Origin of the sequence: Gordonia namibiensis NBRC 108229 (genome assembly GCF_000298235.1) — a bacterium.
In the GTDB taxonomy this organism is placed as follows: domain Bacteria; phylum Actinomycetota; class Actinomycetes; order Mycobacteriales; family Mycobacteriaceae; genus Gordonia; species Gordonia namibiensis.
The window spans coordinates 115344-173014 of sequence record NZ_BAHE01000011.1 but is presented as its reverse complement, the minus strand read 5'-3'; the positions used below and the strand labels follow the sequence as shown (position 1 = coordinate 173014).

The following is a 57671-nucleotide window of genomic DNA, read 5'->3' as shown; positions in this document are numbered from 1 at the left end:
TGGTCCGCTGGGTCTCACGCATTCGCGCTCCAATGCTCGCTCGAGGTCTGCCGTCGAGCAGCCGAGGTCACTCCTCGCGCGGTACCCGGACGCCGACGAGGTGCGCGTCGGGGTCCGGGGTCATGCCGAGGCGATCCCAGGGCTGCGACACGGTGAGTACCGCATAAGCGGATGTCGGAAACCGATCGATGAAACCGGAGGGGTCGAGCGTCAGTGCGGTCTGCGGCATCCCGGGTTCGTGACCGACGACGAGCAGCGTGGACGCCTCGGCCGGTGCGTGGATGCGGATGGTCTCCAGCACGTCGTCGGGATCACCGCCGTAGATGTCCTCGACATAGGTGACCGGGGCCCGGACGCCGGTCCGCTCGAGGGTCTGCCGGGTCCGGGTCGATGTCGAGCACAGCACCGCGTCGACGCGGAGGCCCTCGTCGGACATCCACCGTCCCGCGAGGGCGGCCTGCCGTTCACCGCGTTCGGCGAGGGGACGGTCGTGGTCGCGGGTCGCCGGGGGATAGCCCGACTTCCCGTGACGCATCAGGATCAGCGTGCGCGTGCCGCTCATGCGGTCCCGGTGCGCCGGGACTCGACCGGATAGGCGTCGGGGTCGGCGGCGATGGTGCGCAGGAGGCGGACGGTCGCGCGCCAGGCCGCGCCCTCCTGGCGGAGGTAGGCGGCGTGCTCGTACTCGTCGCACGCCTCGGCCTCGTCGGCCAGCGCATCGAACTCGAGGTGTTCGTCGACGGCACACCCGATGAGTTCGTCCAGGGTCGTGCAGTCGGCGCAGGCCCGCTCGATCGCGGCTGCATCGAGGGTCGCCAGGCGTTCCAGATCCGACCGATACCGCATGGTTGTCGAATGTACGCCCCCGGCGCTGGTCGCCGACGTTGCGACACCGGGTGCGACGGCTCCGACCGGTGCCCGATTCGGGCGCGGGGTACGCGACGCCTTTACCCTTGTGGACGTGCACACCTGGGTACCCGCGCTCCTGGCGGTGCTGGCGGCGTTGTTGATCGCAGCCGGCACCGTGCTGCGGCAGCGTGCGTCGCGGGTCAACGGCGCGATCACCGCCGGATGGTGGGTGGGCGCCGTCATCGCGCTCTGCGGCTTCGGCCTGCAGGCGTCGGCGCTGGGTCTCGGGTCGATCCTGCTGGTGCAGCCACTCGTCGTGCTGGCGGTGCTGTTCGCGCTGCCGCTGGAGGCCTGGGCCGATCACCGGCATCCCGCGCGTATCGAATGGGCCTGGGGTGGCGTGCTGGTCGCCTGCGTCGCGACATTCCTGCTCGTCTCCCGGCCGGAGCCGTCACTCCGACGACCGGATGCGCTGCTGCTGTGGGGCACGGTCGGGGCCGTCGTCGGGGTCGTCGTCGGCCTTGTGCTGCTGGCACGCCGCTCGAGTCCGCACTACAAGGCGCTGTTCTACGGACTCGTCGCGGGCACGCTCTTCGGGGTTTCGGCACTGCTGATCAAAGCGGTGATCTTCCAGGTCACGCACGAGTTCTGGCGCACCTTCCTCCAACCGGAGATCTACCTGTTCGTGCTGGTCGTCGTGTGCGCGGTGATCGCCCAGCAGCTGGGTTTCGGTGCCGGCGACCTGCAGACGTCGTTCCCGTCGATGACGGTCGCCGAGCCGGCGGTCGCGATGGTGCTCGGCGTGCTGCTGCTCGGCGAGAACCTCAATGTGTCCGTGCCCACCGCGATGTTCCTCGGCATCGTGCTCGCGATCATGATCCGCGCGGTGTGCGAGCTGGCGAAGCTGTCCGCGGTCCGGGGATACGAACAGGCGGTTGCCGCAGAAGCAGAGATGCCGCCGACCGCGGGGCGGTCGGCGGCATGATCGAACCGTGATCAGGCGGTTCTGAGCCCGCTTGGTCGGGTCAGCCCTCGACCAGCTCCGCGATGCCCTCGGCCCATTCCTCGGCCTGCTTGGCGGGCTTGATCGACGACGAGTTGTCGTGGCGGGCGTGCTCGCCGACCTGGACCGCGCCACGCTTCGTCAGCATCTCGGCGACGATCTCGCCGCCGCGGTTGAAGGTGTCGTAGATCGAGTCGCCGAGCCCGAACACGGCGAAGCGCAGTCCGCTCAGGTCGGGGTTGACGCTCTCGAGCTCCTCGGCGAAGGGCTCGGCACCGGTGGGCAGCTCGCCCTCGCCGTAGGTCGAGCAGACGATCACCAGGAAGTCAGCGGGGTCGAGGTCTTCGACCGCGTACTCACTCATGTCGTAGATCGAGGGATCGTGCTGGTTGAGCGCGTCCGCGATCGCGTCCGCGACGAGCTCACCCGTTCCGGTCTCGGTTCCGTAGAGGATGACGACCGACATATGCAGAACTCCTCTCGACGTCGGCATTTACGCCAGAGAGGCTAGCCTAACCCGCTCGCTGGAACTAAATCGCAGGTGGGCGGGGGGTTGGAAGAAATACTTGGATGTCCTACTATGTGGTGACAGAGGACATACCCCGGGCCGATCGTGTCGGGGTGCTCGATCTCGGCCCAGTCGCCGGCGACCAGTCCGCACATCCCCAATACGCGCCACGACCCCGAAGCCCCAAAACCCCCGAGAAGAATCAAGGTGATCTGAAGTGTCCGCTCCCGCAGTCCCGTCCATCCCGCACTTCCTCAACGGCAAGCGCGTCACCGCCGAGGGTGGCCGCTTCGCCGACGTCTTCAACCCCAGCACCGGTGCCGTGCAGGCCCAGGTGCCGCTCGCCTCGACCGACGAGGTCGCCGCGGCCGTCGCCACCGCCAAGGAAGCCCAGAAGGAATGGGCCGCCTGGAACCCGCAGCGACGTGCGCGTGTCCTGATGCGCTTCGTCGACCTGGTCAACAAGAACGCCGACGAGCTCGCGACCACCCTGTCGCTCGAGCACGGCAAGACCCACGCCGACGCCCTCGGTGACATCCAGCGCGGCATCGAGGTCATCGAATTCGCCATCGGCATCCCGCATCTCATCAAGGGTGAGTTCACCGAAGGCGCCGGCAGCGGCATCGACGTGCACTCGGTCCGTCAGCCGCTCGGCGTGGTCGCCGGCATCACCCCGTTCAACTTCCCGGCGATGATCCCGCTGTGGAAGGCCGGTCCTGCGCTCGCATGCGGCAACGCCTTCATCCTCAAGCCCAGCGAGCGGGACCCCTCGGTTCCGGTCCGCCTGGCCGAATTGTTCACCGAGGCAGGGCTTCCCGACGGTGTGTTCCAGGTCGTCCACGGCGACAAGGAGTCCGTCGACGCGCTGCTGACCCACCCGGACGTGAAGGCTCTCGGCTTCGTCGGCAGCTCGGACATCGCGCAGTACATCTACTCGACCGCAGCCGCACACGGTAAGCGTTCGCAGTGCTTCGGTGGCGCCAAGAACCACATGATCATCATGCCCGACGCCAACCTCGACCAGGTCGTCGATGCGTTGATCGGTGCCGGCTACGGCAGTGCCGGCGAGCGTTGCATGGCCATCTCGGTCGCGGTCCCGGTCGGTGAGGAGACCGCAGATCGTCTGCGCGCCAAGCTGATCGATCGCGTCAACGCGCTGCGCGTCGGCCACAGCCTCGACCCGAAGGCCGACTACGGCCCGCTGGTCACCGCGGCTGCACTCGAGCGTGTCCGCGGCTACATCACCAAGGGCGTCGAGGAGGGTGCCGAGCTGGTCATCGACGGCCGCGAGCGCGCCAGCGACGAGCAGACCTTCGGCGACGAGGACATCTCGAAGGGCTTCTTCATCGGCCCGACCCTGTTCGACCGTGTCACCAAGGACATGACCTCGTACCAGGAGGAGATCTTCGGTCCGGTGCTGCAGATCGTTCGTGCGGCCGACTACGAGGAAGCCCTCGCGCTGGCCACCGATCACCAGTACGGCAACGGCACCGCCATCTTCACCCAGGACGGCGACGCGGCCCGCGACTTCGCCGCACGCGTCGACGTCGGCATGGTCGGCGTCAACGTGCCGATCCCGGTTCCGGTGGCGTACTACACCTTCGGTGGATGGAAGCGCTCGGGATTCGGCGACCTCAACCAGCATGGTCCGGCGTCGATCCAGTTCTACACCAAGACTAAGACCATCACGACGCGCTGGCCGTCGGGCATCAAGGACGGCGCCGAGTTCGTCATCCCGACGATGGACTGAGTGCGGCCACAGATATGACCACACTTGCCGAGGCCGCAGTCGCGCGGCTCGACGGTGACGAGCGCGTCATCGTCGAGACCGCCGCGGCTTTCGCGGCCAAGAAACTGGCGCCGTACGCGCTGGAATGGGATGCGTCCAAACATTTTCCGGTTGCCGAACTGCGTGAGGCGGCCGAACTGGGGATGGGTGCCATCTACTGTTCCGAGGAAGCCGGGGGCAGCGGACTCCGCCGCCTCGACGGTGTGCGGATCTTCGAGCAGCTGGCCTACGCCGATCCGGCGGTGGCGTCGTTCCTCTCCATCCACAACATGTGCGCGTGGATGGTCGACCACTACGGCACCGACGAGCAGCGCAACAAGTGGGTGCCGCGGCTGGCGACGATGGAGACCATCGCGAGTTACTGCCTGACCGAGCCCGGTGCCGGCTCGGATGCGGCGGCACTGTCCACCCGCGCCGAACGTCAGGGTGACGAGTACGTCCTCACCGGGGTCAAGCAGTTCATCTCCGGTGCCGGGTCGTCGGACCTGTACGTGGTGATGGCCCGCACGGGCGACGCCGGCCCCAAGGGCATCTCCACCTTCCTGGTCGAGAAGGACACCCCGGGACTGAGTTTCGGTGCGCAGGAACACAAGATGGGCTGGAACGCCCAGCCCACCGCGCAGGTCATCCTCGACGAGGTGCGGGTCCCGGCGTCGAACCTGCTCGCCGAGACCGAGGGCATCGGCTTCGGCATCGCGATGAACGGCCTCAACGGTGGCCGGCTCAACATCGCGGCGTCGTCGCTCGGTGGCGCCCAGGCGGCCTTCGACAAGGCGGCCGCCTACGTCTCGAGTCGTCGTGCGTTCGGCAACTCGCTGCTCGACGAGCCGACCATCCGATTCACGCTCGCCGACATGGCGACCTCGCTGCAGACCTCACGGCTCATGCTGTGGCACGCGGCGACCGCCCTCGACGACGGTGCCCCGGACAAGGTGGAGCAGTGCGCGATGGCCAAGCGATTCGTCACCGACAGCTGCTACGACGTCGCCGACAAGGCACTGCAGTTGCACGGCGGCTACGGATATCTGTCCGAGTACGGAATCGAGAAAATCGTCCGCGACCTCCGAGTGCACCGCATCCTGGAAGGGACCAACGAGATCATGCGGGTCGTCCTCGGCCGTTCGATCGCGTCCCGCTACCGGGAGAGCTGACGCGAACTCGCGCCCAACGCATTGGTTTTCGCAGGCAAACACTTTAGGGAGCAATGACAATGACGACGATCGCTTTCCTCGGCCTCGGCAACATGGGTGGCCCGATGGCCGCCAACCTGGTCAAGGCCGGCCACACCGTCCGCGGATTCGACCTGTCCCCCGAGGCGATCGAGACCGCCAAGTCCAACGGGATCGAGACGTTCCCCGCGGCCATCGAGGCGGTGTCCGGGTCCGAGGTCGTGATCACCATGCTGCCCAACGGCGGCATCGTGAAGAAGGTCTACGACGAGGTCCTGCCGGCCGCCCAGACCGGTGCGCTCTTCATCGACTCGTCGACCATCTCGGTCGACGATGCGCGGGAGATCCACCGCCGGGCCGTCGATTCCGGTTTCGCCCAGGTCGACGCCCCCGTCTCGGGCGGCGTCAAGGGCGCCACCGCGGGCACGCTTGCCTTCATGGTCGGCGGCGAGGACGAGGCCTTCGCCGCGGCGCGGGGAACCCTCGACCCGATGGCCGGCAAGATCATCCACTGCGGTGCGGCGGGTGCCGGCCAGGCGGCGAAGGTGTGCAACAACATGCTCCTCGCCGTCCAGCAGATCGCCGTCGGCGAGGCCTTCGTCCTGGCCCAGAAGCTGGGTCTCGACGAGCAGGCGCTCTACGACGTCGTCACCGGCGCCACCGGCAACTGCTGGGCCATCGAGACCAACTGCCCGGTCCCGGGCCCGGTCCCGACCTCGCCGGCGAACAACGACTTCAAGCCCGGGTTCGCCACCGCACTGATGAACAAGGACCTCGGTCTCGCGATGGACGCCGTCGCCAGCACCGGTTCCCGCGCCCCGCTCGGTTCCCACGCCGCACAGCTGTACCGCGGCTTCGCCGAGCAGCACGGAGACCTCGACTTCAGCGCGATCATCACCTCGCTGCACTAGGTCGCAGCACCTGCTATAAGTCCGTATGACGTTGTGCCCGGTTTCCGGGCACAACGTCATACTGTTTTCAGCTGGCGGCGCGCTGAAGTGCCGCCTTCACCCCCTCGACGATGTCCGTCGGACGCTCGATGAGGTCGGCCCAGGTGAAGTTGAGGACGGTCCACCCGTTCGCGACCAGCAGATTGCGCTTCAAACGGTCTCGCTGGAATGCGGCTGCGTCGCGGTGGAACGCGAAGCCATCGATCTCCACCGCGACCTTCACGCGCGGGATCGCGAAGTCGATAACGTACCCGTAGGCGGGCATGTTCGCGATCCAGCCGGAGACGCCACCGGCCGACAGCAGGTTCGCGGTCAGTCTCTCGGCCTCCGACCTCGCTCCGTTGCCCAGGAGCCGCAGATACGACGCCGCGCGAGTCGCTCCGTGCCGCCTGGGGTAGCGGGCGTGCGCTGCCTCGAGGCCTGCGACGGTGACTCGTTTGGTCAACAGTGCCGAATCGAGGATGCTCACCCCGATGTCGAGTGACGCCTCGAGGACGGTCAGCGCGGGCGCTGTTGTCCGAAGGCCCTCGTGCACCGTGACGTCTGCATCATGCAGCAGTCGGTATCGGGCCAGCGCCGTTGCCGACGATCGTCGGGCGTCGCCACGCGTTCTGGTGAACACGACGTGTTTGCGGGGCTCGGCATCGTGGAGGCCGAGCCACCACGCGGCAGCCGCACCACCCAGCACTGCGTCGTTGTGTACCGACAGCACCGCAATCCGTGCCTGTGCCCGCGCCGACCGTGCGTGCCCGTTGACGAGGTACACGCCTCGTGCCACGGCTTTCCACTCGCCGGCGGCCACCTTGCGCTGGATCGATGAGGAGCTGACGCCGCATTCGCGTGCCTCCTGGGCCGAGAACACGCCGTCTCGACGGACGGTCAGTTCGGTGATGTCCACGATGATTCGACGCGGACGGCGCCTTAACTGGTTCCCGTGTCCTGAGCCGCGGTGTTCCGTATGACGTTGAACCCGGAAGCCGGGCACAACGTCATACACATCAGAAGTCGCCGTTGTGCTTCCGCAGCGATTGGATGGCCCCGACGAGGCCGGCCATCTCGTCGTCGGTCATGCCGACGTCGGCGAAGACCTTCTCGTTGAGGGTCTTGGTGGCGTCTTCGACGGTGGAGCGGCCCAGGTCGGTGATCTCGACGAGGGTGGTGCGGCCGTCGGTGGGGTGGGGGACGCGGCGGACGAGGCCGCCCTCCTCGAGGCGCCGGATCGCGTGTGTGACGCTGGTGACGTGAACTTGGAGACGGTCGCTCGCCTTGGTGATCGGGAGTGCGCCCTGGCGTGAGAACGCGAGCAGTCGGAGAAGCTCGAACCGGGAGAAGCTCAGATCGAAGGGGCGCAACGTGGCCTCGACGCGGGCCAGCAGGATCTGGTGGGCACGCATTACCGAGGTCACCGCGACCATGCCGTCGGCGACGTCGCCCCACCCGGCCTCGGTCCAGTTGTCCCGTGCCTCGGCGATGGGATCGAAGTCCATGCTGCGCCCTGCCATGAACACACCCTAATCGGGTTGTCGCGTCGCCGATCGATGGCGCGCCAGCCGTCGCCGCCCGCGTGCGATGCCGTCTGGGGCAGCTCCGGCCGGGCAGGAGAGGGGGCCGCGGAACCGATCCGACGACGACGCGGCCGTGTCCGCGTCGGCGGAATCGACTCGGCGCACCGTGGGTGCCCATGACCAACGGCCCCTCCCGAGTGACAAAGGTCCCTACGGAAGTGACAAATGGCCTCCGCGGCAACGAAACAAAGTGTTTGTCATCTCGAGAGGGTCTCTTGATGCTTTGTCGTTTCCTGGAACGACAACCCCCGAATCGAGACCATCCGGGTCAGCCAGGAATGAAGGTGTAGCTCGAATATCGAAAAGGTCACGGCGTCGTTAGCTGGATTCTCCATACCCATTAGCTAATCAATCTAATTAAATCGCGGTTTGGGCACTATGGGCGATTCGGGAGTCTTGTCCCAGTTTATGGATCAACCGAAAACCATGCCCTTGCAAACGGATTCGGCACCATACCCGGTTGGATGTGAATCTGGATCCGAATCTGCTTCTGTAACACGCGACATGCAGAGATATCCGCGAAAAACACTCTGTCCGGCGAATGTCATCCGATCGGACCAATTGCCGAATGTCATCATTCCGAGACCTTTCTCTCCGGGGTCGTACGACTGATCTAGCTTCTCGGAAATCGTTGTGGCGGAAAGTTTCGCGAGAGTACGGTCAGTTCTTGTCGGCGGGGCGACAACTATCCAGGGGGGCTGCATTGCCCATTCTCGCTTCAGGCGCGAGACGAGCAATTTGTGGTCTGACGATTCCGTCCGGGTTATGCCCCCAGGCCCGGTGGACGCAGTCGATGAGGACGCATGGGGAGGCCGCGTGACCATCTCAGAGAGAAATTTCGAGTCAACCTTCGACGACGAGTCGGGTGCTCGGTCACGGGTCGGCACCTTGCCGCTGTCCGCGGCGCAGCGGGGCATCTGGTTCGCGCAGCACGTCGCGGGTGACCTGCCGATCTCGGTGGCGCAGTATGTCGAGATCGAGGGCGACCTCGACACCGACGTGCTGGAGGACGCCGCACGGGCGACCGGAAGAGAGTTCGGTTCCGGATATCTGCGGCTGATCGAGGTCGACGGCGAGCCGCGGCAGTACGTCGACGAGGCGTACGGCGCCCCGGTGTACACCGTGGACCTGCGTGAGGATCCCGACCCGATCGGGACCGCGCACCGTCTGATGACCGAGGACTATTCGCGGCCGCTGGACCTTCTCGTCGACCACCTCATGACGAGCATCGTCTATCAGGTCGGGACGAACCACTACTTCTGGTATCTGCGCGCGCACCACATCGCGCTCGACGGATTCGGTGCGGTCACGATGGTCCGCCGGATCACCGAGCGGTACAACGCCGGCCTCCGCGGTGAAGAGCCGCCACCTTGCAAGGCAAGCGATCTCGCCGACATCATCGAGCAGGACGCGTCCTATCCCGGGTCGACCCGCTACGAGAACGACCGGAAGTACTGGAGCGAACACCTCGACGGTGCCCCTCCGGTGGTCAGTCTCGCCGGCCGGCTCGGCAAGCCAACGCTGCACCCGACGCTCGTGTCCACGCCGCTGCCGGAGGAAACCGCGCGTCTGCTCGACGACGCGTCGCACGACGGCGGGGTCACCCCGGTGATCGTCGCGGCCTTCGCCGTCTACCTCGCCCGGATGACCGGGAGCCCGGAAGTCCTCCTGAGCCTGCCGGTCTCGGGCCGGCACTCGGCCGTGCTGCGCCGCTCGGGCGGCATGGTGGCGAACGTCGTGCCGTTGCGCGTCCCGGTCGCGGGCCGCACGCTCGACGAGGTCGTCACCGCAGTGAAGGGTGAGCTGCTGAGCGCACTCCGGCGGCAGCGCTACCGCCAGGAGGACATCTTCCGCGACATGGGGATCGCGCGCGACGAGGCGTCGTCGTTCGGTCCGGCCGTGAACCTGATGATGATCGACAGCGAGGTCGTGTTCGGCGACGTGGCGGGGCGCCTGCACGTGCTGACGTCCGGTCCGACCTCCGACCTGTTCGTGAACATCTACCCCGGTGCGGGACACGAAAGCACGCACATCGACTTCCAGGGCAACCCGAACGTCTACACGCCCGCCGAGCTCGCCGACCATCACCGTCGGTTCCTGATGTTCCTGCACGAGTTCCTCGTGGGCGGTTCGGATGATCAGGTGGGTCTGCTCGAGCTGCTCGACGAGGACGAGCGGAATGCTCTCCTACCTGTGCGCGGTTCGGAAGGTGTTGTGCCGCGGCTTCTCCCGGACATCTTCGCCGACAGTGTGGCCCGTCACGGCGACCGTGTCGCGATCTCGTCGGACGGTCGCCGGCTGACGTATCGGGAACTCGACGCCGTCTCGTCGCGGATGGCGCGCCGCCTGATCGACTTGGGCTGCGGGCCCGACACGGCGGTGGCGATTCTTCTCAGACGGTCCGCCGAGTCCGTCACCGCCGCGTGGGCGGTTGCGAAGTCCGGGGCTGCCATCGTCCAGGTGGACCCGGACTACCCACGCAAGCGTATCGAGCACATCGTCGCCGACAGCGGCGCCGACGTGGCGATCACAGCCGACGAGTTCACCGACCGACTCCCGGAGTCGATGCCCACGGTGCTCGTCGACGGCGAGGGCGGTCTCGGGGAGGGGGCCGCCCTCGCCCCGGACGAGGTGATCACCGACCGCGACCGCACTCGTCCGCTACGTGCGGACAACGTGGCGTACATGACCTACACCTCGGGCTCGACCGGTGTCCCGAAGGGTGTCCAGGTCACACACAACGGGCTCGCGAACCTCATCTCCGATCGGTCCGAGGTTTACGGCCTGGACTCGGGATCACGGGTGTCCTATGCCCTTTCGCCGAGCTTCGACGCGTCCATGGAACAGCTGCTGACCTGTTTCGCGAACGGTTCCGCGCTGATCGTCGTGCCGCCGGACGTGATCGGCGGGGAGCGGCTCACCCGACTGCTGGCCGACGAGGGTGTCACCCACCTGACGCTGACGCCGGCGATGCTGGCCACCGTCGAGCCCGAAGCCCTGACCGACCTGCGGGCGGTCATGGTCGGCGGCGACAAGACCGCGCCGCGCATCGTCGAACGGTGGACGCAGTGTGCGCGGATGATCAACGAGTACGGACCCACCGAGGCGACGATCACCGCGGCCAGCGGTGTCATCGACCCCGCCGAGGATCTGACCGTCGGCCGGCCGGTGCGCGGTGCGTCGATGATGATCCTCGACCCCGCGCTGCAGCCGGTCCCGGTCGGCACCGCGGGGGAGCTGTACCTGGCGGGGCGGGGTCTCGCACGCGGCTACGCGAACCTGTTCGGCCAGACCGCCGGCCGGTTCGTCGCCAACCCCCACGGTGAACCCGGTGAGCGGATGTACCGCACCGGCGATCTGGCGCGCTGGGTGGGGAAGCCCTCCGCGCTGTCGCTGGAACTGCTGGGTCGCACCGATTTCCAGTTGAAGATCCGTGGCTACCGGATCGAGCCCGGCGAGATCGACGCGGCTCTCATCGGCCACCCCGACGTCGAGGCGTCGATCACCGTGCCGGTCCGCAACAACGCCGGCGCAACCGTTCTCGCCTCCTACGTGTCGCCGGTCCGCGACCATCGGATCGAGGTGCCCGAGCTGACCCGTTTCGCTCGCGAATCGCTTCCGCCGCACATGGTCCCGGCGGTGATCACCACGCTCGACGCGTTGCCGCTCAACGCGTTCGGCAAGGTCGACCGGAAGGCACTGCCCGCTCCGGTCTTTGCGTCCGCCCGCACCGGACGGCCGCCGTCGACGCCCGCGGAATACCGGCTGGCACAGCTGTTCTCCGAGGTCCTCGGTGTCGACGAGGTCGGTGCCGACGACAGCTTCTTCGTCCTCGGCGGCGACAGCATCTCCTCGATCGAACTCGTGGGCCGGGCCAAGGCCGCTGGACTGGCGTTCTCGACCCAGGACGTGTTCGAGTGCAAGACCGTCGCGGCTCTCGCGGTCCGGGCGACCGAGGCGTCGACCGACGACACGCTGCACGAGCTCCCCGGTGCCGGCGTGGGTTCGTTCCCGCTGGCGCCGATCATGCACGCGATGCTCGAGCGGGGACACATCGACCGCTTCGCGCAGGCCGCGCTCATCGAGCTCCCCGACGACCTCCGCCGCGCCGACCTCGTGCGCGCCCTGGGCGCGCTCGCCGACCGTCACGACATCCTGCGTGCGGTCCTGCGCGACGACCACGCGGGCGAGGGGTTCGTCGAGGTCCGTGAGCACGGCTCGGTCGACGTCGAGGAGACGCTGACAGAGGTGTGGCTCGAACGTCGCGACGCCGACGAGATCGATCAGCAACTGCAGGCGGCCGCCGATCTGCTGGACCCGCGCGCCGGGCTGCTCACGCGCTTCGTCTGGCTGCGGGACCGCACCGGCACGAACCCGGACCTGCTGTGGCTCGTGATCCACCACCTCGCCGTCGACGGCGTGTCGTGGCGCATCCTGCTGAGCGACCTCGCGGTCGCCCACGGTCAGATCGCTGCGGGCGGAGACCCGCAGCTCAGCACGCCGACGACCTCCGTGCGTCGCTGGGTTCACGGCCTGGTCGAACGGTCCTCGGGCCGTACCGCCGCCGAGCTCGACCTCTGGTCGAACACCCTCGCGGCCGGCGATCGTCCGCTCGGCGCACGCGCGCTCGACCCCGACCGGGACATCACCGCCACGGCAGGACGAGTGCGGATGCGCATCCCCGCCGACGTCACCGAGACGATCGTCACGACCATCCCTGGCCGGTTCCACGGCAGCCCCAACGACCCGCTGCTCGCGGCCCTGGGACTCGCCCTCGCACGCTGGCGGTCGCTGCACGGCGACGCTCCGGGCGGCGAACTGATCGCGCTCGAAGGACACGGCCGCGAGGAGTCGGCCGTCCCCGGCGCCGACCTGACCGCGACGGTCGGCTGGTTCACCTCTCGGTTCCCCGTCCGGCTGGACCTCGACGACATCGACCTCGACGACGCCTTCGCCGGCGGGGCGGCCGCCGGTACGGCGATCAAGCGGGTCAAGGAGTTCCTGCGCGCGGTGCCCGACAACGGCATCGGCTACGGCATGGTCCGGCACCTGGACCCGGTCGGCTGCAACGAACTCCAGAACCGTCCCGAACCGCAGATCAGTTTCAACTACCTGGGCCGCGCGGGTACCCGCGATGTCTTCGGACCGTGGACGCCGTCGCGCGAGTTCGACGCACTGGCCGGCACCGCCGACCCGTGGATGGCCCTCCCGGCGGTCCTGGACATCAACGCGATCGCCGAACCGGGCCCGGACGGACTCGAACTCGACGCCGTATGGGAGTTCGCCTCGCTGGTGCTCGATCGCGCCGAGGTCGAAGAACTGTCGCAACTGTGGGTGGAGGCCCTCGAGGCGCTCGCCCGCCATGCCCGGGCCGACGATGCCGGCGGGTACACCCCGTCGGACTTCGCGCTCGTGGAGACCACACAGGACGAGATCGACGGCTGGCTGCGCGATCATCCGTCGATGGTCGATGTCTGGCCGCTGACGGCGCTGCAGGCCGGGCTCCTGTTCCACGCCACCTACGACGGCATCGACACCAATGCTGCCGGCGGTGTCAGTGGCGCCGACGGTTACGTCGTGCAGGCCGAACTGACCCTCGGCGGCTCGCTGCAAGCGGAGCGGATGCGCCGCGCCGCACAGGCTCTCATCGACCGTCACGACAGCCTGCGCGTCGCATTCGTCGAGACCGCGACTGGTCCGCGTCAGATCCTGCTGCGTGACGTGGCCGTCGACTGGACGGACTCCGACCTCACCGGCATCGCCGATCGCGAGGAGCGGCACCGTGAACTGCGTCGGCTGATCACCGACTCGGCGACCCCCTTCGACCTGATGCGGCCGCCGCTGATGCGGTTCCACCTCATCCGCGTCGACGACGACGAGTTCATGCTCCTGCTGACCAACCACCACATCGTGCTCGACGGCTGGTCGATGCCGCTGGTCGTCCAGGAACTGCTCGCGCTCTACATCACCGACTCGACGGACGGTGCCGCGGCGGGTCTGCCCACGCCGCGGTCGTTCCGGGAGTACCTGCAGTGGCTGGATTCCCAGGACCACGCCGCGACGGTCGAGGCCTGGGAGGCGATGCTGGCCGACATCGAGAGCCCGACCCGGCTGACCGGCAATCCGGAGCGGGTCGCCACCGCCGAGGTCGCACAGGTCGACCTCGACCTCGACGCCGCCACCACCGACGCGGTCCTCGGACTCGGTCGTGCGCACGGCGTCACCCCCAACACGGCCATCCAGGTGGCCTGGGCGCTGCTGCTCTCCACGATGACCGGCCGGTCGGACGTGGTGTTCGGCAACACCGTCTCCGATCGCCCGGCGCACATCGCGGGGATCGAGCGGATGATCGGTCTGTTCATCAACACCCTGCCGGTGCGGGTACGGCTCGACCCGGACGAGACGGTCACCGAACTGCTCACGCGTGCACAGGCCGAGCAGGCCGCGATGCTCGACCACCGCAACATCGGTCTCGCCGAACTCCAACGGGCCGCGGGGATGGCCGACATCTTCGACACCGCAACGGTTCTGGAGTCCTATCCCATCGACGCCGAGGGGGTGGCGGGTGCGCTCGCGGACGCCGGGCTGCAGTGGAAGGGCATCGTCGCCCACGATGCGACGCCGTATCCGGTCAGCCTCCAGGTCACGCCGCCGCGGCCGTCGCGGGCCGGGAGTGAACCGGGACATTACGAGCTCATCCTGAAGTACGCATCCGATCGGCTCGACGCCCAGTCCGCGGGACTGCTGCTCGAGCGCTTCGCGATGCTGCTGGGTCAGATCGCGGCGGACCCGGGCCGAAAGGTCGCGACGGTCTCCCCGTGCTGGGACACCGAATGGGCGGAGCTGGCTCGCGTCGAGGGGCCGCCGGCCATGACACCGCGCACGCTCCGGGGCATCCTGTCCGATACCGCACGCCGGTATCCGGACGCCCCGGCCGTGCGGTCGGGCGGCGACACCCTGACATTCCGTGAACTCGACGAACGGGCCGATCGCGTCGCCTGCGAGCTCGTTCGCCGTGGCGCCGGCCCCGAGCGATTCGTCGCGCTGGCCGTCCCGCGGTCGGTCGAACTCATCGTCGCGATGTGGGCGATCGCCAAGTCGGGTGCGGCCTTCGTCGCCCTCGATCCCGGCAACCCCGCCTACCGGCTGGCCGAGTTGCTGGCCGACTCGCGGTGCGTGCTCGGGGTGACGGTTGAGGAGGTCACGAAGAACCTGCCGGATTCCGTCGACTGGCTTGTCCTCGACGCCGCCGGCCGGTCGGATGACGAAGGGGCGAAGGCTGACCGGGGGACGACTCCGGTGGAGGCCGACAGCAGTGCGTACCTGATCTTCACCTCCGGGTCGACCGGACGGCCGAAAGCGGTCCACATCGCCCATCGGGGGCTGCGGGACCGGGTCACCGCACTCGCCGACTACTTCGGGGTACAGCCGGGTTCGGCAGTTCTACAGGTGGCCTCCCCGGGCTTCGACGCCTGCGTCTCCGAGGTCCTGCTCGCCCATGGCAACGGGGCCTGCCTGGTGGTGGCGCCCCAGGATGTCTACGGCGGCGTCGATCTCGAGGAACTGGTTCGCGCGGAACAGATCTCCCACGCGATCATCACGCCGACCGCCCTCAACACGATGGACCCCGCACGGGTGCCGTCGCTGGCGACGATCGCAGTGGTCGGCGAGGCCACCGGCGCCGACATCGTGAACCGCTGGGCACCCGGCCGTCGGCTGATGAACCACTACGGGCCGACCGAGACCACCATCTGGGCCACTGCGGCCGACGACCTGCAGCCCGGGGAACCGGTGACCATCGGCGAACCGGTCCGCGGAGTGTCCGCGGTGGTGCTCGACGCGTGGCTGCGTCCGGTCCCGGTCGGCGTGGCCGGCGAACTGTACCTGGGCGGGCCGGGTCTGGCCCGTGGCTACTTCGACCGGCCCGGCCTCACCGCCTCCCGGTTCGTGGCGGACCCGCGGTCGGCGACCGGCGAACGCATCTACCGCACCGGTGACCAGGTGCGATGGATCCACGGACGCGACGGACTCGAACTGGACTACCTGGGGCGCAACGACCAGCAGGTCAAGATCCACGGACTGCGAATCGAGACCGGGGACATCGACGCCCACCTCGCACGGCACGACGCCGTGGCGCAGGCCGTCACCCTGGTCCAGCCAGGACCGACCGGCCAGCCGGTCATCGTGTCCTATGTCGTCGGCACCCCGGGGGAGCAGCTCGACGTCACCGCGCTACGAGCCGATCTCGCGGAATCGCTGCCGCGCTACATGGTCCCGACCGCCATTCTCGAGCTGCCCGCGATGCCGGTGACCCGCACCGGCAAGGTCGACCGGAAGGCTCTCCCAGCGTGGGACTTCCGCGCCGAGAGTGCCGGCGGCCGAGCGCCCTCGACACCCACCGAGGAGCTCATCGCACGCTTGTTCGCCGAGGCCCTGAACCTCGAGACGGTGACCGCCGACGACAACTTCTTCGCCCTGGGCGGCGACTCCATCGTCTCGATGCAACTGGTGGCCCTGGCCAAGTCAGCCGGACTGAACATCACCGGTCGCCAGGTCTTCGAGGCCAAGACGGTCGCCGCGCTGTCAGCGCTCGTGGATCCGGACGACGCCGGACACGACGTCGCGGGCCGGCCGGGCGCCGCGGTGGAGGCCCGTCTCGCGGATCACGAGGCGCTCTCCGCCGACGACTTCGCCGACGTGTGCGACTCCGATGCGGAAAACCTCCGTCATCGGTACCCGGACCTGTCGGAGATCTGGCCACTGTCGTCGACGCAGTCCGGCATCCACTTCCACTCCACGCTCGACCCCGACTCGGCGGACAACTACACCGTGCAGTCGACGATCAGGTTGTCGGGCCATCTCGACGGAGCACGGTTGCGTCGGGCCGCGCAGGCACTGGTCGACCGGCACGACATCCTGCGTGCAGGTTTCGTCGAGACCTCCCGCGGCCCACGCCAGGTCGTGGTCGGCCACGCCGAGGTCGCCTTCCGCGAGATCGACCTGTCCGACCGGTCCCGCGAGAGTGCGCAGGCGGACGCCGAGCGAATCGCCGCGGAAGACGCGGAGGCAGGATTCGACCTCAGCGTCCCGTCGCTCATCCGGTTCACCCTGATCCGTCTCGACGCCGAGGCGTTCGAACTGCACATCACCAACCACCACGTCATCCTCGACGGCTGGTCGATGCCGCTGCTCATCGGCGAACTCCTCGAGTTCTACGGCGAACCCGAGCGGATCGAGAACGCCGGGTCCGCACCGTCGTACCGCGACTACCTGCGCTGGCTGGCGCAGCAGGACCACGAAGCGTCCCTCGCCGCATGGACACGGGCCTACGCCGACGTCGACGGGCCCACCCGCGTCAGCCGGCGCGATCCGGCGATGTCGGGCGACCTGGCCGGCGAGGTCGGTGCGGAGCTGCCGGCCCAGGAGTACCTGCGGTTGCGTTCTGTCGCAGCCGATTCCGCGGTCACCGTCGGCACCGCGGTGTCGACTGCGTGGGCACTCGTCCTGCGGATGCTGACCGGCGAGACCGACGTGATCCTCGGCTCGGCCGTCGCCGGGCGACCGCCGGAACTGCCGGGTGTCGAGCGGGCCCTCGGGATGTTCCTGAACACCGTCCCGGTCCGCGTCCGCCTCGACCCTGCGGCCTCGCTGCGCGACCTGCTGGTCGGTGCCCAGGACAGCAACGCCGAACTGCTCGACCATCACTACGTGGGCCTCCCGGCCATCCACCGGGCGGTGGGTCTCTCGGAGATGTTCGACACCGCGCTGGCCTTCCAGTCCTTCCCGCTGCGCGAGTCGACCCTCCAGGAGCTCGTGTCCTCGGCGGGACTCCGCGTCGACGGGATCACCGGAGTCGACGCCACGCCGTATCCGCTGAGTCTCGTCGTCGCTCCGAAGAACGATGTCGGAGACGGGGAACCGGGGCTGTCGATCACGTTGCGCTTCCGCCGCGGCGACTTCGACCCCGCCCGGGCGCGGGAGATCCTCGACCTCTTCGTCGAGTGCCTGGCCCGGATCGCCGACGACCCGGACACCCGGGTGGGCGTCCTCGCGCACGGCGGCGGTGCTCTGGATCTGCCCGCCTCGCCGCAGAACCTCCGGCCGGCGACGATGCCCGAGATCCTCGCTGCTTCCGTTGCCCGCCACCCGAACGCCATCGCGGTGACGTGCGGCGCGTCGGTGTCGTACCGCTGGCTCGACGAGCGGTCGAACCGAATGGCCAGACTCCTCCTGCGCCGGGGAGTCGGATCACAAGATGTGGTCGCCTGTGTGTTGCCGAGATCGCTCGACGCGGTCGTCGCCATCTGGGCGGTGGCCAAGACGGGCGCGGCATTCCTGCCGGTGGACCCGACCCTGCCTGCTGAACGGATCGGATACCTGCTCTCCGATGCCGATGTCAGGCTGGGTCTCACGCACGCCGGGACCGCTACCCTGGACGGTCCCGGCGTGCCCCCCGGCATCGAGTGGCTCGAACTCGACGACGAACGGCACCCGTGCCTGCTCGACGCCGAATCGGACGCACCGATCACCGATGCCGAGCGCGGGGGTCCGATCCGGATCGGTCAGACCGCCTACGTCATCTACACCTCCGGCTCGACCGGCATGCCGAAGGGCGTGATCGTCAGTCATCGCGGCCTCGCGCGGCTCGTCGAGGCGCAGCACCGCGTTCTCTTCGCCGACGACACCGCGAGCGTTCTCCAGGTGGCCTCGCCGAGCTTCGACGCCTCGGTGTTCGAGCTGCTGATGGCCCACGGCGCCGGCGGCCGCCTGGTGGTCTCACCACCCGACGTCTACGGCGGTCCCGAACTGGCCGAACTGATCCGGCGCGAACACGTGACGCACGCGGTGGTGACGCCGTCGGCTCTGTCGACGGTGCCCGAGGCGGATCTCGACACGCTGCGCGTGCTCGCTCCCGCCGGTGAGGCCGTCGGTCCGGAGCTGGTCGCGCGGTGGGCGCCGGGACGCAAGATGATCAACATCTACGGCCCCACCGAGATCACCGTCTGGGCCACGGCGAGCGAACCGCTCGATCCGCACGGGCCGGTGACCATCGGCCGCACGATCGGACCGGTCGCCGGAGTCGTGCTCGACACGTGGATGCGCCCGGTGCCCCAGGGCGTCGTCGGCGAGCTCTACCTCTTCGGGCCCGGACTGGCCGACGGTTACGTCGGGAAGCCCACGACGACCGCGGCCCGGTTCGTCGCATGTCCGTTCGGCGACACCGGTGAGCGGATGTACCGCACCGGCGACCTGGTCCGGCGGACCGCCGACGATCAGCTGGAGTACCTGGGACGCAACGATTTCCAGGTCAAGATCCGCGGCACCCGCATCGAGATCGGGGAGATCGACGCGGCTCTCGGTGGCCGGTCCGACATCGCCTACGCGGTCACCATCGCCCGCAGTGACAACGGGATGCCGCAGATGCTGGTGTCCTACGTGGTGGCCGCGCCGGGCGAGGAACTGTCCGGCGACGAGCTGCGGGATTTCCTCTCGTTGAGCCTGCCCGCGTACATGGTCCCGGCTGCGGTCGTCGTCCTCGACGAGGTCCCGCGGACCCCGACCGGCAAGTTGGACCGGGGACGGTTGCCCGAACCGGTGTTCGCGGCAACGGAATTCCGCGCACCGTCGACTCCCGCGGAGTCCGCGGTGGCCACCGCCTTCGAAGAGGTGCTGGAGATCGACCGGGTCGGCGCCGACGACGACTTCTTCGCCCTCGGCGGCGATTCGCTGAGTGCTTCGGTGGTGGCGGCGCGGGTGGGTTCGGCGCTGGGAGTTCGTGTCCCGGTGCGTGCCCTGTTCGAGGCGCCCACCGTGTCGGCCCTGGCCGGCCTCGCCGGATCGCTGCAGGAAGGGCAACGTGCACCGCTGGTCGCCGGCCCGCGACCGGAGCGGATTCCGCTGTCGCTCGCACAGCAGCGTATGTGGTTCCTCAACCGCATGGAGCCGGAGTCACCCGCCTACAACATCCCGGTGCTGCTGAAGCTGACCGGGCGCCTCGACATCGCAGCACTCGAGGATGCGCTCGCCGACGTGATCGGCCGGCACGAGGTGTTGCGGACGATCTACCCCGACGACGCGGGTGAACCGCATCAGGTGGTGCTGGACCACGTCGCGGCTGCCGTCGAGGTGCGCTACGTGCCGGAGAGCGCGGTCGAAGAAGTGGTGACCGAGTTCGTCCGACGCGGTTTCGACGTGACCACCAGGGTGCCGATCCGGGTGGGCCTGCTGCGTATCGACGAGCCCGGCATCCCGGCCGGCGGTCGGTTGGACCAGGCCGGAGAATTCCTGCTGGTCCTCGTCGTCCACCACATCGCGGGTGACGGGCAGTCCATGGCGCCGCTGGCCCGCGATGTCATGATCGCCTACGCAGCCCGGCTGGAAGGACAGGAACCCGCCTGGGAGCCGCTCGAGGTCCAGTACGCCGACTACGCCCTGTGGCAGCGGCGGGTCCTCGGCGAGCCCGACGATCCGCAGTCCCTCATGCACGCCCAGCTGGACTACTGGCGGTCGACGCTGGCAGAGATCCCGGATGTCCTGGATCTGCCCACCGACCGTCCGCGCCCCGCGGTCGCGAGCCTGTCCGGCGGCCACGTCCCGGTAGAGATCGGCGCGCAGTTGCACGACCGCCTCATGGAACTCGCACGCTCGCGGAACGCATCGTTGTTCATGGTCCTGCACGCAGCGCTCGCAACGCTTCTCGGCCGCCTCAGCGGTGGCGACGACATCGTCGTCGGCACCCCGGTCGCCGGCCGCGGTGAGCCCGGACTCGAACCGCTGGTCGGGATGTTCGTGAACACCCTCGCCCTGCGCACGCCGCTCGACCGTGAGCAGTCCTTCGTCGATCTGGTGGGTCGGGTCAGGGACACCGACCTGCACGCCTACGAACACGGCGACGTCCCGTTCGAGCGGATCGTCGAAGAGCTGAACCCCCAGCGCTCGACGGCACACCATCCGCTGTTCCAGGTGGCGCTGGCCTTCCAGAACCTCTCGAAGACCGACGTGGTGCTGCCCGAGGTGACCGTGTCCCGGGCGCAGGCCGACACCGGTGTCTGCCAGTTCGACCTGCAGCTCGTCGTCGCCGACTCGTACGGCGAAAACGGCACTGCGCAAGGTATCTCGGGCGCGATGATGTTCGCGAACGACCTGTTCGACCCGGCAACGGTCCAGGGCTTCGTCAAGCGACTGTGCCGGATGTTGGAGGCGATCGTCGACGATCCGGAGACCCCGGTCGGCGAGATCGATTGGCTCGACGCCGCCGAACGTACCGACCTGCTCTCGCGCGTCGGTCGTCCGCGTCTCGTCGCCGAGGGACCGTCGCCGGTGCTCCTACCGGAGGTCTTCGCCGCTGCAGTCCGCCGCAACCCGCGCGGACCTGCGGTGATCGCCGGCGGCGTCGAGCTGACCTACGCCGAACTCGACCGTCGTTCGAATCGTCTGGCACGCCACCTCATTCGACTGGGCGCGGCGCCGGAGCGGCCGGTGGCCGTCGCGGTCGAGAGGTCCCTGGACTCGGTGATCGCCTGGTGGGCCGTGGTCAAGTCGGGTGCCGCCTACGTTCCGGTCGACCCGCACTACCCGACCGCACGCATCGACCAGATGGTCACCGATTCCGGTGCGACGCTGGGCATCACGACGCTCGGGGCACGCGCCGGGCTCCCCGGGACCATCGACTGGGTCGTCGTCGACGATCCCGCCGACGCCGAACGCATCGATGCGCTCCACGACGCCGAGATCGGGCAGGCCGAACGCATCCGGCCGGTACGTGCGGAGAACACGGCATGGGTGGTCTTCACCTCCGGATCGACCGGCGTGCCCAAGGGCGTCGCGGTCAGCCACGCCGGTGTCGCCGACTACCTGTCCTCACTGTTCGTCGATCCCGAGAGCGGTCCCACCTCCCGGGTCCTGCACTTCGCGTCTCCGTCCTTCGACGCCTCCCTGCTCGAGATCCTGCTGTCGATCAGTTCGTCCTCGGCACTCGTGGTGGCGCCGACCGACGTCCGCGGCGGCAACGAGCTCGGCGACTTCCTCCGCGATCAGCGCGTCACCCACGCGTTCGTGACGCCCGCCGCGCTGGCGTCGGTCGACCCTGAGGGCCTCGACGACCTGCGCGAGGTCATGTCCGGCGGTGACGAGGTGCCGACCGATCTGATCACCCGCTGGGTGGGCGACGACCCGGCCCGGGCCCGCCGATTCCGGGTGCTGTACGGCCCCACCGAGACCACGATCGTCGCGACCGCGACCGAACCTCTGGACGCGGGGGAGCGTTCGACCATCGGCACGCCGTTGGCCGGGATGCAGGCACTGGTCCTGGACCCGCGGATGCAGCCCGTGCCGGTCGGTGTGGCCGGTGAGCTCTACCTGGCCGGCCCGGCACTGGCCCGGGGGTACCTGAACCGCCCCGGCGTCTCCGCGACGCGGTACGTGGCCCATCCCTTCGGCGAGCCCGGCGAGCGGATGTACCGCACCGGGGACGTCGTCCGCTGGAATGCCGCCGGTTCGTTGGAGTTCTTGGGACGCAATGACTTCCAGGTGAAGATCCACGGATTCCGGGTGGAGCTCGGCGAGATCGACTCGGCGCTGGGTGATCATCCCGGGGTGTCGTTCGCGGTCACGGTGCCGCGGCGCGACAGCGGGGTGGGCATGCGCCTGGTCTCCTACGTGGTGCCGGCTCCCGGAGAGGTCATCTCGGGGGAGAAGCTGCGGGCCCTGCTCCTGGACTCGCTGCCGCCCTACATGGTCCCGGCGGCGGTCATGGTCCTCGACGAGATCCCGCTGACGCCGAGCGGCAAGCTCGACCGCAAGGCCCTTCCCGCGCCGCTCATCACGACCCGTCGCTTCCGCGCCCCGGCATCCCCGGTGGAGGAGATCGTGGCCGGTGTCTTCGCCGACGTCCTCGGGATCGAGGGCGGCGTCGGTGCCGACGACGACTTCTTCGACCTCGGCGGCAACAGCCTCGCCGCCACCCGTGTCGTGTCGAGGATCGGCGCAGCGCTGGGTACCAACGTGCCGGTGTCGATGATCTTCGAGGCGTCGACCGTGTCGAAGCTGGCGGCTCGGGCCGAATCGCACACGGCCATCGGCCGGATCCCGCTGGGATCGCTGGACCGGCCGGAGCGCATCCCGCTGTCGTATGCGCAGCAGCGGATGTGGTTCCTCAGCCGCATCGAACCCGACTCACCTGCGTACAGCATCCCGATCGTCGTCCGGCTGTCCGGGCACCTCGACGTCGACGCCCTGCAGGCGGCGATCGGCGACGTCGTCGACCGCCACGAGATCCTGCGCACGGTGTACCCGTACATGGATGCCGAGCCGACACAGGTGATCCTGCCGCCGGCCGCCGACCGCGTCCCGGTGGTCGTCACCTCGGTGCCCGAGTCGGAGATGCCGCGGGCGATGTCGAAGCTGCTGGCACAGCCCTTCGACGTGACGGCGGAGGTCCCGGTACGGATCAGGCTGTTCTCGCTCGGCGACGACGAGTGGGTGCTCGCGGTGGTCATCCACCACATCGGCGCCGACGGTTCGTCGTTGACGCCGCTCGCCCGGGACCTGATGAACGCGTACGCGGCCCGCACCAACGGTGGCGAACCCGGCTGGGAACCGCTGCCGGTGCAGTACGCGGACTACGCGATCTGGCAGCGGGTGGTCCTCGGTGCCACCGACGACCCCGACTCATTGCTCCGCGCGCAGATCGACTACTGGACAAAGCAACTGGCCGACGCACCCGCCCTGCTGGAACTGCCTGCCGACCGCCCGCGGCCGCCGGCACAGTCCTACACCGGCGGCAACGTCCCGCTGACCGTGGACGCCGACCTGCACGCGGCGCTGCAACAGGTCGCCCGTGCCCACAACACGACGCTGTTCATGGTCGTCCACGCGGCCCTGGCCGCACTGCTGGCGCGGCTCGCGGCCACCGACGACGTGGCGATCGGCACCCCGTACGCCGGACGCGGCGAACGCGAACTCGATGATCTGATCGGCATGTTCGTCAACACGCTGGTCCTCCGCACGCAGTTGCGCCAGGACATGACGTTGCGCGAGCTGATCGACGACGTGCGGGACACCGATCTGGCGGCCTTCGGGCACGCGGACGTCCCGTTCGAACGACTCGTGCAGGAGCTCAACCCGGTCCGGTCGGATGCCTACAACCCGTTGTTCCAGGTGATGCTGGCGTTCCAGAACATCTCCTCGGCAGACATCGAACTGCCGGAGCTGTCGGTGTCCGCCGTCGAACCCGACACCGGGATGTCGTTGTTCGACCTGCAGGTCACGGTGTCGGACACCTACGACGCGAGCGGCGCGCCGGCCGGACTCCGCGGCGGGATCACCTTCGCGACCGACCTGTTCGACGCATCGACGGTCGCCGGTTTCGGTGAACGCCTGGTGCGGATGCTCAGCGCGCTCGCGCAGGACCCGGCACGCCTGGTCCACGAGGTCGACCTGCTCGACGACGACGAACGCGATGCGGTCCTGGTGCGGTGCAACGAGACCGCTCACGCCATCGACCCCACCGCCACGCTGGCGTCGCTCTTCGTGGACTCGGCAACCCGGTTCGCCGACAGCCCCGCGATCACGGCAGGCGACGTCACCCTCACCTACGGTGAGTTCGCCGGTCGCGTCAACCGGTTGGCGAGGTGGCTCGTCTCCCGCGGGGTGGGTCCGGATTCGCTGGTGGCGCTGCGGATGCGGCGTTCGCTGGATCAGGTCACCGCGATGTACGCGGTGCACGCAGCCGGCGGCGCCTACGTGCCGGTCGACCCCGATCACCCGGCCGAGCGGATCGACTACATGCTGGAGTGCGCCGATCCGGTAGTGGTCCTCACCTCGCTCGACGGCGTCGATCTCGACGCCTTCGACGACGCGCCGCTGACCGACGCGGACCGGCTCGGCCCGCTGACCCCGGCGAATCTCGCCTACGTGCTGTTCACCTCAGGGTCCACCGGCAGGCCGAAGGGCGTTGCGGTGTCGCATCGTTCGGTGGTGAACCAGGTGCTCTGGATCAGCGACGAATACGACCTGAACGTCGCGGACGTCGTCCTCCAGAAGACCCCCGCCACCTTCGACGTCTCGGTGTGGGAGCTCTTCGCCACCCTCATGGTGGGAGCCCGCCTGGTGATCGCGCGGTCGGACGGGCACACCGACCCCGACTACCTCGCCGGCACGATCGCCCGTGAACGCGTGACCATCACCTCGTTCGTGCCGTCGATGCTCGCGGTGTTCGCCGACTCCGCGAGAACCGTTGCGCTGGAATCGCTGCGGGCGCTGCTCGTGGCGGGTGAGGCGTTCGGTCCGGACGTGGTGGCCGCGGCGCGGCGGATGCTGCCGGGAGTGGAACTGCACAACCTCTACGGTCCGACGGAATTCACGGTGCACGCCACCGCGTACGCCGCCCAACCCGACGACACCGGCGCCGTACCGATGGGCAAGCCGGTGTGGAACGCCCGGGCCTACGTCCTCGATTCGCGGTTGCAGCCCGTGCCCATGGGGGTGACCGGAGACCTGTACCTGTCGGGGACCCAGGTGGCCCGCGGTTATCACGGCCGGACCGGCCTGACCGCGGAACGGTTCGTGGCCGACCCGTTCGCACCGGGGGAGCGGATGTACCGCACCGGCGACCTCGTGCGTCGGCGCCCGACCGGTGACCTGGAGTACCTTGGCCGCAGCGACTTCCAGGTCAAGCTGCGCGGTCTGCGCATCGAGCTCGGGGAGATCGAGGCGGTGTTCGCCGAACACCCGAAGGTCGCCCGCGCGGTCGCCACGGTCACCTCGACCGAGACCGTCGAGTTCCTCGCGGTCTATCTCGTGCCGGCAAACGGCGATGCAGAATCGCTCGACACCGACGAGGTGACGGGCTTCGCGTCGACGGAGCTGCCGGGTTACATGATGCCGACCGCGGTGCTGGTGCTGGAGACGGTGCCGCTCACCGCGTCGGGCAAGCTCGACCGCAAGCGACTGCCCACGCCGACGCTGAACACCGCGGAGTTCCGCGAACCGTCCACGTGGCTGGAAGGTGAGATCGTCCGCACCTTCGAACACGTCCTGGGCGTGCAGCGGGTGGGTGTCGACGACGACTTCTACGAACTCGGCGGCAACTCGCTGAGGTCGGTGCAGGTGGTCAACGACCTGAAGAGCGAACTGCACATGGACATCCCGGTCCGGTGGATGCTCTCCGCCTCGAGCCCAGCCGATCTGGCCCGGCGAATCGAGGACTGGATGGGCAACGGCGAAGGCGCCGACGCGTCGATGGAGTTCGATGCGCTGCCGCCGCTCGGTTTCGACGTCCTGTTGCCCATCCGACCGGGTGGGGAGAAGCCGCCGCTGTTCTGCGTCCATCCCGCATCCGGTCTCTCGTGGGCCTACCACACCCTCGGCCGGCACCTCGCGTCCGGACGGCCGGTGTACGGTCTGCAGGCACCGCAGATCGGTGGCGAGAAGGACGGTCCCACAACGGTGTCCGGTCTCGCGCGTCGCTACTTCGACGAAATCCGGACGGTGCAACCGCACGGGCCGTACCACCTGATGGGGTGGTCGCTGGGCGGCACCATCGCGCACGCCGTGGCCGCCGAGATGCGGGCCGCCGGCGAAGAGGTCGCGCTGCTCGCGATGCTCGACACCGAGGCCGACGCCGTCGACACCGACGCGATCCAGACGATCACGGCCGGTGAACTGATCAGCAACCTCGGCCCGGTTCTCGGCATCGACTTCGTCAGTGCCGACGCGACCGCGGAAGAGGCGGCCGAACAGATCGCCGAGCGTCTCGGGAGCGGGCTCGGCATCGACGCCGAATCCATCGAGAACCTCACCGAGACATACAACATGCTGCTCCGGGCACTGGGTGACTGGCGGCCACCGGTCGTCGACGTCGACCTGCGGTACTTCACCGCGGTTCGCGATCGGCGCGCTGACGCGGTGGGTCACGACGGGTGGGCGCCCTACGTCCGCGGCGACATCTCGAATGTCGACGTCGACGTGCACCACCTCGGGATGACCGAGAACGAGGCGATCATCGCGATCGCAGGGATTCTCGACGAATACATGACTCGCGCAAACGGTCACGAAGCCGGCCGTTCCGGGTCTAGCGTTTTCAACAATGGGAGATTCACCATTCAGAAATGAGGTAGTCCATGAGCAGGTCAAGGACTTCGACCGAGCTACGCCGAACGCGCTTCCAGGGCTTGCGTGTTCGACGCCCAGCGGTCGCGATGTTGGGGTGTGCGATGGCCGCGTCGTTCGCGGTGACCGTGCCCGCCCACGCCGCCACCCCGGCGGCGGGTCCGCCGACACCGGGGATCGCGACGGTGGGTATCCCCACCATGGCGCTCCCGTCCGGGGCACTGCCGGATCTCCGTCCGGTGTCTCAGGTGGTGGTGTCCACTTCGGTTGGGACCAAACAGGAATCGGTGGTGACGTCGACCTGGCCGCGGGTCGCCACGGGTGAGAGGACGGTTCTCCCGACGCCACTGGGCCCCGCCCATCGCGTCGCCGATCAGACCGCGGCGGCGGGTGACGTGGTGCGGATCGGGAACCTCGAACTGCGTCGCCCGCGCGCAGTGTCTCCGCAACTCGCCTCGGACATCAGCGCGGGGTCCGGTGAACTCGTAGCGGGTATCTCCGATGTCCTTCGGAGTAACGGGGTCTCGACCGCGCGTGCGGACAAGGTCGCCGAACAGATGGTCGGCGACGCCGCGGTCGGTGGCGTGATCGGTGCCGGGGTCGCGGCTCCGCTGGCCCTCGCCGTCGGCGGTGTGGTCGGTGGTGGGCTCGGGCTCCTCCTCACGCTTCCGCTCTGGCCGACCGGTCTGGTGTTCGGACCGCTGATCGGAACGGCCGTGGTCGCGACTCTGGTGGCACTCCCGGCTGTGGCGGCCGGTGTCGCCATCGGCGCGGCGCACGGCTACGACAAGGGATGGAAGGTGCCGCTCAACCGCAAGCCGGCAAAGCGGCCCCAGCCGACGACGGCCTCGCTCGACCGGGCCCCGGCCCAGGTGGCCCCGCCACTGCCGGTGTCGGCCCTCAAGCAGCTGACGCCGGTGCCTGCCGTCAAGCAGCAACAGGTGGCCCCGGCGCCTGCGGTGAAGCGCGTGACGCCGACACCCGCGGTGAAGCAGATCGCGCCGTCAGCGCCCGCCCGTCGTGACGCGGTGCCGTGCACGTGGGCTCGGATGGCCGAGGTCGCATTACAGGGAGGTGGCATCGGCAGCTGCTGAGTCGCTTCGAAGGATCGGCCCTGGCGCAGTCACGGACTGCGTCAGGGCCGCTTTTCGTCTCGGCTGCTTCTGTTGGGCCGTTTGGCTCTGGCTAGGGCTGATGTTCGATCAGCATCCGGATCGCGCCGACGATCGTATCGACGAGACCTTCGACGGTGTTGCCGCCGAGTTCGCCGCGCTGCTCGTCGGCGCGCATCATGATGACCGACTCCACGAGCCGGAACGGCAGCAGACACCGTTTGTCGGCCGGATCTCCGAGGGCTGCTGCCGTCAGTTCCGCGTACCCGGCCGCGAGTTCCTGTCGTGCGGTTCGGAAATCGACGAAGCGCGGTTCCCCGACCTCGGGCAGCAGGTAGAGCGCCCCGAGATTCCAGCGGGCGCGTGCGAGCTGCTCGACGTCGTAGCGGGCGAGGGTGAGCAGCCGCTCCAGCGCGGGTCCGTCGGCATCGAGCAGGGCGCGGGCCTGCTCGACCGATCCGACGACCGTGGTCTCCAGGAGATGCGCGAGGATGTCGTCCTTGGTGCCGAAGTAGTGGTACATCGAGGCCTGCCTGATGCCCACCGCCTCGGCGATCATCCGAGTCGATGTCCCGGTGTAACCGTGACGGGTGAAGAGCTCGGCCGCGGCGTCGAGGATCTCGTCCCGGGCGGTCTCGCCACGGCGTCTCGACGGGACCAGACGCGGGCGTCCGGGACCGCCGGATGTGGTGGCCGTGCGCGTGCCGGTCGCCATGATTCCTCCTGCTGTGGTGGATGTTCTCGACATAGTTGACCATGCCCGAGAACTCCCGGATGTCGGTGCGATCCCGCGACCTGGGCCGATTAACGCAGTCGTTACCCACGTTTTCGTGGACGGAACAAAACTGTCAACCGAAAGAAATGTGCGTTCGCTTATCTATCACCTGACAGATACGCGCTCAACGAGGAGCTCCTCGACAGAAAGAACGCATCATGACCACAACCCCGGAAAAGGCCGTCGTGCAACCGGTCACCGCTCCGGCCGGCAACCACGACGCCGACGACCTCTCCGAGTTCGGCTACGACCAGCAGCTTCACCGGTCGCTGGGCAAGTTCGCCTCCTTCGCGGCCGGTTTCTCCTTCGTCTCGATCCTGACCACGGTCTTCCAGTTCTTCGGCCTGGGTTTCGGGTTCGGCGGCCCGGCCTTCTTCTGGACGTGGCCGATCGTCTACGCGGGCCAGTTCCTGGTGGCCCTGTGCTTCGCCGAAATCGCTGCGCGGTACCCGATCTCGGGTGCGATCTACCAGTGGTCGCGCCGCATGGGCGGTGAGGTGATCGGCTGGTTCGGCGGCTGGTTCATGATGATCGCGCAGGTCGTCACCGCCGCCGCGGCGGCCATCGCCCTCCAGGTGGTGCTGCCCTCGGTGTGGGTGGGCTTCCAGCTCGTCGGCGACGATCCCACGCTGACCAGCACCAGCGGCGCGTCGAACGCGGTCCTGCTGGGTTCGATCCTGCTGGTGATCGTCACCGCCATCAACTGCGTCGGTGTCACCTGGATGAGCCGCGTCAACAGCATCGGCGTGGTCTGCGAACTCGTCGGCGTGGTCGCGGTGATCCTGGCGCTGTTCACCCACGCACAGCGCGGTCCGGGCGTCGTCTTCGACACCGGCGCCCCCGGTCAGCAGCCCGGTTACATCTGGGCGTTCATCGTCTCGGGCCTGATGGCCGCCTACGTCATGGTCGGATTCGGTTCGGCCGGCGAGCTCGCCGAGGAGACCCGCGATCCGCGTCGCGTCGCACCGCGCACCATCCGTATGGCACTGACGGTCTCGGCCATCGGCGGCGGCCTGATGCTGCTGGGCGCTCTCATGGCCGCGCCGACGCTCAGCGAGGAACTCGCCATCGGAGGCCTGCCCTACGTGCTCGACTCGGTGCTCGGAAGCTTCTGGGGCAAGGTCCTGCTCTGCGACGTCGCGGTGGCGATCTTCATCTGCACCCTCGCCATCCAGACCGCGTGCTCCCGCCTGATGTTCTCGATGGCCCGCGACGGCCGCCTCCCGTTCTCGAAGCAACTGGCACACGTCAACTCGCGGACGGGCACCCCGATCGCACCGTCGATCCTCATCGGCGTGCTCTGCATCGGCGTCCTGGTGGTGAACGTCGGCAACTCGGCGATCTTCGCGACGCTCGCCAGCGTGTGCATCATCCTGATCTACCTGGCCTACCTCGCCGTCACCGGTCCGATGCTCTACCGCCGGTTCCAGGGCTGGCCGCAGAAAGGCGGCGTCGACGCCGGTGGCCGGAAACTGTTCAACCTCGGCCGTTTCGGGATCGTGGTGAACCTCCTCGCCGTGCTCTACGGCGCGTTGATGGTCGTGAACCTGGCCTGGCCGCGTGCCGAGGTCTTCGACCCAGCCGGTGACATGCCGGTCCTGCGCTGGGCCGGACCGATCGTCATCGCGGTCACCGTCCTCGCCGGCATCGCGTGCTTCCCGCGCGGCAAAGAACATCCGAAGCCCGTCACCTTTGCTGCCTGACAACTCCGAGGAGCGCTAGCGACGCCCCCTTGCTGCCTGAGGTGCGAGGAGCGTTAGCGGCGCCCCCCTTGTTGCCTGAGGTGCGAGGAGCGTTAGCGACGAGCCTCGAAGGCCCGGTGACCCGAGCTCCCTACCGCAACCACAACCACATTCCGAGGAGACATCCGACATGACCATCACCGCCACCGGCACCGGCACCACCGCGGGAGCCCGTGAACACGCCCGGTCGCAGGCCGGTCGCATCACCGACAGCATGCCCGTCGTGCCGGCGTCGAACTGGCCGAACCCGCCCGCCGACGTCGACCCCGCCGACCTCACCTGGGCCGAGACCGTGCCCGGTGGGCGGTACACGAGCAAGGTCCTGGCCCGTGGCACCCGGCTGCGCCTGCACGACGTCGCCGGATCGGCCTGCGCGCACCTTCTGCTGTGGCGTGCCGACGCACCCTGGGAGCGTCTGAATGTCGCCGACACCGTCAAGGTTCCGTGGCAGGCCTACCTCGGCACCGGACACCCGCTGCTGAGTGACCAGGGCCGCGTCCTCGCGACGATCGTCGCCGACGGCTCCGGACACCACGACGCCCTCTGCGGCACCACGACCCTTGCCGCCAACACCGCGAAATACGGGGACGGACACGTTCATTCGGCCAGCCCGGCGGGTCGCGAGATGTTCACCCTCGCCGCGGCGAAGCACGGCCTGACCCCGACCGACGTTGCCCCGTCGGTGTCGTTCTTCCACGGGGTGAAGGTCGACGACGACGGCTCGTTGCGCTCCACCGGGTCAGCTGGTGCCGCCAAGTCGGTGGACCTGATCCTGCACCTGCCGTGCGTCGTGGCGATCGCGAACACCGCACATCCCGTCGATCCGTCGCCGACCTTCGACACCACCTCGCTCGAGGTGCTGGCGTGGAAGGCCCGGCCCGATCTCGACGCCCTGCTCGCCGGCGTCGCCGACACCGATCCCGAGTACCAGCGCGCCGTCGCCAACTCCGAAGATGCCTGGGCCGCAGCTCTTCTCTGAGCGTCCCGACCCGAGAGGAACACACTCATGACCACCACCATCGACTTCGCCACCGCCCCTGCCGCGGAACTCGCGCTCGTGTCCGGAACCGTCGTCTACGACGGACTGGTCGGCGAACGCGGCCCCTGGTCGGGAGTCGTCGCCGCCGGCGACGTGCTCACCATCGTCGACCTCTACGGCAACCAGGCCGTCGACACCCTCTTCTACGGTGCGGCCGACCACGCCAAGCGCTACTCGGCGCAGGCCACGATCGCCGCGCAGGGCAACATCTTCCTGACCACCGGCACCGTCATCCGCGACCAGGAGGGCGAACCGCTGATGACGATCGTCGCCGACGAGGTCGGCAACCACGACACCGTGGGCGGCGCCTGCTCGCAGGAATCCAACACGCTTCGCTACGGCCACCACACCAAGCATCAGCACGCGTGCGTCGAGAACTTCCTGATCGAGGGCAGTCGCCACGGACTCGGCAAGGCCGATCTGGTCGGCAACGTCAACTTCTTCATGAACGTGCCGGTCGATCCCGACGGCTCCCTCGGCATCGTCGACGGTCTGTCGGCGCCCGGCAAGCGCATCGCCCTGCGGGCCGACGTCGACACCTTGGTACTGATCTCCAACTGCCCGCAGATCAACAACCCCTGCAACGGATTCGACCCGACCGCGGTCCGCGTCATCGTGACCCGACCCGCGGCCTAGGGCCGTCGCGCCGAAACCCTTACCGCACATCGACCTGCGAGGAACCACACCATGTCTGCCGCCACCGGGGCCGCCACGCCCGCCCCCGTCACCGTCCTGCGGTCCGGTCCGCTGACCACCATCCAGGACTGGCCCGGTCGTATCGGGTACTGGAAGGTCGGGGTCCCGCCGTCCGGGCCCATGGACGACCTGTCATTCCGTCTGGCCAACCTCGCGGTCGGGAACCCCGAGACGGCAGCCGGTCTCGAGGTCACCCTGATGGGTCCGGCGCTGCGGTTCGACGCCGACGCCGTCGTGGCGGTCACCGGCGCGCCGGTGACCGTGACCCTCAACGGAAAGACCGCGCCGCAATGGGTTCCGCTGACGGTGTCGGCCGGTGACGTCCTCGACGTCGGGACGGTGGGGGCGCTCGGCATGCGGGCGTACATCGCGGTGTCCGGTGGTCTCGACGCCGAGGACTACCTCGGGAGCCGTTCGACGTTCACGATGGGTCGATTCGGCGGTCTGGCCGGCCGTCCGCTTGCGGCCGGTGATCGGCTCGCGCTGCTCGGCGCCCCGTCCGGCCCGGCGCGGCGCATCCTCGGTGACGAGCAGCCGGCATTCACCAACACCTGGCAGCTGGCGGTGACCGTCGGTCCGCACGGCGCACCGGAGTTCTTCACCGAGGCCGACATCGCCGACGTCTTCGCCACCGACTACGAGGTGCACTTCAACTCCGATCGGACCGGCATCCGACTCATCGGTCCCAAGCCACGGTGGGCGCGCAACGACGGCGGCGAGGCAGGTCTGCACCCGTCGAACATCCACGACAACGCGTATTCCGTTGGTGCGCTGGACTTCACCGGTGACACCCCCATCCTGCTCGGTCCCGACGGCCCCAGCCTCGGCGGGTTCGTGTGCCCGGTGACGGTGGTGACCGCCCAGCGGTGGAAGCTCGGCCAGCTCAAGCCCGGTGACACGATCCGCTTCGTGGCCGTGCGCAGCGAGGAGACCGCGTCGCCCAAGGAGACCGGTCTCGGCCGGCGTGCCAGCTTCGTCGACGTCCTGTCCTCGGGCGGCGACGCCGACAACGGCATCCTCGGCTCGACGACGACCGCCGACGGGACCACCTCGGTGACCTACCGGCGTTCCGGTGACGACAACATCCTCGTCGAATACGGCGACATGCAGCTCGATCTGGCCCTGCGCGCCCGTGTGCATGCCCTGAGCGAGCGCATCGCCGCCGAAAAACCCCGGGGCCTCATCGATCTCACACCGGGTATCCGGTCGCTCCAGGTCAAAGCCGACCCGGACGTGTGGTCCCAGTCCCGGATGCTCGAGTGGCTCACCGAATGTGAGAGCCAACTGCCCGCGGCCGAGGATCTCGTGGTGCCCAGCCGAACGGTGCATCTGCCGCTGTCCTGGGACGACCCGGCCACCCGCGAGGCCATCGAGCGCTACATGCTCGGAGTCCGCTCCGACGCTCCGTGGTGCCCGTGGAACATCGAGTTCATCCGCCGCATGAACGGACTCGACTCCGTCGACGACGTCTACCGGACCGTGTTCGACGCCAGCTATCTGGTGCTGGGCCTGGGGGACGTGTACCTCGGTGCGCCCGTTGCGGTCCCGTTGGACCCGCGGCATCGGCTCGTCACCACGAAGTACAACCCCGCCCGGACCTGGACCCCGGAGAACGCGGTCGGCATCGGCGGCGCCTACCTGTGTATCTACGGCATGGAGGGCCCCGGCGGTTATCAGTTCGTCGGACGCACCACGCAGGTGTGGAATCACCGCCACCCGCAGCCGGCGCCCGGTTTCGATCCCGAGCATCCCTGGCTGCTGCGCTTCTTCGACCGCATCTCCTGGTACCCGGTCAGTGCCGAGGAACTTCTCGACATGCGTGCCGATGTCGCGGCCGGCCGAGGGGACAGCACGAAGATCGCCGACGGTGTCTTCTCGCTGGCCGAACACCAGCGGTTCCTGGACGACAATTCCGACGACATCGCCTTCCGGCGGGAAAAAATGGAGATCGCCCGCGCCGAGGAACGTCAGAGATGGTTTGCGCAGGGTGAGTTCGCCGCCGACCTGAGCACGGTCGGGGCCGAGAACGAGGAGCGGGTGGCGTGAGCAAGGTCGACGAGATCTACACGCGGATCGCCGAGGCAGACCGTCCGGAGGTCTTCATCACGCTGCGTCCGCAGGCGGAGGTCGCTGCCGAGTTCGACGCAGCCCTCGCAACGGGTGGAGCCCTGGCCGGCACGGTCCTCGCGGTCAAGGACAACGTCGACGTCGCCGGGCTGCCGACCACGGCCGCGTGCCCGGGCTACGCCTACACACCCGCCACCGACGCCCCCGTGGTCGCGGCACTACGGGCCGCCGGTGCGGTGGTGATCGGCAAGACGAACCTCGACCAGTTCGCCACCGGCCTCGTCGGGACACGCAGTCCGTATGGCGCAGTGCGGGATGCACGACGACCCGACCGCGTCTCCGGCGGTTCGAGCTCCGGTTCCGCGGTGGCCGTCGCACTCGGGTTCGCCGACATCGCGATCGGCACCGACACCGCCGGATCCGGCCGCGTACCCGCCGGATTCGCAGGGCTCGTCGGGGTCAAGCCGACGGTCGGGGCGATCTCCACCGACGGCGTCGTGCCGGCCTGTGCGAGCTACGACGCCGTGACCATCTTCGCCGCAGACCTGCCGCTCGCCAATCGGGCGATGGCCGCGATGGCCACCGCGCAGGGCCCCCGGCCGTTCAAGTCGTCGGTGCCGCTGGCCGCGCCGGAACGACCCGTCGTCGCCGTGCCCGCCGTACTACCCGAGCTCGACGAGGCGTGGCGTGCCGCGTTCGTCGAGGCGGTGATGCGGGCCGAGGCAGCCGGCTTCGTGATCAAGACCATCGATCTGTCGCCGTTCCTGGCGGCGGCGAAGCTGCTCTACGAGGACGCGCTCGTCGCCGAACGGCACGACGCCGTCGGCGACTTCTTGGACTCGGCGGACCCGGCCGCCGCCGGAATCGACCCCACCGTCGCCGGGATCATCGGTGCCGCTTCGCGATTCAGTGCCGTCGACCTGCTGCGCGCCCGACGCCGCCTCGCCGAACTCCGGGCAGAGGCCATGGGGGAGTGGGGCGACGCCACCGTGCTGATGGTCCCCACCGCGCCTGCGCACCCGACGATCGCCTCGGTCGCCGCCGACCCGGTCGGCGTCAACTCGCGGATGGGTACGTATACGAACTTCTGCAACCTCTTCGACCTGTGCGGACTCGCCGTGCCGAGTGGTGAGGTCCCCGAAAGCGATGGTAGCCGAGCGCAATTCAGTGTCACCTTCCTCGGCGCTGCGCACGAGGACGCGGTTCTCGTCGACGTGGTGGCCCGGTTCCTCGGCGTTCCCGATGTCGGGGCCTCGTGGGTGGAGACCGAGGAATCGATCGAGCTCGCGGTCTTCGGTGCGCACATGCGGGGCGGCCCGCTCACCCATGAGCTCAGCGAGCGGGGTGCCCGCTGGGCGGGGGAGATCACGACGACCCCGACCTATCGCCTGGTCGCGCTCGACACCATCCCGCCGAAGCCGGGACTGATCCGCGATCCCGCTGCGGGACGGGCGATCCGGGGCGAGGTATGGCGCCTGTCCCCGGCCGCGCTGGGGGAGTTCCTCGCCGCCCTGCCGGAACCGATGATGCTGGGCAAGGTCGAGGTGACCGATGGGGAGACGGGACCCGCGCGGTGGATCGTCGGCTTCGGCTGCGCGGCCGACGCCGGCGCTGCGGGAACGGAACTCGATCGCGATCGGTGGTAAAGCGCGTGTCCAGGTGAGTTCCGTATGACACCGAACCCGGAAACCGGGCTCGGTGTCATACGGAACCGGGTGCCTTCCAGCGCGCCCACCTGGTCGTTTGTCCAAGGGGACGGTTTTGTGCACGTGTCTCGTTCCGGCTACCAATTTTCGATTTCCGATGCTTAACTTGCTCAGCGCAAGGGGTGGGAAGAAAGAAAGTTGGACGAGTGACCAGCATGGGGCGGAACGGAACTCAGCGTTCGGAGAAGGTCGCGCGACGCGCGGACCGCAAGCAGAAGCGACAGCATCGCGTCGTCGCGGGTGCTGCCGCGATCGCCACGGTGGCCGCGATCGGCGCCGGGCAGGCGATGGAACCGGCGGCGGCCGAGGCGGCGTTGCTCCCGGATTCCATTCAGAAGCTCGAGACGTGGTCGAAGGGCTTCAACACGGGTAACCCTCTCGGGGAACTGGTCAGCGGTATCGGCAACGGTGCGCTCGCGGACATCGCCGAAGCCTGGCGTATCGAGTCGTGTGTCTCCGGCGGCTCCCGCGATGGCGCCGACTGCTCGCAGTCGAGCACCGATCTCGGTGGCATCGGTATCGCCATCGTGCTGCCCGACCGGATCGAGGTCGTGCCGGTCGGGATCTACGACCCGGTCAAGGGCACCATCGAGTCGATCTCGAACTCGATCCTGGGCGACATCGCGCGTTGGATCGGGCTGGACGTCCCGCGCTCCATCGCCGACGCGCCGGGTACCGATGGCTCGGCGAAGGTCATCGGCAACGGCTTCCAACTGGCGGTGGCGTTCCGCGACGGCGACGCGACCGCTATCTCGTATCTCCCGCTCAGCATCGCGACCGCGGGGGCGAGTGACGGCCGTGCGGCCAAGTCATTTGCTCTACTGGGGGCGGCACACGCGTGGAACACCGACCCACTCGCGGTCACCGTCCTGGGTCAAGAGATTCCCCTCGTCAAGATCCCCGGCATCAAGGGCGTCGGTTGTTACGGCGGTCTCACCGGTGCCTACGCCGATGGCGTCGGAGCGTGTGCGAATGTGCTGGGCACCTTCGACTTCCGCTACCAGCAGCCCAACGGCGAGGTGCAGTTCGCGCTCACCGATCCGACGGCATTGTTCTCGGATCCGACGGGTGTCCTCGGTGACGCCGGACAGGAAGCGCTGCAGGGAATCCTGGCGGCGATCCTCAGCGGTTCCGGCATCGACTTCGACGGCGACTGGATGTCCCTCTCCAAGGACTTCGCCCGCCTGAGCATCGGCGGCGACTACGGCCTGCTGAGCGGCAACTTCCTCCGTCTCACCAGTGATTACGGCTTCACCGGTCCGATCACCGTCGACTGGCTGGGCTCCCAGGTGACGTTCCGTCCGCTGGTCGAGGTGAACGGCGAGTACCGCCCGAACCGCCTCGGCCTCCCGGTCATCACGTTCGGGCAGCTCGACACCGGCGAGATCATCCCGGTCATCCACATCCCGAGCTACGAGTTCCCCTTCGGCATCCCGGCAACCGACGACGCCGTGATCCCGCAGTCGAACACCGTCGCCCGGGTTGCGGCCTCGGCTCCCGCCGAGTTCGCGGCGTCGACCTTCGCGGAACCGGAAACCGCTGAGTTCGTGGGCCCCGATCACGAGGCGTCCGAGGTCGCATCCGACGACTCCGGCAGCAACATCGTCGAGGAGTACGTCGGCAAGCATCGCGCGGCCGACGACGGCTACGAGGGCAAGCACCGCGCCCCCGAGGCGCCCGCCGCCGGGGATTCCGACGCCGGCTCGGACAACGACTCTGACAACAGCAGCGGCGGTGATTCGGGTTCGGGCAGCGGCTCTGACTCCGGCTCCGACGACGGCAGCGGTTCGGACAGCGGATCCGACTCGGCCGGCGGCTCCGGCTCGGGTAGCGGTTCCGACAGTGACTCCGGCTCGGGCAGCGGTTCCGACAGCGACTCGGGTTCGTCGAGCGGCTCCGGCGCAGAAGCGGCCTGACACCGGCCGCCCACAGACCGGCGCCCCGGCACTGGACTCGATCCGTGCCGGGGCGTCGACCATCTTCCGACTCCCACCCCTGAGCTCGGGGCTCACCGTCGGTCGACGGATCGGCCTCCGGCGGGCGCGCGTGGGAAGGAACTACCCTGGACGCAACCGGAGCTGGACCAACGGAGCCGAGCAGGGAGGTCGTGATGGCGATCGATCGCGACAGAAGCAGAGCAGTGTCGGAGGTCGTCCGGCAGCATCCGGTGATGAGCCTGGTCGCGGTGTCGCCGGGTATCGCCGTGTTCGTGGTCCTGCTGTTGCTCGACCAGACGTTCCTGGCGATCCTGTTCGCCATCCTGGCGGTCGGCGGCGGGGTGTACCTGCTGTCCCGCAAGCGCTGAGCACGACGCCCGCGCGGTGAACCCCGACTCGACGATCGGCGCGGTTACAGTGGTGGCCAATGAGCACGACCGCATCGCTGCGCGGTGCCGGCGGGCGCATGCGGGTGAAGGGAGTGCGGGCGCATGATCGACGATTCGGGACGTCGCCACGGCCGGGCGGTCGGGCGGCCGGGTCACTGACCATGTCCACGCGCGTCGACGCCTACATCTGGGCCATCCGCCTGACCAAGACCCGATCCGCGGCCGGCGCCGCATGCCGCGGAGGCCATGTCCGTGTGAACGGCGTGACCGCGAAACCCGCCCAGCCGGTGGTGCCGGGTGACGAGATCCGCGTCCGGCTCGCCGGACGCGAACGCATCGTCGAGGTCACCAAGACCATCAACAAGCGGGTGTCGGCGCCGATGGCCGCCGAATGCTTCATCGACCGGTCGCCGCCACCGCCGCCCAAGGAGATCCTGGCGAGTCAGCCGCGCCGGGACCGTGGTGCCGGCCGGCCCACCAAACGCGAACGGCGACAACTCGATCGGCTCCGTGACTCGAGCTTTCTCGTCGCCTTCCTCGCCGTCGTGGTGCTACTCGTCGGGGGTTGTTCGGACGACGAGCCGGCCGACCCGAACCGGCCGAACACCCCCGAGGCTCCCGCACAGGCAGGGTCCGGACCGTTCTTCGGCAAGTGCGGCGGGGTGACGCTGGAAGAGGTCACCCGTATCACCGGCTTCGGCGGACTCACCGAGACCGTCAACAACACGTCGGTCTGTGAGTGGGACACCACCGGTTCGCGGACGGGTGCCGTCGCCTCGTTCAACTGGTACCGCGGTTCGCCGATCGGCCGCGAAGAGGCCAACGTCAAGCTGTCGCGCGACGTCACCAACAAACTCGAGATCGACGGCCACCAGGGGTTCATCGGTTACACCCAGTCCGGCCAGATCTGCGAGGTCGGTATGGGATTCGGCGCCGACTTCTTCGAGTGGTCCATCCGGGGCGATGCGGTCCAGGCGCGGCCCATCGAGCAGATCTGCGACGCCGCACGGGAGTTGGCGAAGCTGTCCATCGAGCGTGCCTCATGAGGCGGGCACTGGCGGTCCTCGTTGCGGTCCTCCTCGGCCTGACCGCACTCGTCGGTTGTGCGCGCACGGTCGACGGTGAGCCGGTGCCGGTGGGTGCCGCCGGACAGTCCGGCAGCAGCGACATCGACACCGATCAGTTCGACAAACTGCTCCTCGAATGCGACGTGCTACCCGACGCGATGATCGCCGACGTGGTGGCCGGCGGCGGATTCGCCGAACGGTCCTTCAGCGGCGCGATCTGCCGGTGGCTGGTGTCCGGTGCGACCGACGTCGTCAGCGTGACGTTCAACTGGTTCGAGTGGGGCAACGTCAACCTCGAGAAGGAGACGGCCAAGAAGCTCGGCTTCCAGACCGAGAACATCAAGGTCGCCAGCCAGTCCGCCTTCACCCAACGCGACCCGAACCGTCCCGGTGTCTGCGGCGTCACCGCGCGGGCTCCCAGCCGCGGGGTCTTCACCTGGTTCGTCGAACCCCGCAGCGCTCCCGCGGGCGACCCGTGCGAGGCGCCGATCAAGCTGATGGAGCTACTGCTCCAGGGCGGTCAGTAGCCCCGAGATTCCTTCTACTGATCGGTGGGCAGCGGACCCACCACCACACTCGCCGCGACCACCAGCTCGTCGCCGGTGCCGGGCATCATCAGCCACACGGTCAGCTGGTCGCCTTCGCGGACACGACGGAGGGTCAGGCGCGTCCCCGGCACGATTGGCCGCAGATACTCGATGACGACGCGGTGCGGCATGTCGACGAGGTCGGGGTGTTCGACGAGTTCGTCCTCGATGGCCTCGAGGTAGGCGGCGTTGTTGAGGTGCTTGAAGGGGTCGAAGTCGGTGATCCGCAGGACGTGCTCGCGGTCGGGGAACGGGATGTCCTCGGCGGCCGGCGCCTTCTCCGGGTTCATCGACTTCCATCGCAGACGGTGCTCGTCGGTCATCGACGACAACATCTCGAAGGCCTCGTCGGAGAGTCGGGACGGCACGCCCTTGTCGCTGACGTTGATCCAGAACGCCTCGGTCTCGACGAGGCCCGCGGGACGGTCGTCGGGATTGAAGCGGTTGGTCTCGTGTTCGGAGGTGAGCCGCACCCGCATGTTGGTCCAGCGCGTCGACAGCGCGCCGCACCAGCGCTGGGCGGTGACCGTCGCCGGCCAGGAGATGGGCCGGATGACGTCGATGATGGTGCGCCGGACGATCCAGAAGGGCTCGGTCTTCCCGAACTCGGTGGCCTCGAGATTGTCGTTGGCGACGTCTTGCAGGTACCGCGCGACGGCGTCGAGCCGCACCCGCATGTCCTGGTCGACATCACCGGTCCGGACCCGGTACTCCGCCTGATAGAACCGGGCGCCCTCCTTGCGGTCCGGGAGTGACCCCGCTCTCACGCCTGACGTAACCTGGCTCACTCGGGTCCCTTCGATGGGTCGCAGGTATCTTTGCAGTTAAGATACAGTCAAGGCTGAAACTAGAACACGTTCTACGTGTGGAATTACGGAGAAACAGCAGATGGCGCATGTGATTACCCGTCCATGTTGCAACGACGCCAGTTGCGTGAGCGTGTGTCCGGTGAACTGCATCCACCCGACGCCGGACGAGCCGGAGTTCTTGACTGCCGAGGCTCTCTACATCGATCCGGAGACCTGTATCGACTGCGGCGCGTGCATCGACGAGTGCCCGGTCGAGGCGATCGTTCCCGACGATCAGCTCACCGAGCGTGATGAGCCCTATCTGCAGATCAATGCGGACTACTACAAGGACCATGACGTCGAGGGCGGCCTCGTCCCGCCGCGCAAGGCGCCGCAGCTGCCCGACCGGGAACTGCACGTCGCCATCGTCGGGGCCGGCCCGGCCGCGTTCTACGCCGCCGAGGAACTCGTCCGTAAACCGTCCATCAAGGTCGACATGTTCGACCGTCTGCCCACGCCCTACGGCCTGGTCCGCGCGGGCGTCGCCCCGGACCACGCCGCCACCAAGGGTGTCGAGAAGACCTTCGCGTCGGTCGCCGCCAAGAAGAACTTCGACTACTACCTCAACGTCGAGGTGGGCAAGCACATCAGCCACGACGAACTCGTCGCCCGCTACCACGCGGTCATCTACGCGGTGGGCGCCGCGACCGACAAGCGGCTGAACATCGAGGGGGAGGATCTGCGCAACTCCGTCGCGGCCACCCAGTTCGTCGCGTGGTACAACGGCCACCCGGACTTCGCCGACCTCGACGTCGACCTCTCCTCGGAACGGGCGGTCGTCGTCGGCAACGGCAACGTCGCGCTCGACGTGGCGCGCATCCTCGTCACCGATCCCGACGAACTGGCCAACACCGACATCGCCGACCACGCCCTGGCGAAGCTGCGCGAGTCGAACATCAGAGAAGTCGTACTGCTTGGCCGACGCGGCATCGCGCAGGCGGCCTACACCAACAGCGAGTTCCTCGCCCTCGGCGACGTCGAGGGCGTCGACGTGGTCATCGATCCCGAGGACCTGGTCCTCGACGAGTCGTCCGAGGCAGCACTAGCCGACGACACGCTCGACTCGACCATCGCCACCAAGATCCGGCTGGCCCGCGAGTTCGCCGAACGTCCGCAGACCCCGGGCAACAAGCGGATCGTCTTCCGGTTCCTCGCATCTCCCGTAGAAATTGCCGGTGACGGCGAAGTGACTACGCTGACGTGCGTGCGCAACGCCTACACCGAAGCCGACGACGACGCCGCCGGCCGCGTGGCCGTGAAGGCCACCGACGAGAGATTCGACCTCGAGACCGGCCTGGTCCTGCGGGCCATCGGGTACCGCGGCGTCCCGGTCACCGACCTCCCCTTCGACGAGGGGCGCGGCGTCGTCCCGAACGCCGAGGGACGCGTGCAGGCGGCGACGGAGGGCGACGTGATGCCGGGGCTGTACGTCACCGGCTGGATCAAACGTGGAGCGACAGGTGGTATCGGCATGAATCGACTGTGCGGTCAGGAGACGGCACGCGCCGTCATCGACGACTTCGTCGCCGGGACCATCGGCGATCCGTCGACCCCGCGCGACGATGTCGCCGCCCTGTGCGCCGACCGCGGTGCCAATCGCATCGACCTGGCGGGATGGAAGGCCATCGACGCGGCCGAAAAGTCCGCGGGCAAGGCTGCCGGTCGCGCGCGGGCCAAGTTCGTCAGCATCTCCGAGTTCGAGGCGGCTGCCACCGCCGGAGCGCAGTAACCGTGCGGGTTGCACTGCTGTCCTACCGCAGCAAACCTCATTGCGGTGGGCAGGGCGTCTACGTCCGTCACCTCTCCCGCGAGCTCGCGCTCCTCGGACACAGCGTCGAGATCTTCTCTGGCCAGCCGTATCCGGAGCTGGACCAGTCGGCCATCGACGCCGGTGTCACGATCACCAAGGTGCCCAGCCTCGGGCTCTACGACGAGCCGGACCCGTTCCGGACGCCGAAGCTGAACGAGTACCGCGACTGGATCGATCTGCTCGAGGTCGGATCGATGTGGACGGCGAGTTTCGGCGAGCCGCTCACCTTCAGCCTGCGGGTCGCCCGGTTGCTGAAGGAACGGCGCGACGACTTCGACATCGTGCACGACAACCAGTGCCTCGGCTACGGACTGCTCGAGATCCAGAAGGCGGGCTTCCCGCTGATCGCGACGATCCACCACCCGATCACGCGCGACCGCACCCTCGCGGTCAAGGCGGCCCAGGGTTGGCGCAAGATCACCGCGTGGCGCTGGCACTCCTTCCTGCGTATGCAGGGGCGTGTCTCTCGCCGGATCCCGGAGCTGCTCACCGTTTCTCGCAGCAGCGAGGTCGACATCCGCAAGGCCTTCGACATCCCGTCGGGCCGCATCACCACGATCCCGCTCGGCGTCGACACCGAGATCTTCACTCCCCGTGCCGATCGCGTCCCGGGCCGGATCGTCTGTGTCGCCAGCGCCGACGCACCGCTCAAGGGTGTGTCCTACCTGTTGGAGGCGGTGGCGAAGCTCGCCGCCGAGCGCGACGACGTCAAACTGGTACTGGTGTCCAAGTTGGACCCGAATGGCCCTTCTGCCAGGATGATCGAGGATCTCGCGATCGGTGACCGGGTGTCGGTGGTCTCGGGACTCGAGGACTCCGAGATCGCGGAACTCCTGGCCTCGGCCGAGGTCGCATGCGTGCCGTCGCTGTACGAGGGCTTCTCGTTGCCTGCTGTCGAGGCGATGAGCTGTGGGACACCGCTCGTGGCCACTCGCGCCGGTGCGATCCCGGAGGTCGTCGGCACGTCAGAGGAAGCCGCGCTGCTGGTCCCGCCACGAGACTCCGGACGCCTGGCCCAGGCGATCGGGCGACTGTTCGACGACTCCGAGCTGCGGGCTCGTCTCGGTGCGGGCGGACGACGCCGCGCCGAGGAGAACTACAGCTGGGCCGCAGTGGCCGCGAAGACGGCGGCTCACTACGAAACCGTGCTGGCCGGTCATCGGCGAGCAACAGAAGGGACATCGAGTGCTGACAGTTGATTTCGACCGTCTGGGCGTGGGCCCGGGCACCAAGGCGATCGACATCGGGGCGGGTCAGGGACGACACTCCTTCGAGATGTTCCGTCGGGGAGCCGATGTCATCGCCTTCGACATGTCGGAGAGCGACATGGCCGACGTCGCAGAGATGTTCGACGCCATGACGGCCGAGGGCCATGTGCCCGCGTCGGCCAAGGCTCGCGCCGAGGTCGGTGACGCCCTGCGTCTCCCGTACGCGGACAACAGCTTCGACGTGGTCCTCATGTCGGAGATCCTCGAGCACATCCCGACCGACGAGGGTGCGATCAGCGAGATGGTCCGCGTCCTCAAGCCCGGTGGCGTGGCCGCCGTGACGGTGCCGCGGTACTGGCCGGAGAAGGTCTGCTGGGCCCTGTCGGACGAATACCACGAGGTCGAGGGCGGACACGTCCGCATCTACAAGGCCTCGGAACTGTCCGACAAGTTGCGCAAGGCGGGCCTCGAGGTCACCGGCACCGATCACGCACATGCCCTCCACGCTCCGTACTGGTGGCTGAAATGTGCTGTCGGCGTGGAGAACAACGACAACGTGCTGGTCAAGGGATACCACCAGCTGCTCGTCTGGGACATGATGAGCAAGCCGTGGCTGACCCGTGTGGGCGAGCAGGTGCTCAACCCGATCATCGGCAAGTCCGTGGCACTGTATCTCCGTAAGCCCGAGACCGCCGCGTCTTCATGACGGCCGCTCCGGCTGTCCCTGGAGTGGTCACCGCCGAGCAGATGCGCGCCACCGGCGCGGCCATCGTCGGCATGCAGGAGGAATCCGGCGCACTGCCCTGGTTCCCCGGTGGGCAGACCGATCCGTGGGATCACATCGAATCGGCGATGGCCTTGTCGGTGACCGGTTTTCACGCCGAGGCCGAAGCGGCCTACGAGTGGTCGCGTCGTAAGCAGCGCGCCGACGGCTCGTGGCCGATCCGCACCGTGTGCGGCAAGGTCGAGGACGCCGGCACCGACTCCAACTTCTGTGCCTACATCGCGGTCGGGGTCTGGCACCACTACCTGATCACCGGCGACGATGCCTTCCTGCAACGGATGTGGCCGGTCGTCTGGTCGGCCATCGACTGTGTGCTGCGCTTCCAGCGCGACGACGGCGCCTTCCGCTGGGGCGGCGACCATCGCACCGGCGCGATGTTCGGCGAGGCCCTGATCACCGGTAATGCCAGCATCTTCCAGGCCCTCGACTGCGCGATCCGGATCGCCGCCGAGCTGGATCAGCCCGACGACGCGTGGACCGCCGCGCACACCAAGCTCGGGGACGCCATCCGCACGGACACCGCGCGCGACTCCGAGTGGGAGATCTTCACGCCCCCGTCCGAGCACTCGATGGACTGGTACTACCCGATCCTCGGTGGCGCGGTGCGCGGAGAAGCCGGTCAGAAGCTGATCGCCCGCCGCTGGAACGACTTCGTCGTACCAGGCAAGGGCGTGCGCTGCGTCGACCACCGGCCCTGGGTCACTGGTGCCGAGACCTGCGAGCTGGCACTGGCTCTCGACGCGCTCGGCGACACCGACGACGCCATCCGGCTCATCGCCTCGATCCAGCACCTGCGCGATCCCGACGGATCGTATTGGACGGGACTGGTTTTCGCCGACGGCAAACGCTGGCCGGTGGAGAAGAGCTGCTGGACCTCGGCGGCCGTCGTCCTGGCGGCCGATGCCGTGAGTCGCACCAGTGTCGCGAACGGCATCTTCCGCGACGTCCGGCAGCGGTTGACCGTCGCGCCCTAGGCCTCCTCGCAGACGGCAAGCCATGGGGGCTCCCTTGCTCCCTGAGGTGTGAGGAGCGATAGCGACGAGCCACGAAGGGCTGGTGACCCGAGAACCCTGGTCTCTGTGGTGCCCATCACCTAGACTGGTGTCCAGTCAACCGTCCGGCTCTGTTCCGGCGGCAGCAACGGTGCCCGGGGAGGCCTCATGGATTTCGGAATCGTGCAGTTCACCAGCGATCGCGGGCTCAAGCCGCATGTGCTGGCACCGCTGATCGAGAACGCCGGCTTCGCGTCGTATTACGTTCCCGAGCACGGGCACATCCCCACCCGCCGCGATGCCGCCCACCCGCAGACCGGTGACGAGACCCTGCCCGACGACCGGTACATGCGCACCCTCGACCCGTGGACGTCCCTCGCCGCGGCCGCCGCGGTCACCGAACGCATCCGCCTGGCGACCGCCGTGGCGCTCCCGGTCCAGTCGGACCCGATCACCTTGGCCAAGACCATCGCCACCCTCGACCACATCTCCGGCGGTCGCGTGACGCTCGGCGTCGGATTCGGTTGGAACCTCGACGAACTCGCGGATCACAACGTGCCGCCGAAGCGGCGTCGGACCATGCTGCGCGAATACCTCGAGGCGATGCGGGCCCTGTGGACGCAGGAGGAAGCCGAGTACAGCGGTGAGTTCGTGAACTTCGGGCCGAGCTGGGCGTGGCCCAAGTCGACGCAGGGCCACATCCCCGTGCAGGTCGGTGCGGCCGGCAACGAGAAGAACTTCAAGTGGATCGCTCGCAGTGCCGACGGTTGGATCACCACGCCGGGCGAAGAGGACATCGAGGGGTCTGTCGCACTGCTCAAGCAGATCTGGTCCGACGCCGGTCGTGAAGGTCAGCCGGAGATCGTCGTCCTCGACTTCAAGCCGGTCCCGGAGAAGCTCGCGAAGTGGCGCGAGATCGGCGTCACCACTGTGCTCTACGGCCTGCCCGATGACTCGGTCGAACGCGCGACGGGCTACCTCGCGAAGCTGGCCGGCAAGCTCGACCTGGTCCCCGCAACCGTCTGAACCACCGAACGCGGTCGGCGTCGTTCGGCCGAGAGTCTGCACACCAGAGGAGAAGCACGTGGACACACGGCTCGACGGCAAGGTCGCCCTGATCACCGGCGCGGCGCGCGGGCAAGGACGCAGCCACGCCGCCCGGCTCGCCGAGCAGGGCGCCGATGTCATCGCGATCGACATCTGCGACCAGATCCCGACGGTGAACTACGGGATGAGCACACCGGACGATCTGGCGCAGACCGCGAAGATCGTCGACTCCTTCGATCGCCGCGTCATCACCAAGATCGCCGACGTGCGCAGCAGGGATGCGCTCAAGGCTGCCATCGACGACGCGGTGGCCGAGTTCGGGCGTCTCGACATCGTGGTCGCCAACGCCGGGGTCAGTCCGCTCGGTCCCGACAGTCCATCCGTGACATGGCTCAACACGGTCGCGGTGAACCTCGGCGGAGTCATCAACACCCTCGAACTGACTGTGCCCCACCTGGAGTCGGGCGCGTCGATCATCTGCATCGGATCGATGGCGGCGTTCATGGGTTCATTCGAGTCGAAGGAGGCCGGACCGGGAGCCTCGGGATACAGCCACTCGAAGCGGGCGGTGGCGCGGCTGGTCAACGACCTGGCGCGCAACCTTGCGCCGAAGGGCATCCGGGTGAACGCCATCCACCCCGGCAACGTCGACACCCCGATGGTGCACCACGACGAGATCTACCACCTGTTCCGTCCCGACCTCGAAAAACCGACGTACGACGACGTCAAGGGCGTCTTCGCGGCGCTGCACGGCATGCCGGTCGATCTCATCCCGCCGGAGGACATCAGCGAGGCGGTCGTGTATCTGGCGTCCGACGCCTCCCGCTACATGACCGGACAGCAGCTGCGCCTGGAGGCGGGTGCACTGCTGAACTCGGTCCCGCCCGGCGTGCCCGACTGACGGCACCCGGAAAACGCCCGGGCCGTCAGGAGTTCGGGTCGGTACGCAGGCCGGGCAGGACGAAACGGTCGAGGTGACGCCGGACTTGTTCGGCATCGTCGATGTCTACGGTCTCACCCGGCGATGTACCGAGGCTGATCAGCACGCGCGCAACCCATTCGGCGACCTCGTGCAGATCGTGTCCGGCGTGGATCTCCCCGCGCCGCGCGGCTGCCTCGACGTACGGGAACCAGAAGCCGGCGAGGTCGGGGACCAGTTTCACGACGCCGACGCCCGCGCATTCGGCGAACTCCGTCGGCTCGTCGCTGCGCAGTCGCATGAGAAGGGTTCCGGGGTCGTCGTAGGCGCCGCGCCCGATCCGTACGCCGGCGGTCAGCTGTCCGGCGAGATCGCCGATGCCGTCGAGCGTCGCGCGTGCGTCGCGCCAGAACGATTCCGTCAGCCGCACGATGGTCGCACCGATCATCGACGGTTTGTCGGGGTAGTGCCGGTACAACCAAGCCCGGGAGACGCCGGCGGACTCGGCGACCTGTTGCATCGTCGTAGCCCGAATGCCTTTCTCGGCCAGCAACTTCTCGGTGGCGTCGAGCAACCGGTCGTGAACCGACGGGTTGGTTGTCTCGGTCACGGGGTCTCCTGCGTCGCTCGTCGCCTGGGTGTGTTCTGTCGTCAGCGCTCCGCCGAAGACTAACAAGCCCGTAGACAGTTCGCGGAATCTGTGTACACGGCCGCGGTCGTGGGTGTAGACACAAACCAGATTGTGTCTACAGATCATGTTTGTCCAGAGGGGGCAGTGTGCCGTTACCAACCACCGCGATCATCGGAGCCGGGATCAGTGGCCTGACCGCGGGCAAGATGCTCACCGATTACGGCGTCCCGTACACCTGCTTCGAGAGCTCCGACCGCATCGGCGGCAACTGGGCTTTCGGTAACCCGAACGGCCACAGCAGCGCGTACCGGTCGCTGCACATCGACACCTCCAAGCATCAGTTGTCCTTCCGGGATTTCCCGATGCCCGACGAGTACCCCGACTTCCCGCACCACACACAGATCAAGGCCTATCTCGACTCCTACGCGGAGGCCTTCGACCTCACGAGGTCGATCGAGTTCACCAACGGCATCGAGCACGCCCGTCGACTCGACGGCGGGGGCTGGGAGTTGGAGACCCAGCGCGGTGAACGACGCCGCTTCGACCTCCTCATCGTCGCCAACGGGCATCACTGGGACCCGCGGTTCCCGAACTTCCCGGGCAAGTTCGACGGCATCGAGATGCACGCCCATCACTACATCGATCCGCGGACGCCGCATGACTTCATGGGCAAGCGCATCCTGGTCGTCGGCCTGGGGAACAGCGCAGCCGACATCGCGGTCGAGTTGTCGTCGAAGGCTCTCGACAACAAGTTGACGCTGTCGACCCGCTCGGGTGCCTGGATCGTGCCGAAGTACTTCGGCGGCAAGCCCGCCGACAAGTACTACAGGACCTCACCGCACATCCCGATGGCCTGGCAACGCAAGTTCGTGCAGATCATGCAGCCGGTGACCGCCGGCCGTCCCGAGGACTACGGCCTGCCGACGCCGAATCACAAGTTCTTCGAGGCCCATCCGACGCAGTCGGTGGAGCTGCCGCTACGACTCGGATCCGGCGACGTCATCGCCAAACCGAACGTCAGTCGCCTCGACGGGTCGACGGTCCATTTCGACGACGGCACGTCCGACGACTTCGACATCATCATCTACGCAACGGGATACAACATCACCTTCCCGTTCTTCGACCCCGACTTCATCTCCGCCCCCGACAACCGCATCGACCTCTACAAGCGGATGTTCTACCCGGGTATCGACGATCTCGTCTTCGCCGGCTTCGCCCAGGCGGTCCCGACGCTCTTCCCGTTCGTCGAATGCCAGTCGCGCCTGATCGGCGCGTACGCGACCGGCCACTATCGGCCGCCATCAGTGGCGGAGATGCGGGCCACGATCGCGGCCGACACCGAGTTCTTCACCGGTCACATGGTTCAGAGCGCCCGGCACACTCAGCAACTCGACCACTATCTGTACGAACACAACATGCGTACCAAGGAGATTCCCGACGGTCGACGCCGCGCGCAGGAGGAGGGGCCGATGACCTGGGCCGGTGTCGCGGAGTCCGTGTTCGTCGGCACCATCTCGGGAGCGGAGGCCACCGCATGACCACACCGTCCGGAGCCCAGACCGTTCGTTTCCCGTCGTCCGGCATCGATTGCGACGCATGGTTCTTCGTCGGATCGTCGGACTCGCCCTTCGAGGTCGACGGCAAACGCCCCGTCGTCGTGATGGCGCATGGTTTCGCGGGCACCAAGGATTCGGGTCTTGCGCCGTTCGCGCAGCGCTTCGCGGAGGCCGGGCTGGCGGTCTTCGCCTTCGACTACCGCGGCTTCGGGTTGTCGGGAGGGCAGCCGCGACAGCAGATCTCGCTCGAACGCCAGGCAGATGACTACCGCGCGGCGATCGTCGCGGCGAAGAAGCAGGCCGGCGTCGACCCGGATCGGGTCATCCTCTGGGGCGTCTCGCAGTCGGGCGGTCACGCCCTGACGGTCTCCAGCGGCCGCACCGACATCGCCGCGGTGATCTCGGTGATCCCACTGGTGAACGGCCTCGCCGCCGGTCGCGTGGCCTACGAGCAGGTCGGGGGAGCGGCCATCGCGCGCTCGACGGCATCGGCGGTGGCGAGCGCGGTCTCCTCGAAGCTGGGTCGCGGCCCGAAGATGATGCGGGTCGTCGGAAAGCCGGGCGATCGCGATGCGGCACTGACCGCACCGGGATTCCTGGAGAGCTACCTCGCGATCGCCGGGCCGTCGTGGCGCAACGAGGTCGACGCGTCCGTCGGCCTGGAGATCGGCGGATTCCGCGCGGACAAGCACGTCGGCGACATCGACGCCCCTGTTCTTGTCCAGATCGCCGATCACGACTCCGCCGCACCACCACATGCGGCGGCCAAGACGGCGTTCAAGGCACGTGCCGAGGTCCGGCACTACCCGTGCGATCACTTCGACGTCTTCGAGGGCAACGACTGGTTCGAACCGTGTGTCGGGCACGCGATCTCGTTCCTCACCCGCCACCTCGCCGACCAGACGGTGAGCGCCCGGTGAAGCGCGCCGTCGTCATCGGCGGGGCGTCGGGCATCGGGCTCGCGACGGTCGACGCCCTGACGGCCGAGGGGGTGGAGGTCGTCGTCGCCGACATCGATGCCGAGCGTGCGGAGACGATCGCCGCCGAGCGAGGCGACACCGTCCGCGCACTGCATCTCGACGTCACCGACGAGAACTCGGTGGTCGCGGCGTTCGATGCGATCGGGGAGTTCGACACGGTGGTGAACTGTGCGGGGCTGTCCGATCCCGGTGCGCTCACCGAACTCGAGCTCAGCGCCTGGCAACACACCGTGGATGTCTGCCTGACGGGCACGTTCCTGGTGATCAAGCACGCCGGTCGTCGGATCGCCGACGGCGGCTCGATCACCTGCATCGCCTCGCTCAACGGGCGTCAGCCGGGTGCCGGGATGGGTTCGTACTGCGCGTCGAAGGCGGGAGTTCTGATGCTCGTCGAGGTCGCGGCTCTCGAGTTGGCGGACCGTCGAATCCGGGTCAACGCCGTGTCGCCCGGACTGGTGCAGACGCCGTTGACCGAGGGCATCGGATTCGTGCCGGGTCTCACCGAGGAGTACATCGAGAACACCCCGCTCGGACGCAGCGGCGAACCGGCCGAGATCGCCGACACCATCGTCTTTCTCGCCTCCGACAAGGCCCGGTGGATCACCGGCGCGGCCTTCGACGTGAACGGCGGGGCGCACCTCAAGCGGTACCCCGACGTACTCGGAAAGGCGCGCGCGATGCTGGGCTCTCCGCTCCCTGAGTAGAGCTTGCGACGAGGCGTATCGAGTCAGCCTCCACCCACCCACCTGCTCCCGCTCAGAAGGGAGGTGGGTTGGCAATGTCCCACTCGTCGAGTTTTCGACGATGAGTTGTGGTGCGGGCGGCCCGATCGTCGGCGATCCGTTGCCGGGCGGGGTGATCGGGTGGCTTTCGCGGTGTCAGGGCGCCGAAGAGGTCCCGTCCGGTGAACGAGTTGCCCTGGTAGACGTGGCCGGTGGGCGATTCGAACCAGATCGACATGTACTCGTCCTGAGAGTCCTGCCACGCCCCGAAGGTTTTGATGCGGTGGTGGAACCGACACAACGGTTTCAGGTTGCGCTCGCTGGTTTTCCCGCCGTGGTCGGGGTTGGTGTGATCGAACGGGTGGGTGTGGTCGAGGTCGGAGATCCAGACGGGCTGGTTGCAGCCGGGGAAGGTACAGCACAGTTCGCCGGCCCGCACGAGTGACTGGAGTTTGCGGCTGGGTACATACCGGCTCGCGGCTGCGGCTGCTTGGGCGTCGGCGTCGCTTGGTCCGTTGCCGACCCCGGCGGTGACGACATCACAGATGGCATCGGCGAGCAGGCTGCGCATGGTGTCGGCGTCGATGAGGCCGTGGCCGTCGAGCATGCCGGGGTCGTTGTCGAGGCCGACGAGCGTCGAGAGGTTGCCGATGATGTGAAAGGTCGGCCGGGGGCCGTGGCCCGCGCACGAGCAGGACGGTGAGGTGTCGGCGGGTTCATCTGCCGGAGCCTCGGTTTCAACGGGTTGGGTGGGCTCGAGCGTGTCGAGGTCTTGCTCGGCGGGTTCGGGTGCGCAGTCGGGGCAGTGACAGTCGAGTGCCCGCCGGCCGTGGGCGAGAGCGAGGAGGGCGTCGGCCCGGCGCTGAGACATGGTGCGCCCATCACTCGGGTGGACGGTGGTGGCGATGGCGGTCAGCTGGGCATTGAGGGCGGCGGCGTCGGTGTGGGGCAGGTTGCCGGTGATGCGGGAGCGGCCGGGCTGGAACCGGTCGGTCGGATCGTCACTTCGCGGTCGCGGGTGGCGTGGTCGTTGCGTCGGCGGACCGCATCGGGTGCGTGTTTGTGCACGATCTGGTCGACGAGTGCGGTGAATCGTGTGGTGGACATGGGGTCGCGTGCCAGGATCGCTTCGGCCAGGTGCGCATCGACGATCGGCATGGTGGCGTCGTCGACGAAGTCGGTGCGTGTGAGGGCGATGGTGAATCGGCGCAAGTCGATTCGTGCGCAGGCGAGCGCGGTGCCGGTGAGTGGGAGTCGGTACCGCATGGCGTCGCCGGTGCGGATGAGGTCGCGGGCTTCGGCGGCGGTTAGGTTCAGTGCGGCACCGAGTTCGGCGGTGGCTTGTTCGAATCCGTTTGGTCCGTACTCGGCGTAGGGGTCCACACCTGCGGCTGCGTTTGCGGTCTTGTTGAGTAGTTCGTCGACCGATTGTGCTTGTCCGGTGTGGAGCCCGCTGCGATGCAGGAGGTATTCCTCTTCGCGTTGTTCGTGCAGCAGGCTGGCGGCCATCAGGGTGCGGCAGGTGTTGACCGCGTTCATCGTGGCCGAGTACGCGGCGGTGCTGACGAGTGCTTCGGCCGACAGTCCGGCCAAGGGTTCGAGCACGTCGAAACCCTCGCCGGGGAGGTCCCCGGTGGGGGTGGTGTCGCCGAACTCGAAGGCCATGACAACACCATACGATCGGTCACCGACAATTCTGTTCGGTGCCGAGCGGGTTGTCAGACGGTGTGGCAACGACTTTCGGTAGTAGGGCCTCCGGTCAGGCCTTCAGCGGCGCCCCGACCTCACCCGAGTCGCGGCGCAGCACGCGTAGTGAGCCCTCGGCCCGGACCTCGGTGAACTGGCCGGTTGCCAGTGCCTGCCAATAGATCTCGTAGGGCGGGCGTCCGCCGTCGGCGGGGTCGGGGAAGACGTCGTGGATCAGCAGGGCGCCGCCGATGCGGACCCACGGCGCCCAGCCGTCGAGATCGTTCTGGGCGGCTTCCATGCTGTGGCCGCCGTCGATGAAGACGAAGTCGGCGGGCTTGCCCCAGATCCGGGCGGCGACGGTCGACGGCGCGAGGAGTCCGACGACGGTCTTCTCCAGGCCGGCGTCGAACATGGTGCGGCGGAATCGAGCCGAGGTGTCGAGTGTGCCGGTGTGCGGGTCGACCAGCGACTCGTCGTGGTACTCCCAGCCCGGCTGATGCTCTTCGGAACCGCGGTGATGGTCGACCGTGACGATGACGGCGTCGTTGGCCTCGGCGGCCGAACCCAGGAAGACCGTGGACTTTCCGCAGTAGGTGCCGATCTCCACGCCGACCTTCGTCGAATCCGGTTGGGACAGATACTCTCCGGCGATCTCGAACAGCGTCTGTGCCTCGTCGAGCGGCATGAAGCCGGGTGCTTCGTCGGCGACTTTGCGGCGTTCGGGGGACGGTGCGTTCGGCGACGGCGCCGTGGACTGTGACATGGCACAGATCCTATCGGGTGTGTGAGCGGCGCCGCGTAGGGTGACCGGTATGAAAGCTCAGGTACTCAGTGCAGAGACAGGCCCTTCCGGACTCGAATTGACCGAGGTCCCCGATCCCACTCCCGCCGACGGTCAGGTCGTCGTCGACGTCAAGTCCTGCGGTGTGTGTTTTCCGGACCTCCTGATGAGCCAGGGGAAGTACCAGCTCCGCGTGCCCACCCCGTTCACCCCGGGTACCGAGGTCGCCGGTGTGGTGCGGTCGGCGCCCGAGGGTTCGTCGGTGAAGGTGGGGGACAAGGTCCTCGTCGCATCGATCGTCGGCGGTTTCGCCGAACAGGTCGCCGCCGCACCGGAGCAGCTGCTGCCGCTGCCCGAGGGACTCAGCTTCGAGCAGGGTTCGGCGATGGGCATCAACTACCAGACCGCCCTGTTCGCGCTGAAGACCCGCGCGCACACCCAGCCCGGCGAGGTCGTCGGTGTTCTGGGCGCGGCCGGCGGCGTCGGCACCGCCTCGATCATGGTCGCGAAGGCCATGGGCGCCAAGGTCGTCGCCATCGTCCATCGCAAGGGGGCCGAGGAGTTGCTGCGCAGCGCGGGCGCCGACGAGATCGTGCAGCTCGAAGAGGGCTGGGGCGACAAGCTCCGGGAGGTCGCGCCCAAGGGCGTCGACGTCATGATCGACCCGTCCGGCGGCGAGGTCTTCGACGAGGCGCTGCGCCAAGTCGCGCCGGACGGCCGTTACGTCGTGATCGGCTTCGCCGCGGGAGGCATCCCGACGGTCAAGCTTAACCGCGTCCTCTTCCGCAACATCGCCGTCGTCGGTGCTGCGTGGGGCGAATACGTGCGCACCCACCCGGAGCTCCCGGCGATCCTGCACGAGGAGCTGGCCCAGATGATCGCCGACGGTATGACCCCGCAGGTCAACGTCACCTACTCGCTGGATCAGCTGCCCGAGGCGTTGACCGATCTCGCCGAAGGGCGGATCCTGGGTAAGGCGGTCGTCAAGATCGGCGACTGAGGGCATCGGCTCGGCCGGCGACGACCGCAGGAGAAACCACCTGCGAAGGGAACCGCCATGTGCCGCAACATCACCGAACTCCGCGGACTGGAACCGCCCGCCACGGCCGACGAGGTCGAGGCGGCCGCACGGCAATACGTCCGCAAGGTGAGCGGCGTGCGGCACCCCTCGCCGGCCAACGCCGAGGCCTTCGAGGCCGCGGTCACCGCCGTCACCGCGGCCACCCGCACCCTGCTCGACGCCCTGCCCGAACGGCGTCAGCCGCCGAAGACGGTGCCCCCGCTCCGACGCCCCGAGGTCCAGGCGCGGATCGCCGCGCGGGGCTAGCAGTCAGATGTCGCGATTCGTATCGGGCACCGATACGAATCGCGACACCTGCGAATCGGGGTAGGGCACGCAGATCCGTGCCGCGGACAATCCGACAACCCGGACAAACCCCAGTTCAGCGCGGTTAGAACCACCGGCGAGCGAAAAATTGGGACCTCGCGTGGCGCCGCGGATAGTCTCGGAGTGGTGTCCAACCACCGATCTCATCGCGCGCGACCCGTACCGCGCGTGGTTCGTCTTCTCGCGCTCGCGCTGACGGCCGCCATCATCGGCCTCCTGTCCATCCTCGGCGGACCTGCGCCCCATGCACAGGCCGCCCCCGACGACAGCTGTGCCCCGGCTGGTCTCGCGTCCGCGTCGGCCGCACCGGTCAACCTGGCGGCTGCAGAGCAGGGCGGGGAGGACAAATACACCACCCCGAACACCACGCCGATCGACCAGCTCGACCTGGATGCTCTCGAGTTGCTCGCGCCGGGCAAGCTGTCCGTCGGCACGCTGTCCGACGCCGGACCCAGCATCTGCGTCAACAGCGCCGGTGTCTTCACCGGCTTCGACAACGAGCTCCTGAAGGCCGTCGCCGCGAAGCTGGGCCTGCAGGTCGAGTTCAACGGCACCGAGTTCGCCGGTCTGCTCTCGCAGGTCGCCAACAACCGGTTCGACGTCGGGTCGTCGTCGATCACCACCACCGACGACCGCCGCAAGACCGTCGACTTCACCAACGGCTACGACTTCGGCTACTTCTCACTCGTCGCACCCACGAACGGTTCCGTCAAGAGCTTCGGTGACCTCTCGGAAGCCACTCGCATCGCCGTCGTGCAGGGCACGGTGCAGGACGACTACGTCATCAACACGCTCGGCCTGGACCCGGTCAAGTTCCCCGACTATGCGACGGCCTACGCCAACCTCAAGAGCGGTCAGGTCGACGCCTGGGTGGCGCCGTCACAGCAGGCCGAGGGAGCGGTCCGCGAGGGCGACAACACTGCGATCGTCGAGAACACCTTCAGCGTCAACAACTTCATCGCGTGGGCGGTCGGCAAGAACAAGCCCAATCTCGTCGAGGCGCTGAACTCCGGACTCGACGCCATCATCGCCGACGGCACCTACGCGAAGCTTTATGAGGACTGGGTTCCGCGAGAACTGCCGGAGGGCTGGAAGCCGGGCAGCAAGGCCGCGCCGACACCCGAACTCTCCGACATCGCCGCCATCGCCGCGGAGAACGCCGAGAAGGCCGGCCCGACCGAGACCACCAAGCCGAAGAGCACGCTCCAGCAGCTCGGCGACACCTTCTTCAACTGGGACCTGTACGGGAAGTCCTTCCCGGAACTGGTCAAGACCGGCCTGGTGAACACGCTGATCCTCTCGGTCGTGTCCGGTGTGCTCGGCACCATCCTGGGCATGATCCTGGCGATCTGCGGCATCTCCCGGTCGCGCTGGTTGCGCTGGCCCGCACGCGTGTACACCGACATCTTCCGCGGTCTGCCGGCCGTGGTCGTCATCCTCATCGTCGGCCTGGGCGTCGGCCCGGTGGTCAAGGGCATCACCGGCAACAACCCGTACTGGCTCGGAGCGGTGGCCCTGGCCCTGCTCGCGGCCGCCTACATCGGCGAGATCTTCCGATCCGGTATCCAGAGCGTCGACGACGGTCAGCTCGAGGCGTCCCGTGCCATAGGCTTCAGCTACCGCCAGTCGATGCGGCTGGTCGTGGTGCCGCAGGGCGTCCGGAGGGTGCTGCCCGCGCTGATGAATCAGTTCATCAGCCTGATCAAGGACAGCTCCCTGGTCTACTTCCTCGGACTGCTGGCCAGCCAGCGTGAGCTCTTCGCCGTCGGCCGAGACCTCAACGCGCAGACCGGAAACCTGTCGCCGCTGGTCGCCGCGGGCATCATGTACCTCATCCTGACCATCCCGCTGACGCACCTGGTCAACTACATCGACCGTCGCCTCCGCACCGGCAGGCCCACCGAGGTCCACGATGACTCGTTGCCCGCCACCGCCGTCGAGAAGGGATAGGCCATGACTGCCACCACCACACGAAAAGCGGTGTCACTGACCGGCACCGACCTACACCTGTCCTTCGGCGAGCATCATGTGCTGCGCGGCGTCGACATCCAGGTCGACGCCGGGACGACGACCACCGTCATCGGGCCGTCGGGGTCGGGCAAGTCGACGCTCCTGCGCGTGCTCAACCGCCTGCACGAGCCCGACAAGGGTGACATCCTGCTCGACGGCCGGTCCGTCCTGAAGGACAACCCGGATGAACTGCGCCGCCGAATCGGCATGGTGTTCCAGCACTTCAACCTGTTCCCTCACAAGACGG

At 68.1% G+C, this 57671-nt stretch carries 40 protein-coding genes (2 of these 40 cut by a window edge); 28 read left to right on the top strand and 12 right to left on the bottom strand.

Annotated elements, in window-relative coordinates:
- The 3 genes in view from nadE to GONAM_RS07645 are tightly spaced (at most 45 nt apart) and all read right to left on the bottom strand, a layout consistent with a single transcriptional unit that may run on beyond the window.
- Positions 1–22 carry the beginning of an NAD(+) synthase gene (gene nadE, locus GONAM_RS07655; RefSeq protein WP_006866186.1) on the bottom strand. Its footprint begins 803 nt before the window's first position, so only the first 22 of its 825 coding nucleotides appear in the window; the start codon lies at positions 20–22; its stop codon lies beyond the left edge, outside the window.
- Positions 23–67: 45 nt separating this feature from the next.
- Entirely contained in the window at positions 68–562 is a 495-nt protein-coding gene (locus GONAM_RS07650) for a SixA phosphatase family protein (protein WP_006866185.1), read from the bottom strand.
- Positions 559–846, bottom strand: a complete 288-nt coding sequence (locus GONAM_RS07645) for a hypothetical protein (RefSeq protein WP_006866184.1) — start codon at positions 844–846, stop codon at positions 559–561. Before GONAM_RS07645 ends, GONAM_RS07650 begins: the two co-directional genes overlap by 4 nt.
- Positions 847–961: 115 nt before the next feature.
- Here GONAM_RS07645 and GONAM_RS07640 point away from each other — a divergent pair, with 115 nt between their 5' ends.
- Complete coding sequence (locus tag GONAM_RS07640; protein WP_040535752.1) at positions 962–1834, top strand: DMT family transporter; 873 nt, start codon at positions 962–964, stop codon at positions 1832–1834.
- 40 nt (positions 1835–1874) lie between these two features.
- Here the strand turns inward: GONAM_RS07640 and GONAM_RS07635 are convergent, their stop codons facing one another.
- Entirely contained in the window at positions 1875–2318 is a 444-nt protein-coding gene (locus tag GONAM_RS07635; protein WP_006866182.1) for a flavodoxin domain-containing protein, read from the bottom strand.
- Positions 2319–2577: 259 nt separating this feature from the next.
- On the opposite strand from GONAM_RS07635, the gene GONAM_RS07630 reads away from it, so the two are divergent.
- From GONAM_RS07630 to mmsB, 3 genes are read left to right on the top strand one after another with little or no spacing between them, the layout of a single operon-like run.
- Positions 2578–4110 carry a CoA-acylating methylmalonate-semialdehyde dehydrogenase gene (locus GONAM_RS07630; protein ID WP_006866181.1) on the top strand — a complete coding sequence of 511 codons (1533 nt, stop codon included), beginning with the start codon at positions 2578–2580 and terminating at the stop codon, positions 4108–4110.
- A gap of 14 nt (positions 4111–4124) precedes the next feature.
- Positions 4125–5300 carry an acyl-CoA dehydrogenase family protein gene (locus tag GONAM_RS07625; protein ID WP_006866179.1) on the top strand — a complete coding sequence of 392 codons (1176 nt, stop codon included), beginning with the start codon at positions 4125–4127 and terminating at the stop codon, positions 5298–5300.
- 59 nt (positions 5301–5359) lie between these two features.
- A complete protein-coding gene (mmsB, locus tag GONAM_RS07620) occupies positions 5360–6229 on the top strand; it encodes a 3-hydroxyisobutyrate dehydrogenase (RefSeq protein ID WP_006866178.1) in 870 nt (289 codons plus the stop codon).
- 67 nt (positions 6230–6296) lie between these two features.
- Here mmsB and GONAM_RS07615 read toward each other — a convergent pair whose 3' ends face one another.
- Positions 6297–7166, bottom strand: coding sequence for a type IV toxin-antitoxin system AbiEi family antitoxin domain-containing protein (locus tag GONAM_RS07615; protein ID WP_006866177.1), 870 nt, complete (start codon positions 7164–7166; stop codon positions 6297–6299).
- Between the two features lie 100 nt (positions 7167–7266).
- On the bottom strand, positions 7267–7770 hold the full coding sequence (locus GONAM_RS07610; protein WP_005201490.1) for a MarR family transcriptional regulator: 504 nt from the start codon (positions 7768–7770) through the stop codon (positions 7267–7269).
- 879 nt (positions 7771–8649) lie between these two features.
- Here GONAM_RS07610 and GONAM_RS07605 point away from each other — a divergent pair.
- Together GONAM_RS07605 and GONAM_RS07600 are read left to right on the top strand one after the other, a co-directional pair.
- Positions 8650–26946 (top strand): non-ribosomal peptide synthetase, encoded by an 18297-nt coding sequence (locus tag GONAM_RS07605; RefSeq protein WP_006866176.1) that lies wholly within the window; start codon positions 8650–8652, stop codon positions 26944–26946.
- Positions 26947–27047: 101 nt separating this feature from the next.
- Positions 27048–28037: a hypothetical protein gene (locus GONAM_RS07600; RefSeq protein ID WP_245548586.1), complete on the top strand. Its 990-nt coding sequence runs from the start codon at positions 27048–27050 to the stop codon at positions 28035–28037.
- Between the two features lie 91 nt (positions 28038–28128).
- Here GONAM_RS07600 and GONAM_RS07595 read toward each other — a convergent pair whose 3' ends face one another.
- Positions 28129–28770, bottom strand: a complete 642-nt coding sequence (locus GONAM_RS07595; RefSeq protein ID WP_006866173.1) for a TetR/AcrR family transcriptional regulator — start codon at positions 28768–28770, stop codon at positions 28129–28131.
- Positions 28771–28988: 218 nt separating this feature from the next.
- Here GONAM_RS07595 and GONAM_RS07590 point away from each other — a divergent pair, with 218 nt between their 5' ends.
- From GONAM_RS07590 to GONAM_RS07550, 9 genes are all read left to right on the top strand, one after another.
- Positions 28989–30533, top strand: a complete 1545-nt coding sequence (locus GONAM_RS07590) for an amino acid permease (RefSeq protein ID WP_006866172.1) — start codon at positions 28989–28991, stop codon at positions 30531–30533.
- Positions 30534–30702: 169 nt separating this feature from the next.
- Positions 30703–31551 (top strand): urea amidolyase associated protein UAAP1, encoded by an 849-nt coding sequence (locus GONAM_RS07585; RefSeq protein ID WP_006866171.1) that lies wholly within the window; start codon positions 30703–30705, stop codon positions 31549–31551.
- Between the two features lie 27 nt (positions 31552–31578).
- On the top strand, positions 31579–32247 hold the full coding sequence (locus GONAM_RS07580) for an urea amidolyase associated protein UAAP2 (protein ID WP_006866170.1): 669 nt from the start codon (positions 31579–31581) through the stop codon (positions 32245–32247).
- Positions 32248–32298: 51 nt separating this feature from the next.
- The gene (locus tag GONAM_RS07575) at positions 32299–34353 is read left to right on the top strand and encodes a 5-oxoprolinase/urea amidolyase family protein (protein ID WP_006866169.1); all 2055 of its coding nucleotides are present in this window, start codon (positions 32299–32301) and stop codon (positions 34351–34353) included.
- Positions 34350–36020: an allophanate hydrolase gene (gene atzF / locus GONAM_RS07570; RefSeq protein WP_006866168.1), complete on the top strand. Its 1671-nt coding sequence runs from the start codon at positions 34350–34352 to the stop codon at positions 36018–36020. The genes GONAM_RS07575 and atzF overlap by 4 nt, the downstream gene beginning before the upstream one ends.
- Positions 36021–36235: 215 nt before the next feature.
- Positions 36236–37996, top strand: a complete 1761-nt coding sequence (locus tag GONAM_RS22190; protein WP_006866167.1) for a hypothetical protein — start codon at positions 36236–36238, stop codon at positions 37994–37996.
- A 194-nt stretch (positions 37997–38190) separates the two neighbouring features.
- Entirely contained in the window at positions 38191–38385 is a 195-nt protein-coding gene (locus GONAM_RS07560; protein ID WP_005201466.1) for a hypothetical protein, read from the top strand.
- Positions 38386–38567: 182 nt separating this feature from the next.
- Positions 38568–39452, top strand: a complete 885-nt coding sequence (locus tag GONAM_RS07555; protein WP_006866165.1) for a DUF3558 family protein — start codon at positions 38568–38570, stop codon at positions 39450–39452.
- A complete protein-coding gene (locus GONAM_RS07550) occupies positions 39449–40000 on the top strand; it encodes a DUF3558 domain-containing protein (protein WP_006866164.1) in 552 nt (183 codons plus the stop codon). Before GONAM_RS07555 ends, GONAM_RS07550 begins: the two co-directional genes overlap by 4 nt.
- Positions 40001–40014: 14 nt before the next feature.
- Here the strand turns inward: GONAM_RS07550 and GONAM_RS07545 are convergent, their stop codons facing one another.
- Positions 40015–40848 carry an acyl-[acyl-carrier-protein] thioesterase gene (locus tag GONAM_RS07545; RefSeq protein ID WP_006866163.1) on the bottom strand — a complete coding sequence of 278 codons (834 nt, stop codon included), beginning with the start codon at positions 40846–40848 and terminating at the stop codon, positions 40015–40017.
- A 100-nt stretch (positions 40849–40948) separates the two neighbouring features.
- On the opposite strand from GONAM_RS07545, the gene GONAM_RS07540 reads away from it, so the two are divergent.
- From GONAM_RS07540 to GONAM_RS07515, 6 genes are all read left to right on the top strand, one after another.
- Positions 40949–42637 carry an FAD-dependent oxidoreductase gene (locus GONAM_RS07540; protein ID WP_083876387.1) on the top strand — a complete coding sequence of 563 codons (1689 nt, stop codon included), beginning with the start codon at positions 40949–40951 and terminating at the stop codon, positions 42635–42637.
- A gap of 2 nt (positions 42638–42639) precedes the next feature.
- The gene (locus GONAM_RS07535) at positions 42640–43917 is read left to right on the top strand and encodes a glycosyltransferase family 4 protein (protein ID WP_006866161.1); all 1278 of its coding nucleotides are present in this window, start codon (positions 42640–42642) and stop codon (positions 43915–43917) included.
- Positions 43904–44632, top strand: a complete 729-nt coding sequence (locus GONAM_RS07530) for a class I SAM-dependent methyltransferase (RefSeq protein ID WP_006866160.1) — start codon at positions 43904–43906, stop codon at positions 44630–44632. Before GONAM_RS07535 ends, GONAM_RS07530 begins: the two co-directional genes overlap by 14 nt.
- The gene (locus tag GONAM_RS07525; protein WP_040535703.1) at positions 44629–45684 is read left to right on the top strand and encodes a prenyltransferase/squalene oxidase repeat-containing protein; all 1056 of its coding nucleotides are present in this window, start codon (positions 44629–44631) and stop codon (positions 45682–45684) included. The genes GONAM_RS07530 and GONAM_RS07525 overlap by 4 nt, the downstream gene beginning before the upstream one ends.
- 186 nt (positions 45685–45870) lie before the next feature.
- Positions 45871–46728: an LLM class F420-dependent oxidoreductase gene (locus GONAM_RS07520; RefSeq protein WP_006866158.1), complete on the top strand. Its 858-nt coding sequence runs from the start codon at positions 45871–45873 to the stop codon at positions 46726–46728.
- Positions 46729–46786: 58 nt separating this feature from the next.
- Positions 46787–47650: a mycofactocin-coupled SDR family oxidoreductase gene (locus GONAM_RS07515; RefSeq protein WP_006866157.1), complete on the top strand. Its 864-nt coding sequence runs from the start codon at positions 46787–46789 to the stop codon at positions 47648–47650.
- Positions 47651–47675: 25 nt separating this feature from the next.
- Here GONAM_RS07515 and GONAM_RS07510 read toward each other — a convergent pair whose 3' ends face one another.
- Entirely contained in the window at positions 47676–48278 is a 603-nt protein-coding gene (locus GONAM_RS07510; protein WP_006866156.1) for a TetR/AcrR family transcriptional regulator, read from the bottom strand.
- A gap of 167 nt (positions 48279–48445) precedes the next feature.
- Between GONAM_RS07510 and GONAM_RS07505 the strand changes: the two genes are divergently transcribed.
- The 3 genes from GONAM_RS07505 to GONAM_RS07495 are packed head-to-tail and all read left to right on the top strand — an operon-like array spanning position 48446 to position 51539.
- Entirely contained in the window at positions 48446–49837 is a 1392-nt protein-coding gene (locus tag GONAM_RS07505) for a flavin-containing monooxygenase (protein ID WP_006866155.1), read from the top strand.
- On the top strand, positions 49834–50775 hold the full coding sequence (locus tag GONAM_RS07500; RefSeq protein ID WP_006866154.1) for an alpha/beta hydrolase: 942 nt from the start codon (positions 49834–49836) through the stop codon (positions 50773–50775). The genes GONAM_RS07505 and GONAM_RS07500 overlap by 4 nt, the downstream gene beginning before the upstream one ends.
- Positions 50772–51539, top strand: a complete 768-nt coding sequence (locus GONAM_RS07495; RefSeq protein WP_006866153.1) for an SDR family NAD(P)-dependent oxidoreductase — start codon at positions 50772–50774, stop codon at positions 51537–51539. The genes GONAM_RS07500 and GONAM_RS07495 overlap by 4 nt, the downstream gene beginning before the upstream one ends.
- 52 nt (positions 51540–51591) lie before the next feature.
- Here GONAM_RS07495 and GONAM_RS23030 read toward each other — a convergent pair whose 3' ends face one another.
- From GONAM_RS23030 to GONAM_RS07485, 3 genes are all read right to left on the bottom strand, one after another.
- Positions 51592–52509, bottom strand: coding sequence for an HNH endonuclease signature motif containing protein (locus GONAM_RS23030; RefSeq protein ID WP_280985351.1), 918 nt, complete (start codon positions 52507–52509; stop codon positions 51592–51594).
- Positions 52470–53222, bottom strand: coding sequence for a DUF222 domain-containing protein (locus GONAM_RS23025; RefSeq protein ID WP_006866151.1), 753 nt, complete (start codon positions 53220–53222; stop codon positions 52470–52472). Before GONAM_RS23025 ends, GONAM_RS23030 begins: the two co-directional genes overlap by 40 nt.
- A gap of 94 nt (positions 53223–53316) precedes the next feature.
- Positions 53317–54009, bottom strand: a complete 693-nt coding sequence (locus GONAM_RS07485; protein ID WP_006866150.1) for a class I SAM-dependent methyltransferase — start codon at positions 54007–54009, stop codon at positions 53317–53319.
- Between the two features lie 49 nt (positions 54010–54058).
- Between GONAM_RS07485 and GONAM_RS07480 the strand changes: the two genes are divergently transcribed.
- The 4 genes from GONAM_RS07480 to GONAM_RS07465 all read left to right on the top strand — a co-directional run.
- The gene (locus tag GONAM_RS07480; protein ID WP_006866149.1) at positions 54059–55027 is read left to right on the top strand and encodes an NADPH:quinone oxidoreductase family protein; all 969 of its coding nucleotides are present in this window, start codon (positions 54059–54061) and stop codon (positions 55025–55027) included.
- A gap of 57 nt (positions 55028–55084) precedes the next feature.
- Positions 55085–55354 (top strand): DUF2277 domain-containing protein, encoded by a 270-nt coding sequence (locus tag GONAM_RS07475; RefSeq protein WP_005201435.1) that lies wholly within the window; start codon positions 55085–55087, stop codon positions 55352–55354.
- Positions 55355–55582: 228 nt separating this feature from the next.
- Positions 55583–57364 (top strand): ABC transporter substrate-binding protein/permease, encoded by a 1782-nt coding sequence (locus GONAM_RS07470; protein WP_174310864.1) that lies wholly within the window; start codon positions 55583–55585, stop codon positions 57362–57364.
- A gap of 3 nt (positions 57365–57367) precedes the next feature.
- Positions 57368–57671 carry the beginning of an amino acid ABC transporter ATP-binding protein gene (locus tag GONAM_RS07465; RefSeq protein ID WP_006866147.1) on the top strand. 443 nt of this gene lie beyond the right edge of the window, so 304 of the gene's 747 nt are visible here — the first part of the coding sequence; its start codon is at positions 57368–57370; its stop codon lies off the right edge, out of view.

Bases quoted from the DNA above. Each gene is read 5' to 3' on its own strand.
- GONAM_RS07650 (WP_006866185.1), bottom strand. From the start codon at position 562: ATGAGCGGCACGCGCACGCTGATCCTGATGCGTCACGGGAAGTCGGGC.
- GONAM_RS07645 (WP_006866184.1), bottom strand. From the start codon at position 846: ATGCGGTATCGGTCGGATCTGGAACGCCTGGCGACCCTCGATGCAGCC.
- GONAM_RS07635 (WP_006866182.1), bottom strand. From the start codon at position 2,318: ATGTCGGTCGTCATCCTCTACGGAACCGAGACCGGAACGGGTGAGCTC.
- GONAM_RS07625 (WP_006866179.1), top strand. From the start codon at position 4,125: ATGACCACACTTGCCGAGGCCGCAGTCGCGCGGCTCGACGGTGACGAG.
- mmsB (WP_006866178.1), top strand. From the start codon at position 5,360: ATGACGACGATCGCTTTCCTCGGCCTCGGCAACATGGGTGGCCCGATG.
- GONAM_RS07610 (WP_005201490.1), bottom strand. From the start codon at position 7,770: ATGGCAGGGCGCAGCATGGACTTCGATCCCATCGCCGAGGCACGGGAC.
- GONAM_RS07600 (WP_245548586.1), top strand. From the start codon at position 27,048: ATGGCCGCGTCGTTCGCGGTGACCGTGCCCGCCCACGCCGCCACCCCG.
- GONAM_RS07595 (WP_006866173.1), bottom strand. From the start codon at position 28,770: ATGGCGACCGGCACGCGCACGGCCACCACATCCGGCGGTCCCGGACGC.
- GONAM_RS07590 (WP_006866172.1), top strand. From the start codon at position 28,989: ATGACCACAACCCCGGAAAAGGCCGTCGTGCAACCGGTCACCGCTCCG.
- GONAM_RS07585 (WP_006866171.1), top strand. From the start codon at position 30,703: ATGACCATCACCGCCACCGGCACCGGCACCACCGCGGGAGCCCGTGAA.
- GONAM_RS07580 (WP_006866170.1), top strand. From the start codon at position 31,579: ATGACCACCACCATCGACTTCGCCACCGCCCCTGCCGCGGAACTCGCG.
- GONAM_RS07575 (WP_006866169.1), top strand. From the start codon at position 32,299: ATGTCTGCCGCCACCGGGGCCGCCACGCCCGCCCCCGTCACCGTCCTG.
- GONAM_RS22190 (WP_006866167.1), top strand. From the start codon at position 36,236: ATGGGGCGGAACGGAACTCAGCGTTCGGAGAAGGTCGCGCGACGCGCG.
- GONAM_RS07560 (WP_005201466.1), top strand. From the start codon at position 38,191: ATGGCGATCGATCGCGACAGAAGCAGAGCAGTGTCGGAGGTCGTCCGG.
- GONAM_RS07555 (WP_006866165.1), top strand. From the start codon at position 38,568: ATGTCCACGCGCGTCGACGCCTACATCTGGGCCATCCGCCTGACCAAG.
- GONAM_RS07550 (WP_006866164.1), top strand. From the start codon at position 39,449: ATGAGGCGGGCACTGGCGGTCCTCGTTGCGGTCCTCCTCGGCCTGACC.
- GONAM_RS07540 (WP_083876387.1), top strand. From the start codon at position 40,949: ATGGCGCATGTGATTACCCGTCCATGTTGCAACGACGCCAGTTGCGTG.
- GONAM_RS07525 (WP_040535703.1), top strand. From the start codon at position 44,629: ATGACGGCCGCTCCGGCTGTCCCTGGAGTGGTCACCGCCGAGCAGATG.
- GONAM_RS07520 (WP_006866158.1), top strand. From the start codon at position 45,871: ATGGATTTCGGAATCGTGCAGTTCACCAGCGATCGCGGGCTCAAGCCG.
- GONAM_RS07500 (WP_006866154.1), top strand. From the start codon at position 49,834: ATGACCACACCGTCCGGAGCCCAGACCGTTCGTTTCCCGTCGTCCGGC.
- GONAM_RS23025 (WP_006866151.1), bottom strand. From the start codon at position 53,222: ATGGCCTTCGAGTTCGGCGACACCACCCCCACCGGGGACCTCCCCGGC.
- GONAM_RS07485 (WP_006866150.1), bottom strand. From the start codon at position 54,009: ATGTCACAGTCCACGGCGCCGTCGCCGAACGCACCGTCCCCCGAACGC.
- GONAM_RS07480 (WP_006866149.1), top strand. From the start codon at position 54,059: ATGAAAGCTCAGGTACTCAGTGCAGAGACAGGCCCTTCCGGACTCGAA.
- GONAM_RS07475 (WP_005201435.1), top strand. From the start codon at position 55,085: ATGTGCCGCAACATCACCGAACTCCGCGGACTGGAACCGCCCGCCACG.